Annotated in this window: 39 protein-coding genes; 17 read left to right on the forward strand and 22 right to left on the reverse strand. The window is 63.5% G+C overall.

The window, feature by feature from the left end:
- Window positions 1-285 (forward strand): aldehyde dehydrogenase family protein (locus ACX3P1_RS23205; protein WP_459081945.1); only part of this gene is annotated, 285 nt, incomplete at its 5' end.
- Window positions 286-347: 62 nt separating this feature from the next.
- Here the strand turns inward: ACX3P1_RS23205 and ACX3P1_RS23210 are convergent.
- The gene (locus ACX3P1_RS23210) at window positions 348-1,262 is read right to left on the reverse strand and encodes a LysR substrate-binding domain-containing protein (RefSeq protein WP_459081947.1); all 915 of its coding nucleotides are present in this window, start codon (window positions 1,260-1,262) and stop codon (window positions 348-350) included.
- 122 nt (window positions 1,263-1,384) lie between these two features.
- Between ACX3P1_RS23210 and ACX3P1_RS23215 the strand changes: the two genes are divergently transcribed.
- Together ACX3P1_RS23215 and ACX3P1_RS23220 are read left to right on the forward strand one after the other, a co-directional pair.
- Window positions 1,385-1,660 carry a hypothetical protein gene (locus ACX3P1_RS23215; RefSeq protein ID WP_459081948.1) on the forward strand — a complete coding sequence of 92 codons (276 nt, stop codon included), beginning with the start codon at window positions 1,385-1,387 and terminating at the stop codon, window positions 1,658-1,660.
- A 74-nt stretch (window positions 1,661-1,734) separates the two neighbouring features.
- A complete protein-coding gene (locus ACX3P1_RS23220; RefSeq protein WP_459081949.1) occupies window positions 1,735-3,228 on the forward strand; it encodes a catalase in 1,494 nt (497 codons plus the stop codon).
- 138 nt (window positions 3,229-3,366) lie between these two features.
- Here ACX3P1_RS23220 and ACX3P1_RS23225 read toward each other — a convergent pair whose 3' ends face one another.
- From ACX3P1_RS23225 to ACX3P1_RS23240, 4 genes are all read right to left on the reverse strand, one after another.
- The gene (locus ACX3P1_RS23225; protein WP_459081950.1) at window positions 3,367-4,632 is read right to left on the reverse strand and encodes an MFS transporter; all 1,266 of its coding nucleotides are present in this window, start codon (window positions 4,630-4,632) and stop codon (window positions 3,367-3,369) included.
- Between the two features lie 43 nt (window positions 4,633-4,675).
- A complete protein-coding gene (locus ACX3P1_RS23230) occupies window positions 4,676-4,996 on the reverse strand; it encodes an ArsR/SmtB family transcription factor (protein WP_459081951.1) in 321 nt (106 codons plus the stop codon).
- Between the two features lie 182 nt (window positions 4,997-5,178).
- On the reverse strand, window positions 5,179-6,171 hold the full coding sequence (locus tag ACX3P1_RS23235; RefSeq protein WP_459081952.1) for a Tim44 domain-containing protein: 993 nt from the start codon (window positions 6,169-6,171) through the stop codon (window positions 5,179-5,181).
- 101 nt (window positions 6,172-6,272) lie between these two features.
- Entirely contained in the window at window positions 6,273-6,590 is a 318-nt protein-coding gene (locus tag ACX3P1_RS23240; RefSeq protein WP_459081953.1) for a TFIIB-type zinc ribbon-containing protein, read from the reverse strand.
- Window positions 6,591-7,084: 494 nt separating this feature from the next.
- On the opposite strand from ACX3P1_RS23240, the gene ACX3P1_RS23245 reads away from it, so the two are divergent.
- On the forward strand, window positions 7,085-7,720 hold the full coding sequence (locus tag ACX3P1_RS23245) for a TerC family protein (RefSeq protein WP_459081954.1): 636 nt from the start codon (window positions 7,085-7,087) through the stop codon (window positions 7,718-7,720).
- Window positions 7,721-7,802: 82 nt separating this feature from the next.
- Here the strand turns inward: ACX3P1_RS23245 and ACX3P1_RS23250 are convergent, their stop codons facing one another.
- Window positions 7,803-8,522 (reverse strand): hypothetical protein, encoded by a 720-nt coding sequence (locus tag ACX3P1_RS23250; protein ID WP_459081955.1) that lies wholly within the window; start codon window positions 8,520-8,522, stop codon window positions 7,803-7,805.
- 196 nt (window positions 8,523-8,718) lie between these two features.
- On the opposite strand from ACX3P1_RS23250, the gene ACX3P1_RS23255 reads away from it, so the two are divergent.
- On the forward strand, window positions 8,719-10,059 hold the full coding sequence (locus ACX3P1_RS23255; RefSeq protein ID WP_459081956.1) for an MFS transporter: 1,341 nt from the start codon (window positions 8,719-8,721) through the stop codon (window positions 10,057-10,059).
- Between the two features lie 283 nt (window positions 10,060-10,342).
- On the opposite strand, the gene ACX3P1_RS23260 is transcribed toward ACX3P1_RS23255, so the two are convergent.
- The 12 genes from ACX3P1_RS23260 to ACX3P1_RS23315 all read right to left on the reverse strand — a co-directional run bounded on the left by ACX3P1_RS23260 (window position 10,343) and on the right by ACX3P1_RS23315 (window position 24,537).
- Window positions 10,343-12,364, reverse strand: coding sequence for a dipeptide ABC transporter ATP-binding protein (locus ACX3P1_RS23260; protein WP_459081957.1), 2,022 nt, complete (start codon window positions 12,362-12,364; stop codon window positions 10,343-10,345).
- Window positions 12,357-13,226 carry an ABC transporter permease gene (locus ACX3P1_RS23265; protein WP_459081958.1) on the reverse strand — a complete coding sequence of 290 codons (870 nt, stop codon included), beginning with the start codon at window positions 13,224-13,226 and terminating at the stop codon, window positions 12,357-12,359. Before ACX3P1_RS23265 ends, ACX3P1_RS23260 begins: the two co-directional genes overlap by 8 nt.
- A complete protein-coding gene (locus ACX3P1_RS23270; protein ID WP_459081982.1) occupies window positions 13,223-14,176 on the reverse strand; it encodes an ABC transporter permease in 954 nt (317 codons plus the stop codon). Before ACX3P1_RS23270 ends, ACX3P1_RS23265 begins: the two co-directional genes overlap by 4 nt.
- A gap of 88 nt (window positions 14,177-14,264) precedes the next feature.
- Window positions 14,265-15,926 (reverse strand): ABC transporter substrate-binding protein, encoded by a 1,662-nt coding sequence (locus ACX3P1_RS23275; protein WP_459081959.1) that lies wholly within the window; start codon window positions 15,924-15,926, stop codon window positions 14,265-14,267.
- Window positions 15,927-16,066: 140 nt separating this feature from the next.
- Window positions 16,067-17,251 (reverse strand): mandelate racemase/muconate lactonizing enzyme family protein, encoded by a 1,185-nt coding sequence (locus ACX3P1_RS23280; protein WP_459081960.1) that lies wholly within the window; start codon window positions 17,249-17,251, stop codon window positions 16,067-16,069.
- Entirely contained in the window at window positions 17,248-18,360 is a 1,113-nt protein-coding gene (locus ACX3P1_RS23285; protein ID WP_459081961.1) for a mandelate racemase/muconate lactonizing enzyme family protein, read from the reverse strand. Before ACX3P1_RS23285 ends, ACX3P1_RS23280 begins: the two co-directional genes overlap by 4 nt.
- A gap of 4 nt (window positions 18,361-18,364) precedes the next feature.
- Window positions 18,365-19,048 carry a GntR family transcriptional regulator gene (locus tag ACX3P1_RS23290; protein ID WP_459081962.1) on the reverse strand — a complete coding sequence of 228 codons (684 nt, stop codon included), beginning with the start codon at window positions 19,046-19,048 and terminating at the stop codon, window positions 18,365-18,367.
- Window positions 19,049-19,139: 91 nt separating this feature from the next.
- A complete protein-coding gene (locus ACX3P1_RS23295; RefSeq protein ID WP_459081963.1) occupies window positions 19,140-19,769 on the reverse strand; it encodes an EamA family transporter in 630 nt (209 codons plus the stop codon).
- 215 nt (window positions 19,770-19,984) lie between these two features.
- The gene (locus ACX3P1_RS23300; protein WP_459081964.1) at window positions 19,985-22,459 is read right to left on the reverse strand and encodes a GcvT family protein; all 2,475 of its coding nucleotides are present in this window, start codon (window positions 22,457-22,459) and stop codon (window positions 19,985-19,987) included.
- Between the two features lie 86 nt (window positions 22,460-22,545).
- Window positions 22,546-23,340, reverse strand: coding sequence for a DeoR/GlpR family DNA-binding transcription regulator (locus ACX3P1_RS23305; protein WP_459081965.1), 795 nt, complete (start codon window positions 23,338-23,340; stop codon window positions 22,546-22,548).
- Between the two features lie 71 nt (window positions 23,341-23,411).
- Entirely contained in the window at window positions 23,412-24,428 is a 1,017-nt protein-coding gene (locus ACX3P1_RS23310; protein WP_459081983.1) for an aminomethyltransferase family protein, read from the reverse strand.
- Window positions 24,376-24,537, reverse strand: a complete 162-nt coding sequence (locus ACX3P1_RS23315) for a hypothetical protein (RefSeq protein WP_459081984.1) — start codon at window positions 24,535-24,537, stop codon at window positions 24,376-24,378. The genes ACX3P1_RS23310 and ACX3P1_RS23315 overlap by 53 nt, the downstream gene beginning before the upstream one ends.
- Before the next feature lie 103 nt (window positions 24,538-24,640).
- On the opposite strand from ACX3P1_RS23315, the gene ACX3P1_RS23320 reads away from it, so the two are divergent.
- Both ACX3P1_RS23320 and recQ read left to right on the forward strand, forming a co-directional pair.
- The gene (locus ACX3P1_RS23320) at window positions 24,641-25,510 is read left to right on the forward strand and encodes a LysR substrate-binding domain-containing protein (protein ID WP_459081966.1); all 870 of its coding nucleotides are present in this window, start codon (window positions 24,641-24,643) and stop codon (window positions 25,508-25,510) included.
- Between the two features lie 132 nt (window positions 25,511-25,642).
- Window positions 25,643-27,460 (forward strand): DNA helicase RecQ, encoded by a 1,818-nt coding sequence (gene recQ, locus ACX3P1_RS23325; protein ID WP_459081967.1) that lies wholly within the window; start codon window positions 25,643-25,645, stop codon window positions 27,458-27,460.
- A gap of 26 nt (window positions 27,461-27,486) precedes the next feature.
- On the opposite strand, the gene ACX3P1_RS23330 is transcribed toward recQ, so the two are convergent.
- Window positions 27,487-29,688, reverse strand: coding sequence for an esterase-like activity of phytase family protein (locus ACX3P1_RS23330; RefSeq protein WP_459081968.1), 2,202 nt, complete (start codon window positions 29,686-29,688; stop codon window positions 27,487-27,489).
- A 117-nt stretch (window positions 29,689-29,805) separates the two neighbouring features.
- A complete protein-coding gene (locus ACX3P1_RS23335) occupies window positions 29,806-30,834 on the reverse strand; it encodes a histone deacetylase family protein (RefSeq protein WP_459081969.1) in 1,029 nt (342 codons plus the stop codon).
- A 259-nt stretch (window positions 30,835-31,093) separates the two neighbouring features.
- Here ACX3P1_RS23335 and ACX3P1_RS23340 point away from each other — a divergent pair, with 259 nt between their 5' ends.
- The 9 genes from ACX3P1_RS23340 to ACX3P1_RS23380 all read left to right on the forward strand — a co-directional run bounded on the left by ACX3P1_RS23340 (window position 31,094) and on the right by ACX3P1_RS23380 (window position 41,129).
- On the forward strand, window positions 31,094-32,194 hold the full coding sequence (locus tag ACX3P1_RS23340; protein WP_459081970.1) for an ABC transporter ATP-binding protein: 1,101 nt from the start codon (window positions 31,094-31,096) through the stop codon (window positions 32,192-32,194).
- Entirely contained in the window at window positions 32,194-33,114 is a 921-nt protein-coding gene (locus tag ACX3P1_RS23345; RefSeq protein WP_459081971.1) for an ABC transporter permease, read from the forward strand. The genes ACX3P1_RS23340 and ACX3P1_RS23345 overlap by 1 nt, the downstream gene beginning before the upstream one ends.
- Window positions 33,107-33,910, forward strand: a complete 804-nt coding sequence (locus ACX3P1_RS23350; RefSeq protein ID WP_459081972.1) for an ABC transporter permease — start codon at window positions 33,107-33,109, stop codon at window positions 33,908-33,910. Before ACX3P1_RS23345 ends, ACX3P1_RS23350 begins: the two co-directional genes overlap by 8 nt.
- 33 nt (window positions 33,911-33,943) lie before the next feature.
- The gene (locus ACX3P1_RS23355) at window positions 33,944-34,978 is read left to right on the forward strand and encodes an extracellular solute-binding protein (protein WP_459081973.1); all 1,035 of its coding nucleotides are present in this window, start codon (window positions 33,944-33,946) and stop codon (window positions 34,976-34,978) included.
- An 85-nt stretch (window positions 34,979-35,063) separates the two neighbouring features.
- Window positions 35,064-36,224, forward strand: a complete 1,161-nt coding sequence (locus ACX3P1_RS23360) for a serine hydrolase domain-containing protein (RefSeq protein ID WP_459081974.1) — start codon at window positions 35,064-35,066, stop codon at window positions 36,222-36,224.
- A gap of 94 nt (window positions 36,225-36,318) precedes the next feature.
- On the forward strand, window positions 36,319-38,013 hold the full coding sequence (locus ACX3P1_RS23365) for an alpha/beta hydrolase (RefSeq protein WP_459081975.1): 1,695 nt from the start codon (window positions 36,319-36,321) through the stop codon (window positions 38,011-38,013).
- Window positions 38,014-38,647: 634 nt separating this feature from the next.
- Window positions 38,648-39,373, forward strand: a complete 726-nt coding sequence (locus tag ACX3P1_RS23370; protein WP_459081976.1) for an NYN domain-containing protein — start codon at window positions 38,648-38,650, stop codon at window positions 39,371-39,373.
- A gap of 42 nt (window positions 39,374-39,415) precedes the next feature.
- Window positions 39,416-40,042: a DUF938 domain-containing protein gene (locus tag ACX3P1_RS23375; RefSeq protein WP_459081977.1), complete on the forward strand. Its 627-nt coding sequence runs from the start codon at window positions 39,416-39,418 to the stop codon at window positions 40,040-40,042.
- 52 nt (window positions 40,043-40,094) lie between these two features.
- Window positions 40,095-41,129 carry an NADP-dependent oxidoreductase gene (locus tag ACX3P1_RS23380; protein WP_459081978.1) on the forward strand — a complete coding sequence of 345 codons (1,035 nt, stop codon included), beginning with the start codon at window positions 40,095-40,097 and terminating at the stop codon, window positions 41,127-41,129.
- A 33-nt stretch (window positions 41,130-41,162) separates the two neighbouring features.
- Here ACX3P1_RS23380 and ACX3P1_RS23385 read toward each other — a convergent pair whose 3' ends face one another.
- Together ACX3P1_RS23385 and ACX3P1_RS23390 are read right to left on the reverse strand one after the other, a co-directional pair.
- Entirely contained in the window at window positions 41,163-41,513 is a 351-nt protein-coding gene (locus ACX3P1_RS23385) for a DUF1330 domain-containing protein (RefSeq protein WP_459081979.1), read from the reverse strand.
- 26 nt (window positions 41,514-41,539) lie between these two features.
- Window positions 41,540-41,935, reverse strand: a complete 396-nt coding sequence (locus ACX3P1_RS23390) for a hypothetical protein (RefSeq protein WP_459081980.1) — start codon at window positions 41,933-41,935, stop codon at window positions 41,540-41,542.
- 133 nt (window positions 41,936-42,068) lie between these two features.
- Here ACX3P1_RS23390 and ACX3P1_RS23395 point away from each other — a divergent pair, with 133 nt between their 5' ends.
- Entirely contained in the window at window positions 42,069-42,872 is an 804-nt protein-coding gene (locus ACX3P1_RS23395; protein WP_459081981.1) for a helix-turn-helix domain-containing protein, read from the forward strand.
- Window positions 42,873-43,096 lie beyond the last annotated feature (224 nt).

Here is a 43,096-nt window from a genome sequence, read left to right on the forward strand (position 1 = left end):
ATCCCGATCGTGCGCGCGCCCGACAATGACGACGAGTTGATCAAGCTGTCGAACTCCACCGCCTTCGGCCTGTCGTCGGGCGTTTGCACCAACGACTACCGCCGCATGCAGAAATACATTGCCGGCCTGAAAGTCGGCACAGTCAACATCTGGGAGGTCCCAGGCTACCGCATCGAGATGTCCCCCTTCGGCGGCATCAAGGACTCAGGCAACGGCTACAAGGAAGGCGTCATCGAGGCCATGAAAAGCTTCACCAACGTCAAGACCTTTTCGTTGCCGTGGTAGCCGATTAAGGGAGCCTCCACCCTTTGCGGCCACGGAGCAGCCGCGCGGCGCCATCGCCACGATCAGATGCTTGGCCTCGTTGCCCGCGCATGCTCGTTGGTGGCCGTGATGATTTCTCCCAGTTTTTCAAAATCATCCCTGCGGGGAGAACGCTTTCGCCAGGCAAGCCCGATGACCCGCTTCGGTTCGGGATCCTCGAACCGCATCAGACGGATGGCCTGCCGGTTGGTCTCCACTCCCACGCTGATCTCCGGAATCAGCGTCATTCCGAAGCCGTTGGCTACCATCTCCAGAAGCGTCGACAGGCTCGACACGCCGAACGTGGCCGCGTTTTCGACCTGCCGCAGGCCGCAAAACGTCAGGGCCTGGTCCCGGAAGCAATGGCCCTCCTCCAGCAGCAGCAGCTTGTCGCTTTCGACCATATCGGGGGTCGCCCGCACACGGTTCGATATCTGCTTCGATCGCGACATGGCCAACAGGAAGCGGTCGTCGAAAAGGCGAAGCGTTTCGATGGCCGGGTCGTCGACCGGCAGCGCCAGCAAAAGAAGGTCGAGGCTCCCATCCAGCAGTTCGCGCAGCAGGAACTGGGTCTGGGTCTCGCGCAGGCGCAGGTCGAGATCGGGATAGGTTTCCCGAACCAGAGGCAACAATCCGGGAAGGATGTAGGGCGCAACCGACGGGATGACCCCCAATCCCAGCGGCCCGGACAATGATTTGCCGTTCTGGCGTGCGACATCGACAATGTCGCGCGCATCGGAAAGAATCCGCGCGGCGCGAAGTGCTACGCTCCTGCCGCTGTTCGTCAGCATGACCGACCCACGCCCTCGTTCAAAGAGCTGGACTTCCAGAAACTTCTCCAACTCCTGGATCTGCATCGAGAGCGCAGGCTGGGTCACCGAGCACTGCTCCGCGGCCTTGCCGAAATGCCCGCAGCGGGCTACCGCATCGAAATATTTCAACTGTTTCAGCGAGATCATTTCAATCAGTTTTCCTTATCGACTTTGGCTGGTAATCTTATTGGACCTGATCGTCAAGGTCGAGTACACTGGGACAGACACTAGACCGATGACCCTTCGGCAATCGGCCCTAGAGCCGTCGCATGAGCGCCGAACGCCAACTGATTGGTGCACGGGCCGCGGCGGCACCCCCCTGGAAATTCGTTAGGAGTATTCTGATGATCGTTGAAAATAAAACCACAAATTCGCCCGGTGGCGTTCGTGAACTTTATACGGACGATACAGTCCTGGCCCTCAATGCCGCACTGGCGGAAAGCGGCATCGATGCCGGGCAGGTCATCTCCGTCCTGCCCGTCCCCGGCCAGGGCATGGGGCAACCCGTACCGCCGCGGTTCCGCGTCCTTTATCGGTCCAATTGACGCCGAGACAGGCGCGAACCCACGCCCACACAGATCGAAGATTTTTTGCAAACGAGCCGGAAAGGAATGACGACATGACGGACCAGAAGCCAGGCACCGGATCCACCATGAGCACAGGCGCTCCGGCACCCAGCGACCGCAATTCGCTGACGCTGGGAGCCAACGGCCCGATCCTGCTGCACGATGTGCATTTCCTCGAGCAGATGGCGCATTTCAACCGCGAAAAAGTTCCGGAGCGCCAGCCGCACGCCAAGGGTGCGGGCGCGTTCGGCGTGCTGACCGTCAGCGAGGACGTTTCCGCCTTCACCAAGGCAGCCCTGTTCCAGAAGGGGGCCAGCACCGACATGCTCGCCCGCTTCTCGACGGTCGCCGGTGAAAACGGCAGCCCCGACACATGGCGCGACGTGCGCGGCTTCTCGCTGAAGTTCTACACCGACGAAGGCAATTACGATCTCGTCGGCAACAACACGCCGGTGTTCTTCGTGCGTGACCCGATGAAGTTCCCGCACTTCATCCGCAGCCAGAAGCGCCTTCCCGATTCCGGCCTGCGCGACAACCACATGCAGTGGGATTTCTGGACCAACAACCCGGAAACCGCGCACCAGGTCACCTATCTGATGGGCGAACGCGGCCTGCCGCGCACGTGGCGCCACATGAACGGCTACGGTTCGCACACTTATATGTGGATCAACGCCAAGGGCGAGAAGTTCTGGGTAAAATACCACTTCCACACCACGCAGGGCATGGCGTTCTTCAACAACGCTGAAGCGGCCGACATGGCCGGCAGCGATACCGATTTCCACCGCCGCGACCTGTTCGACGCCATCGCGCGCGGCGAGCATCCGAGCTGGACGCTGTCGGTTCAAATCATGCCCTATGCCGATGCCAAGAACTATCGCTTCAACCCATTCGACCTGACCAAGGTGTGGCCGCATGCCGACTACCCGCTGATCAAGGTCGGCGCCATGACGCTGAACCGCAACCCGGAAAACTTCTTCGCCCAGATCGAGCAGGCGGCGTTTTCGCCGGGCAACACGGTTCCGGGTATCGGCCTGTCGCCGGACAAGATGCTGCTCGGCCGCGCCTTCGCCTATAACGACGCGCAGCGCAACCGCATCGGCACCAACTTCCACCAGTTGCCGGTCAACCGCCCGAAAGTGCCGGTCAACACCTACATGATCGACGGCCAGATGGCCTTCGATCACACCGGTAACGCGCCGGTCTACGCGACCAACAGTGGCGGCCGCCCTTGGGCCGACCAGACCGGCCCGGCGGAGGATGGCTGGGAAACCGACGGCGAGATGACGCGCAGCGCCTACACGCTGCATGCAGAGGACGATGATTTCAGCCAGCCCGGCAGGTTGGTGCGTGAAGTCTGGAACGACGCGCAGCGCGCGCAGTTCGTCGATCAGGTCGCCGGCGCCTTGTTGGGCGGCGTGCGCGAACCGGTGCTAAGCCGCGCCTTCCAGTACTGGAAGAACGTCGACGCCGCTACCGGCAAGCAGATCGAGGACAAGGTCCGCGCCGGCAGCGCTCCGAAGCCTGCCGAAGGTATGGGCGAAGCCTGACCGCAACGGACGAAATTATCCGCCTGTTCGCGCCTTGCGGTGCGGCAGGCGGGCAAATTGGCAGGGCGTCGCTTCGTGACGCCTTGCCCGCTCTGCAATTTCTCTTGTTGGATGAGCAGGAGCGGAAGATATCCGGCGCTAGCTCCGCACATTCCGACTATTCAAGGCGGCCGCGGTCCAGAAGCCCAGACACAACACGCATGCGCCGACGCCGACCGCGATGAGGACGGTATCGTAGCTACCGGTCGCCGACCATAGCCAGGCAGCGGCCAGGGGAGAAACCGCCAGCGTGATGTTCATGGGGGCGACCAGCGCGCCGTTGATCGCTCCATAGGCATCCCTGCTGATCATTTCCGGCACCATGAGGCCGCGCACGATGGTGATCATGCCGTTAGCCCCGCCGTAAAAGGCCGCAATCACCGCGATGATCGCCACGTTCGGCGGAGCCAAGGCGAAGCCAAGGACGGCAAGCGGAAATGCAATGACGATCATGGACCCAACCCTGCGGATCGGAGCGTTGGGAGCGAACATCATGATCAGGATGCGCCCCGCCACCTGCGCCGGTCCGATCACCGCCAGCACGGTGACGACGCCGGCGGTATCGAGGCCGCGTTCGAGCAGCAGCGGATAGAAGTGAAACGTCAGCGAGGCGAAGGCGACTTCATAGCCGACAAGCGCGACCATGAGCGCCCAGAAGACCGGACGACGCATGGCCCAGGCGACCGCCTTGCGGCCAGCCAGGGGTGGCGCTTCGTGCGGCTGTCGCACTGGGACCGCAAAATCCTTGGCGGGATCGATCGCCAGGAAATAGAGCCCGCCGCAGACGACGATGTTGATGCCGCCGAGAACCATGAGCGCGCCCCGCCAGCCGATCCCGTCGATGAGGAATTGAATGAGCGGGATGAAGACGGTGCTGGCGAACCCGCCCCACAGTGTCAGGGCCGTGATGCCGCGTCGCGCGTTTCCCGAGCCGACGCGTCTTGCGATCACCGCGAAAGCGGGCTCGTAGAAGGTCGCGGCCTGCAGGCAGCCGATCCCGGCGAAGATGGCGTAGAAGACGAAGACATTCGACACCTGCGACCAGGCGAAGAGCAGAAGGCCCGCGCCCACCGATGCGAGGCTCATGACGATGCGGCCTTGCCCACGGTCGATGGCGGCGCCGACCGGATAGGCGGCGAGACCCGCGAGCGTCAGGCCAAGTGTCGCGGCACCGTAAATCTCGGTCTTCGACCAGCCGAGATCGGTGCGCATCGCCTCGGCCATCAGCGCGAAGGAATAGTAGAGCGTTCCCCAGGAACAGATCTGGGCGATACCGAGGGCGGTGATCAGCCGCCCGACCCCTGCCCCCGCCCCGGCTCCGGCATCGCGCTTTCGCGCCTCGTCATCAAGCGCCGTGGATGTCACGCGGCACTCCGGCAACAGGTGGCGTCGGTCATCGGCACGACGGTCACGCGACCGCCTGCCGAACGGCCGGCGCGCATTTTGCGTCGGCACAGCATTCGTCCGCGAGATACCCGATCAGCGCATTCATGCCGGGGTAATTGGCACGACAGACCAGGGTGGTCGCCTGGCGCTCCTGCGTCACCAGGCCCGTGTCGACAAGCCGCTTGAGGTGGTGCGACAGGGTCGAGGCCGGAACGTCCAGCTTCTCCTGGACACTCCCCACGGCAAGACCTTCGTCGCCGGCGCGCACCAGGATGCGATAAAGCTGAAGCCGCGTCGAATTGCCGAGCGCCTCAAGCTGGGATGCTGCTTTTTCGAGTTCCATGGAAATAGAGGTAGCCGCCGCATCCCGGGCCGTCAAGAAGGCCGGCCGGAATATACATGCGCCGGTCCCCGCCCCTTGTTGGGCAAGCGATGGGTGGGGCTGCCCGGCACCGGCAGCGAACCCGTGGCAGGCGTGGCCGGCACCACAACAGCACCGGCCAGCCCGACATCACTTGGAGAACATCAGGCCTGCTGGATAGCGGAAAGCTTCCACGCAGCACCGTTCTGGCGGGTGAACGTCCACAGTTCGGTGGTTTCTGTCGGCTGGTCGGCATCGCCATCGACGACCTTGCCGGTAGTGCGGTCGCGGGTCACGTCGAGCGAGGAGTACTGCAACGCGGCCGTCGCGTAGTCGCTGTCGCCCTCACGCCAGCTTTCAGCGATATCGGCCTGCAACAGATCGACCTCCGAAACATCGTTGCGGACGCCATTTTGAGCGTTGTCGGCCAGTTCTTCCGACAGGAAGGAAACCATTTCGGGCGTCACCAGGCGGCGCAGCGCACCATGATCTTCGCGCCCGTACGCTTCCTGAACCTGCGTCAGCATCTGCTGGAAGGTTTCCAGGTCGTCCTCGGTCAAGGCGATATCCTCGGAAGCGACAGCCTCAGTCGCGCGGCCAGATCCGGAGCCCGAGCCGATGCCCGGAATCCCGAAGGACGACGCATTGGCCGCTTCGCGCTGGTCGCCGCGCCCGAAACCCGCCGCGCCGCCGGAAAGACCGGCCCCGGCCATCGCCGGCGTACGCGCCGATTGAGAGCGGAAAAAGCGAATGGCCAGCATGATCGCGCCGCCGATCAGCAGCATCTGGATGAGAAAACCGAACATGCCGGCAAGGCCGCCAAAGCCCTGCCCCAAAAGGACGCCGAGCAGGCCGCCAAGCAGCAGGCCGCGCATCATCGACCCGCCGAGCCCGTTCATCAGGCCCGGACGCTGCGCGCCCATCGGCTGCTGGCGGGCGGCCGTGTTGTTTCCGGTACTGGGCGTCATCGAACGTTCGACCGGCGCGGTTTGTGCCGGTGCCGTCCGCGTAGGCGGCGCTGACTGGAAGGTACGCGCGCCCCGGCTGCCGAAGCTGCCGCCGCGCCGCGCCTCGGCGTGATCCATCGCCGTCATGGAAAATGCCAGGAACAGGGCCGAAAACAGCGCTGCAAATCGGACGTTAGGCGAAGTCGACATCGGCGGTTCCTCAATGAATCCCGTGTTGGGAATGCTGTGTTGGCTGCTAGAGCGGTCTTGGCCCGAGAGAGGCGCATGGCCTGTCTCGCGGGTGTGCGCGGTCAGTCGAACAATTCTTCGAGGAACGATTTTCTGCGCTTGGGATAGCGATGGCCCTTGGAGCGGGCATAATCGTCATCATCATGGCCGCGCCCCGGCTGAGGTGCATACTGCTGCGGCTGCGCGTAAGGCTGCGGCTGCGGCTGCGGCTGAGGCGCGGCTTCCTTGCCGGCGCGCTCGATGATCTTGTCGAGTTCGCCGCGATCGAGCCAGACGCCCCGGCATTGCGGGCAATAGTCGATCTCGATGCCCTGACGCTCGCTCATGACCAGAGCGACGCGGCAGGAAGGGCAAACCAGACCCAGGATGGAAGATGTCATGCAAACCTCCGAACCGATATTGGACATGAGCCCACTCGAACCGGATTGATGTTCTTCAATACCATGGAACGGGCCCTTTCACGCGGTCCGACATCACGATCGCCCGGAGGCGACAGTCAGAGGGGCCCGGCCCGCGCATGGGATTTGGGCGCGGCGCAATCGACTTTCAAGAGCGCCGTGCCCGAAAAGCATCCCCGCCGGACGATTTTTTCGCGCGCGAAACGATGACGCCGGCAGCGCCCGTTCGAGGCTGGTCCACGGCCCCCTTGAATTTCCGGGCCCGTTCGGCTAGACGAGCCGCACCAGGCCGGGCCCCTCTGGCGGTTCCCATGAACCGTGATGTCGGACTGGATATCAAAACAGGTGGCCTGGTGTTCGTGGAATTTCATCGACCGTAGCTTTTGCAGCGCAACCGGCTCCGACACGAAAGTGCCGCCGCCGCTTTGCCCGGTCGATCCACACATTCGGGCGCCCCAACGAACAACGGGTCCCACATGAGCGAACTTTTTACCCCGGAAGCCCTTTCCGCCCTTCTTCAAGTCATTTTCATCGACCTGGTCCTGGCCGGCGACAACGCCATCGTCATCGGCCTTGCCGCGGCAGGCCTGCCGAAAGACCAGCGCAACAAGGCCATTCTTATCGGCATCATCGCGGCCACGGTGCTGCGCATCGGCTTTGCCGCCATAACCACCCAACTCCTGCAAATCGTCGGCCTGCTGCTCGTCGGCGGCGTCCTGCTTTTGTGGGTCTGCTGGAAAATGTGGTCCGAACTGCGCGCCGGTCATAGCCAGGAACAAGTCGATGCCATCGAGGGCCGCGAGAGCGGCGTCGACGGTGGCGCTCCGCGCAAGACGTTCGCCCAGGCGGCATGGTTGATCGTCGTCGCCGACGTGTCGATGTCGCTCGACAACGTGCTCGCCGTGGCGGGCGCCGCGCGCGATCATCTGACGATCATGATCTTCGGCCTGATCCTGTCCATCGCCATGATGGGCCTGGCCGCAACCTACATCGCCCGCCTGCTGCAGCGCTTCCGCTGGATCGCTTATCTCGGCCTCGCGATCATCCTGTATGTCGCGCTGGAGATGATCTATCGCGGCGGCAACGAGGTGCTGGTCTACCTCAACCCCTGAGGTCTCTTAGCGACCGCCTCCGTTAAGGCGGTGCATGCCTATTTGGCCTGCACCGCCGCAAGGTCACTCAGGAAGTCTGGGTCTAGGGTGCGAGGTCCTTCGAGCCCAGCGTGATCGGCTTGGCGCAGGCCGCTATCACATGCGGAAAGCTCGGCTGTGCGACGAGCCCGCCCTTGGCGGCGTCGAGCCAGAGGATTGCGCCTTCCGCGAACGGATCCTGATCGGAGACGACATCCTTGCACGCCTGCTGCTCGCCGGAGGCGGCGTAACGCGTCTGATAAAGGCGGGTCAGCGCCGACGGGCCGGCCTCCCCCTCACGCGGCAGGAAGCCCGGCTTGAACAGCCTCTTCCAGTCGAGCGCCTTGCCGTTCGCAAGATCGATGGTGAGCGGATCGGCGGCATCTTCGGTCGGATAGGCGGTGGCGCAGAAATAGCTTCGCCGCACGTCGACCGAAAGATAGCGCGCCGACACATAGCTCGCCCGGACCGTCTCCTCGAAACTTTCACGGACCGGTGACTGGCCCGCTTGCCGAACGGCGTCGAGACAATCGAAGCGCTGTTGGCGGTCGGCTTTCTCACGGCCGGCGAGCATCCCGTTTGCCACTCGGCGCACATCCGCGCTGGCTCCCGCAACGAGCCGCGGATAGACGATTTTTCCCGGCGGGCTGCGCAACGGCTTCACCGTCACGGCGGACCCGGCGAATGCCTGGGCACAGCCGAGCAGCAGGGCAAACAGAGCCGTCAACGGCAGCGAGCGGGCCAATTTTTCGAACATGTCGTCAAGCATCCCGGCAAAGCTCATCCATATCTCTTCCCTTTATTCACATATTACTCAAACCCGAGAAGTATGTGAATAAATAATCGCGCCTGCACTTCCGGCGCTTTGTTCTCATGCTACCTTCCATGGCGGTGGGCACTCGACACATTCGTTGCCGATCACATAGCTTGGGCGGCCTGGCTCCGATTTCCAGCAAGTCTCGGCCACGAAGGGGGATGGCATGGCGGACAATCTGACCATCGCCCAGCGGCTGGATCGCCTGCCCGTGACCCCGCTGCATGTCGCGTTGCTCGCGCTGGCCGCATTCGGGCTGTTTGCCGATATCGCCGAGGTGGCGTTGGGCAATGCATTCTCCGGAATTTTCTCCGCAGCCCCGTACCATGCCTCGCGTGGCGAACTGGCGTTATTGCTTGCGTCCGTCTTCGCCGGCGGTGCGATCGGCGCGCCGGTGTTCGGTTGGATCGCCGACCGCCATGGCCGCAGGATCGCGCTGCAATCGGCGTTGGTTCTGTTGACGGTGAGTTCGCTGGCTGTCGCGGCGAGCCGCGACATGGCCGCCATGACCATTTTCCGCTTCGTTTCCGGCCTGGCGCTGGGCGGTTATCCCCCGTTGACCGCCGCCTATCTTTCGGACCTGCTGCCGCCCCGACGCCGGGGCATGCTGATGATGCTGTGCGCGGCCCTGGCCTTTCTGGGGGCACCGGTCATCATCCTGATGGTCCGCTGGCTGACCCCGATTGCACCCTTCGGAATCGAGGGATGGCGCTGGGCCCTGATCTTCGGCAGCGCGTGCTCGGCGCTGACGGCAGCCTTCTTCTTCCTGGTGCCGGAATCGCCGCGCTGGCTGGCATCGGTCGGCCGCACCATGATGGCCGAGGAAGCTTGCCGGCGTTTCGAGGCCTCGGCTGGAATAATATCTGCGCCGACCCGCGAGTTGCCGGCGCTCGAGCGCGCCCGGACGAGCGGCTTTCGCGCGCTGGCCAACGATCGCACCAACCTGCGGCGCACAGCGCTGCTCTGCGCGCTCTACATGCTCGGGCCGTGGGCAACGATCGGCTTTCCGCTGCTGAGCGCGGCCGTGATGGTGCACAAGGGATTTCACGTCAGCGATTCCCTGCTGGTCGCGGGGCTGACGATGTTCGGGCCGGCGCTCGGGATTTCGGCGGCAGCGTCCTTCATCGACAAGATTCCGCGGCGACGGGTGCTCCTTGCCTGTGCCGCCACGATGGTGGTGACGGGCCTCGGCTTCGCAACCGGTACCGCCCTGCTGCCGCTGATCGCAGCCGGCGTGGCGTTCAATCTCGCCAGCGCCGTCTACAGTGTCGTGCTCGGGCTCTATGCAGCCGAATTGTTGCCAACGCATCTGCGGGCCTCCGCGACTGCCGGAGCCTGGGGATTGGGCCGGATGGTGTCGGCGCTGGTGCCGATCGTGCTGCTGCCGCTGCTTGGCGGCTACGGCGCGCTGGCGATGTTCACCGTCATCTCTGCGGCGCTGTTGGCCAGCCTCGCCCTGATCCGGGTCGCGGCCCCGCCGGGGCGGGAGCGCATGCCGGTCGAATAACGCAGCCCCATTGCGCGCCTCATGTCCAGAAAGCTCCGTTCAAGCCGAACGGCTTCTGGACCGGGTCGAGCCGCACCCTTGTCGTGATGGATCGGATCAAGACCGGCGTCACAGTGCCGCTGCACCAACCCGGCTGATGTCTTGCCCCCAAAGCAGTGACTTTTCGTTGCTGCGTCACCGTTTGGCTTAGAGCATGTCTCCCGAAAGTGGGCACCGGTTTCGGGGTAAAGACATGCGAGAAAACTAAAGGACGGCAAGCGAATCTGAAAGATCGCGACTTGCTTTAGGAGCCGACCGTCTCCTTGTGTGGCTTGCCCTGAAGCTGCGCCAGTTCTTCGATGGGGATGTGGCAGCGCAGCGCATGGCCGGCCTCGACGTCGGCCAGGGGCGGCTCCTTGTCCTCGCAGATGCGCCCGATCTTGCGCGGGCAGCGCGTGTGGAAGACACAGCCGCCCGGCGGGTTGCGGGCGCTGGGGATATCGCCTTCCAGCCGAATGCGGGCGGCAGGCGCGCCTTCCAGCTTCGGCACCGCCGACAGCAGCGCCTCGGTGTAGGGATGGTGCGGGCCTTGGAAAACACGTTCAGCCGGCCCCACTTCCATGATGCGGCCGAGATACAGCACCGCGATCTTGTCGGAGAGATAGCGCACGACGCCGAGGTCGTGGGAGATAAACAGGTAGCTGACGCGCCGTTCGGCCTGCAGGTCGGCCAAAAGGTTGAGGATCGCCGCCTGCACCGACACGTCGAGCGCCGACGTCGGCTCGTCGCAAACGACGAGGCGCGGTTCGCCGGCAAAGGCGCGGGCAATGGCGACACGCTGTTTCAGGCCGCCCGAAAGCTGGCGCGGTTTTGACGCCAGATACCGTTCGGGGAGCTGTGCCGAACGCATCAGGTCGAGTAGGCGCGTGTTGAGCGCGTCGCCGCTCAGGCCGCCGAGCCGCTTCAGCGCGCGGCCGATGACATGGCGCACCGTGTGCGAACGGTTGAGCGCGGAGTCCGGGTTCTGGAAGACGATCTGCATCGCCTTGACCTGATCGCCCGAGCGCTCGTCGATGGTCGGCGGCAGCGGCTTGGCGTCGAGCAGGATCGCACCATCGGCATCCGGCGGCAAAAGGCCGAGCAGCAGGCGCGCGAACGTCGTCTTGCCGCTGCCGGATTCGCCGACCAGCCCCAGCGTCTCGCCAGCCGCGATCTCAAGCGAGACGCCGGCCACGGCACGAAGGCCATGGTCGCCGGAGGCGAAGGTCTTGTTGAGGTCGCGTACCTGCAGCACCGGAACCGCCTCTGCCGCTGGCGCCTGATACCTGACCTGCGCGGGGGTCTGGCGCGGCAGGTCCTGTGCCCGCTCGTGATAATGGCAGCGCGAGAACCGCCCGCCAATATCGTGCAGGGGCGGCAGTTCGCGGCGGCAGCGGTCGTCCGCCAGCGCACAGCGGTCGGCGAAGGGACAGCCGGAAATCGTCGCGCCGGGCGACGGCAGCGTTCCGGGGATCGTGTCGAGCCGGCTTTGATCCTTGCGCTGGCCGGCGCGCGGCAGGCAGCGCAGCAGCGCCACGGTATAGGGGTGGCGCGGCGCGGTGAAGAGCTGTTGCGTCGGCCCCTCCTCCACCAGCATGCCGGCATAAAGCACGCCGACGCGGTCGCACATCTTGGCGACGACGGCGAGATTGTGGCTGATGAACAGGATCGAAGTGGAAAACTCGCGCCGAAGTTCGCCGATCAGGTCGAGGACTTCGGCTTCCACCGTCGCGTCCAGCCCCGTCGTCGGCTCATCGAGGATCAGCAGCGCCGGGTCCTTGGCGAGCGCCATGGCGATGGCGACGCGCTGCTGCATGCCGCCCGAAAGCTGGTGCGGGTAACGCAGGGCAACGTTTTCAGGATCGGAAATGCGCACCCGCTCGAGAATTTCGATCGACCGCTTCTGTGCCTCGGCGGCGGAAGCGCCATTCATCTCGAAGATCTCGGTAACCTGGCGGCCGATCCGCAATGTCGGGTTCAGCGCCTTGCCGGGTTCCTGATAGACCATGGAGACGCGCTTGGCGCGCAACTGCCGCAACGCCTCACGGTCGAGCCGCGTGACGTCGATGCCGTCAATGGCGATGGTGCCCGCCGTGACGTGGCCGGCGCGCGGCAGGTAGGCCACGGCGGCGAGCGCCATCGTCGATTTGCCGCAACCGGACTCGCCGACGAGCCCATAGGCCTCGCCGCGGCCGATTCGAAAGCTGACGTCGCGCAGCACGGCGCGGTCGCGCCCGCCGGAACGATAGGCGACCTTGATGTTTTCGACCGATAGCGCGTCAGTCATCCAGCGCCCCCTGAACCCCGTCGGCCATCAGGTTGACGCCGACCACCAGCGTCGCGATGGCCAGCGCATCGAACAGGACCGTCCACCAGAAACCGCCGCCGATCATGCCGTAATTGCTGGAAACGCTGAGGCCCCAGTCGGGCGACGGTGGCTGGATGCCGAAACCCATGAAGCTCAGCGTCGCCACCGCGAAGATGGCGTAGCCGAGGCGCACCGTCGATTCGACCAGGATCGGCGGCAGCACGTTGGGCAGGATTTCGACGAACATGATATGGAGCGCGCCTTCGCGGCGCAGTTTCGCCGCCGCCACATAGTCGAGTTCGCGTTCCGACAGCACGGCCGAGCGCACCGTGCGCGCGATGATCGGCGAGAAGCTGAGGCCGATGACCGCGATCACCGTGACCTTCGAGGTGCCGAGCGCGACGATGGCGAGCAGCGCGGTGATGACCACCGGTACGGCCATGAAGGCTTCGAGGATACGGCTGACGATGTCGTCGATCAGGCCGCGAAAATAACCGGTCAACAGCCCGAGTGCCGTGCCGAAAATGGTGGCCAGCAGCGTTGCCAGCGGCGCGACGGTGAGGATGTCGCGGGAGCCGACGATGACCCGCGAAAACACGTCGCGGCCAAGCTGGTCGGTGCCGAACCAATGTTCGGCCGACGGCGGCGTCAGCGAGTTGATGATGTCGTTGGCGAGCGGATCGTAAGGCGCGAAATGCTCGCCAAACAGCGCGCAGGCAATCCAGAACAGCACGATCGCGCCGCCGATCAGGAAGGAACCGGAGCGGCCAAGGGCGGCCAGCGTCTCCCTGGCGCGGCTGCGCGCCGCTTCCGGCGTCGAAGCGATGTCGGCGGCGCTCATGGCTCGGCTCCCAGCCGGATACGGGGGTTGAGCATCGAATAGGTAAGGTCGGCGATCAGCGTCGCCACCGCGTAGACGATGCCGATGGTCAGGATGCCGGCTTCCAGCACCGGAAAATCCTTGCCGCGCGCGGCGGTGAAAATGAGCGAGCCGATGCCCTGGTAGCGAAACAGCGTCTCGACCACGACCAGCCCGCCGATCAGGTAGCCGGTCTGGGTCGCGATCACGGTGATGGTCGGCATCAGCGCGTTGCGCAGCACGTGACGCCAGATGACCGTGCGCCAGGGCAGGCCCTTCAGCACGGCCGTTCGCGTATAGTCGGAATCCAGCGCCTCGATCATGCCGGCCCGGCTCATGCGCGCGATATAGCCAAACAACACCAGAAACAGCGGCAGTGCCGGCAGGATCAGGTAGTAAAGCTGGGTGAAGAAGCCCGCACCTTCCGGCCACGTCGCCGCGATCGGCAGCCATTTCAGCCAGATGCCGAAGACCAGGATGAGCACGATGCCGGTGACGAATTCAGGCAGGACCGTCGCCGAGAGGCCGCCAAGGCTGATGATGCGGTCGATGGGGCGGTTGACGTTGAGGGCGGCCACCACGCCGCCGAGAATGCCGAGCGGCACCACCATGACGAAGGCGACGAGCGCGAGCTTGAACGAATTGCCGAGCGCATCGAGCACGAAGGGCGCGACCGGCGAGCGGAAAATATAGGACGTGCCCATGTCGCCGGTCACGAAATGCGAAATCCAGTCCCAATACTGGACCACATAGGGGCGATCGAGGCCGAGCTGCTGGTTCAGCGTCTCGACGGCGCGCTGGTCGGCGAAGGGGCCGAGGATGGCGCGGCCGACATTTCCCGGCAGCACCTGGCCCCCCGAAAAGACCATGATGCTGAGAAGAAACAGCGTAACCAGCGACAGCGAGATGCGTCTCAGGAGGAAGCTGAGAATGACCGGGCCCTCCGGTTGCGGCCTAAAATGGACAGTCGCGGCCTGCCGTCGCGAGGACGGCGGGCCGCAGCTTCAAGGCTTCATTCGATCACGCCTTGGAGGCGCGGTCGAGGAAGATTTGCGACATTGCTGTCGGATTGACGCCGGTTACGCCTTTCGCGGTGGCCGACAGATAGTCGAAGAAATAGCCGATGACCATCGGCGTTTCCTCAAGCAACAGGCGCTCGATCTTGCCGGCGTCGGCCTTCTGGGCCTCGAGGTCGAGGGCCGCGATATAGCTCGCCGCCAGCGTGTCGTATTCGGCGTTCTTGAAGTGTGCTGCGTTCCAGGTGCCGTCGCTTTTCAGCGGCGCCGACAGGAACACGTTCGGCACCCCGCGATGGCCGTAGTCGGTGATGCCCATGGTGGAATCCAGCCAGTTGGATTTGCCGAACACCGCGTCCCCGTAATAGGTGCCCGAGTCCATCACATCGAGCTGCATGTCGATGCCGATCTCCTTGACGAAGTTCTGGACAAGCTGGGCGTATTCGGGGATTTCCTGATAGCGCTGCGTGGTCAGGGTGATCTTCTGGCCCTCCTTCACGCCGGCGGCTTCCAGAAGCTGCTTGGCCTGCATCAGGTCCAGCTGGCGCTGGGCGACCGAGGTGTCGGTCGAGGGGTAGACGGGCGCGAACGGGCTGTCATTACCCGGCTGCGCGCGGCCGCGCATCAGGCCCTGCGTCAGCTTGTTGCGGTCGATGCTGAGCGCGATGGCGCGGCGCACGCGCGGGTCCTTGAACGGGTCCATGTCGTTGCGCATGTGCATCTGGTGATGCGTGGAGGACTTGTTGCTGAGGATCACCACGGATGGATCGTTGAGCAGGCCTGCGCCGGCCAGAACCGGCAACTGGTTGATGACGTCGACCTGCCCACCCTGCAGCGCCAGGATTTGCGGCTGGATGTCGGCGAAGAACACGAATTCGACGCGCGCCGGCAGGGCCTTCTCGCCCCAATAGTCTTCGTTGCGCACGAAGGACGCGCCGACCTTTTGCGTGTATTTTTCCAGCTTGAACGGGCCGGTGCCGATGAAATTCTTCTCGAAATCCCCGGCATAGTCGGCCGGCAGGATGATGGCGTTGTAGTTGTCGGACGACACCAGATACGGGAAATTGCCGTTGGGCGCGTCGAGGTGGAATTCGACCGTGAGGTCGTCGACCTTGCGCACGGCTCCCTTGCTCAGCACGCCGGTGAAAACGGAAAGCGCGTTGGAGGAATTGGCCGGGTCGGCCAGCCGCTCGATGCTCGCCACCACGTCTTCGGCCTTCATCTCGGCCCCGGTGTGGAACTTGACGCCCTTGCGCAGCTTGAACGTCCACACCGTGCCCTTGTCGTTGGGCGACCAGCTTTCGGCCAGCATCGGCTGCAAGATGAGGTCCGGGCCGTCCATGCACAGGAATTCGCCGGTCTGCTGCAGCATGACGAGACCGCCGACATCGGGTGCGGTCACCGGATCGACGGCGCCGTTCGGCGCATTGCAGGCGACGCGGATGGTGGCGCCGGCCACCCCTTCCGCACGGGCAGTGGTGGGCAGGGAGCCGAAGCCGGCGGCAAGGCCGAGCTGGCCGAGCAGCGGCAGCGACAGGCCAAGCAGGCTGCCATGGCGGACAAATTCGCGACGGCTGATGCGACCGGCGACGAGACCGTCGATCAGGTGATTTTCCAGCGGGTTCCGGCGACGCCGGAGCAGGTCGAGCAAGCGATAGTCTTTCATGACGTGTTTCTCCCCTTGGTGTTGTGACAGCGATTGGTTTGAAAGGTTATCCTGTTATGAACGGCCCCTCTACTGCCGATCAAGCCTCCCGGCCGGTTTTTCCGATAACGTCCTTGTGTCGTCGCGCGCCGCTACCCTCGTCAGTTCAGCGGCAAGCGGCGGTAGGTGCCCGGCTTTTGCGGGTCGTGATATTTGTTGCAGGGCCCGTTTTCCATGTAGTCGCGGTGGCAGAATGCCAGCGCGTCGCGCGATAGGGTGACGCCGAGGCCCGGTCCTTCCGGTACGCGCACGACATTGTTTTTCGGCGAAAACGGTCCGCCTTCGATAACGTCGACCGGGTGCATGCGAAACAGCGACTGGTTGGGCTCCCGGATCCAGCCCAGCGCCGCGCACAGATGCAGATAGGCAGAACTGCCGACGCCGCTGTCGCCGCTGTAGCACCAGAAGTCGATGCCGGCATGTTCGCACGCGCCGACGAAGCGCACGAGCCGGCCGATGCCGCCAACCGCCGCCGGATTACCGACGATGGCGTCCGGAACCTTGAGTTCCATGGCCCGCGCGATGTCGGCATTGTGGGTCGAAAACGGGATAGAGCAATGCTGGCGCAACTCGCGCATGGCCTCGACGGTCGGCACCGGGTCCTCCCAGTTGCGCACGCCAAGCTCCTCCAGCGGCCGCGCCAGCCGGCGCGCGGTGGCCAGCGAATAAGCCTGGTTGGAATCTATGCGGATCATCACATCGTCGCCGAGCTTCTTGCGGATCAGTTCGACCATTTTTAGCGACAGCTTCGGGTCTTCGGTGGAAAACTTTCCTTCGAAGAAGGTGGTGCCATGCGTTTCATGGAGCTTGACGCAATAGTCCGCGACCTCTTCCGGTGTTTTTTCGCCGCGCACGACCTCACCGTCGCCGCGTAGCGAGAAATAGTCGGTAAAGGGGATTTCCTTGCGCACCGCGCCGCCAAGCAATTGGTAGAGCGGCTGGTTCCAGGCCTTGCCGCGCAGATCCCACAGCGCCATTTCGATCGCCCCGAAGGCCATGATGCGGGTGCCGTCATTGATGCTTTGCACCCCTGTCCAGAACGGCAGGCAGACATGCTCTGCACCGGCGATGTCGAAGGCGTCGCGGCCGATCAGGCGCGGGGCCAGAACGTCGGTGATGATGGCGGCAGCCGCCGGGCTCGGCGCTTCGCCAAGGCCGATCAGCCCGTCTTCGGTCTCGACTTCGACGATGGTCGGCGAAAAGCCGTCCAGTTCGCCGAACGCCCAGACATAGGGCGCGTCCAGCTTCAAATTGATCGGGGTGGCGGTGATCTTGCGGATTTTCATGGCGTGCCGGTAAGTTCGAGGAACGGCTTGCCGATCAGGTCGGGCAGCACGTCGATGCCGAGGCCGTTTCCATCAGGAAGCCCCATGCGGCTGCCGATGACCGGCGGGCAGTTCGAGGCGGTCTTTACCGTCACCCATTCATGGAAGGCGCTGGCGTGCAGGCGGTGCTCCTCCGGCGTCGACAAGGACAGATGCGCCATCGCGGCGGTGTCGATCTCGGCGCCGCCGGTGTCCTCGACGGTGATCATGAGGCCGAGGTCGACGGCGAGATCGCGCAATTGCCGCGTCTTCGACACGCCGCCCAGCCGCGAGATTTTCAGCGTCACGCCGTCGGCGGCCCCCTTGCGGTGAATGTCGAGCAAATCGTCCAGCGACATCACGGATTCGTCCAGCACCATCGGCTTGTCGAGCGAGCGCCGCACCGACATGCACTCGTCGATGGTCGTGCAGGGCTGTTCGAACGTGTAGTCGATGGCGCGGGTCGCATCGGCGAATTGCCTGGCCTGATATGGCGTCCAGCCGGCATTGGCGTCGCAGAAGATCACCGTGCCTTTCGGCACCGAGGCCGCCACCGCTGAGACGCGCTCGATGTCGCCATGCACGTCGCCGCCGACCTTGACCTGAATGCGGTCAAAACCCTCGGAAACGATGCGGGCGGCACGCTTGCCCATTTCGTCGGCGGCACCGTGGGTCACCACCTTGTAGAGGGCGGTGGTTTCGCTTTCGCGGCCGCCGAGAAGGGTGACCAGCGGCACGCCGGCGGCGCGCGCGACCAGATCGCAGCAGGCCATGTCGATCGCCGACTTGATGTAGGGGTGACCCTTGAACACGGTGTCCATCAGGCGGCCGATGCGGGAAAGCGCGCGCGGGTCCTGGCCAAGCAGATGCGGCGCGATCTCGATGACGCCAGCCTGCGCGCCGGCCGCGAACGCCGCCGAATAGAAGGTGCCGAGCGGCGCCATCTCGCCCCAGCCCGTCAGCCCGTCATCAGACGTCAGCGAAACGATGATGGAGTCGAAGGCATCGGCATGCCGCCCCTTGGACATCTTGTATGGCCCCTCCACGAAGGGCTGCAGCAACCGGTATGCCTTGATTGTCTTGATACGCATCGCTTTAGCCTTGGCTTCCTTCCAGCCCACGGACATAGGTGAGCAGTTCATCGAAATTCCAGTCGAGATGTTCATGCGCGTGCCGCTTGGCGGCGGCGATGTCGTCGCCCTTGAGCAGCCGCACATAGTCCTCGTGCATGTCCACGTCGGGCACCACCTCGTCGCGCGCGCGCTGATGCAGCGCGAAATACATCTGCAGCCGGCCGGCAAGGCGTTGCCACGTATCCAGCAGCAGCGAGTGGTCGCACCATTCGTAGATCAGGCCGTGCAGGCGTAGCGATGTCTCGATCTGCCGGCTGATGTCGATGTTCAACGTCGCGTGCCTGACGGCGTCGTGGCGGCGGTCGAGTTCGGCTTCGAAGCTTGCGTCGCGGAGCGGCCAGACACGCTCGATGGCGAAATCCTCGATCACATGGTGCAGGGAATAGGCGTCCTCGATGTCCTTGGCGGTGACATTGATGACATAGGCGCCGGCATAGGGAATGTTGGTCAGCAGGCCTTCCTGGATCAGTTCCCGCAGCGCCTCGCGCAAGGGCGCGCGGCTGACGCGCATCTGCTCGGCGATGCGCAGTTCGTTGACCTTCTGCCCCGGCTCCAACTGCCCCGTGAAGATGGCGTGCCGGAGACGGCCGACGATTTCGGCGCGGCGGGTCGTATCGACGATCGGGGCGAACTCGGTCTTGGTCATGGCCGTGCTGCATGCACTCAGGATGGCGCCAGCCAATCACATTGTCGACAATCTAGCAATCCCGGAAATCGCATTTATGCGCGAAAGCGCTTCAGGCCGAGAAAGCCAACGTCACGACGCCGATGAGCGCGGCCATGATGACGCTGGATTCGCGCACCGCCGAAACCGCGCCAAGCGGGGCAATGGTCTTGGCGAAGATCACCAGCCCATAGGCCGTGACGGCGCAAGCGCCGCCGATCAGCCCGACGTAAAAGGCCTTTCTGCCGAACCGATGCACGCCGTTGCGACGGCGGTGGAACAGGAACAGCACTACCGACAGTTCCAGCAGGAACAACCAGCCCATATAGCCGAACGGGCTGTCGGCCAGCCGCACGCCGATGCCGTCGACGATGGAATAGCTGGCGATCAAAAGGCCGGTTATCATCGCGGCGATCACGGCTTTCGGGTTTGCCTTGTTGGCCCCGCGCGCGAAGGCGAGGATGGCGATGCCGGCCGAAATGCCCGCCAGCCCGAGCCAGGCCGTGACCGACAGCCTCTCGCCGATGGCAAGATAAGCGCCGAGCGCCACCAGAACCGGGGCGCTGCCGCGCGAGATCGGATAGACCTGGCTGAAATCGCCAAAGCGGTAGGATTGGAACAGGAAGACGTAATAGACGTAGTGGAGCAGCGTCGAGGCAACGATGAAAGCCCAGCTTTCAACCGTCGGCGCCGGTGAGGCCAAGACCACACCAGCCCGGCGACGACATGCACCGACGATACGGCCGCCAGCACGATCGACCGGTCGGCGGCGGCCTTGATCAGGGCGTTCCACAGCGCATGGAGCCCGGCGGCGGACAGGACCAGCGCAAGCGCGAAACCCGACATGGCCGCTTACTCCCAGTTCAGAATTTGGCCCAGTTCAGAATTTGGGCCCGGATCGCAATTCCAGTACCACCGTCATGCTGCCGCGCGCACCTCGATGGCATCGGCCTTCACCCTTTCCGATTTTGGATCGTACGGGCTGCGCAAATGCGGGGTCGCCGCATAGCGCACGCCGGCGAGGTCGATCTCGAAGCTTCCGGCCAGAAATTCCTTGTCGACGCCTTCCGCGTGCTGGATCAGCCCCAGCGCCACCGAGCGGCCGAGCGTGTGGCCATAGGCGGCGGAGCGGACCTCGCCCACCGGCTTGCCGTTGCGCAGGATGAGTTCGCCGCTCCACAGCATCGGGGCCGCGTCGTCGACGGTGAACTGGACGATGCGGTTCTGCAGCAATGGCTGCGCCTTGGCCTTGACCAGCGCCTCGCGGCCGATGAAGCCGCCCGGCTTGTCGAGCGCGACCGCAAATCCGAGGCCCGCTTCGAACGGCGTGATGTCCGGCGTCAATTCCCGGCTCCAGGCGCGATAGCCCTTTTCAACGCGCAACGCGTCGAGCGCGTAGTAGCCGGCGTCGACCAGGCCGAATTCCGCCCCCGCCTCATGCAGAGCCTCATAGACGCCGACGGCGAATTCGGTCGGCACGATCAGTTCCCAGCCGAGTTCCCCAACATAGGTCATGCGGTTGGCGTAGACGGTGGCGTAGCCGAGATCGATCTCGCGGATCGCGCCGAACGGGAAGCCGGCATTCGACAGGTCGGCCGAGGTCAGCTTGCCCAAAAGGGCGCGCGATTTCGGCCCCATCAGCGCCAGCACCGAATAGGCCGAGGAAACGTCCGTGACGATGGCGTGCGCATCGGCGGGCGTGTTCTTGGCGATCCAGTCGGCGTCATGGACCGCCTGCGCCGAGCCGGTAACGATCAAAAACTTTTGCGCGGCAAGCCGCATGACGGTCAGGTCGCTCTCATAGCCGCCGCGTTCGTTGAGCATGCCGGTATAGACCGAGTTGCCGACGGCGACATCGATGTCGGCAGCACATATGCGGTTGAGCACGGCGCAGGCGTCGCGCCCTTGCATCAACAGCTTGGCAAACGAGGTCTGGTCGAAGACCGCCACGCCTTCGCGCGTCGCCTTCATCTCGCGCGCCACCGCGTCGTGCCAGTTCTGCCGGCCGAACGCATAGTCGGTCTGCGGGACTTCGTCCGGGCCGGCAAACCAGTTGGCGCGCTCCCAGCCCATCTTGGAACCGAAGCAGGCCCCCTTGGCGGCCAGTCGGTCATACAGCGGCGAGCGGCGGAACGGCCGCGCCGTATCCAATTCGCGGTTCGGCCACGGCATGGCGTAGTGCAGGCCGAGCGTCTCCTTGATACGGTCGTACAGCCAGCGCGGATTATTGTTGAAGCCGGCGAAGCGGCGAATATCGACCGGCCACAAATCCATGGTCGGCGCGCCGTTGACGATCCATTCGGCCAAAGCCATGCCCGCCCCGCCGGCGCTGGCGATGCCCATCGAGTTGAAGCCCGCGCCGACAAAGAAGTTCTTCAGTTCCGGCGCTTCACCGAGGATGAAATTGTTGTCGGGCGTAAAGCTTTCCGGGCCGTTGTAGAATTTCTTGACCTCGGCGTGCTCCAGTTGCGGCACGCGCACCAGCGCGTTTTCCATCAGGATTTCGAACTGGTCCCAGTCGTCTTCCAGCAGCGCGAACTCGAAATCGTCGGGAATGCCGTTCATGCCCCACGGCTTGGCGTGCGGCTCGAAGCCGCCCATGACCAGGCCGCCGACCTCCTCCTTGAAATAGATATAACCGTCCGGATCGCGCATCACCGGCAGGTCGGGATGCACGCCTTCGATCTTGCCGGTGACGATATACATATGCTCGGCCGAGTGCAGTGGCACGGACACGCCGCACATGCGGCCGACATTGCGCGCCCACTGGCCGGCGCAATTGACCACGATCTCGGCGGCGATATCGCCCTTGTCGGTCGAGACACCGCAGGCAACGCCGTCCTTGACCTTAATGCCGGTGACTTTAACGCGCTCGATGATGCGCGCGCCGCCGGTGCGAGCGCCCTTGGCCAGCGATTGGGTCAGGTCGGTCGGGTTGGCCTTGCCGTCGCCGGGCAGCCAGACCGCGCCGACGAGATCGTCCACGGCCATCACCGGCCAGCGCTCGAAAGCTTCCTTCGGCGAGATGACGTCGACCTCGATGCCTTGAGCGCGCGCCGATGCGGCGGTGCGCTTCAGCACCGTCATGCGGTCCGGCGTGCGCGCCACCGCCAGCGAGCCGCAATTCTTCCAGCCGGTGGCAAGCCCGGTCTCGGCCTCCAGCCCGGCATAGAGCTTTGTGGAATATTTGATCAGGCTGGTCATGTTGGAGTGGGCGCGCAACTGGCCGACGAGACCCGCCGCATGCCAGGTGGTGCCGCCGCTAAGCTGGCCCTGCTCCAGCAGCACGACGTCGGTCCAGCCCAGCTTGGTCAGGTGATAGGCAACGGAGCAGCCGATGATGCCGCCGCCGACGATGACCACGCGGGCCTGGGTTGGAAAATTGTTCGCCATGACGGCCTTGTCCTCGATCGTATGAATTGGGTGGAGGAAAGGTCGCATACGATGCCACAAAATGCAACATCAAATATCACATAATATCACATCTCATTGGCGATAATGAGCTTCGGGCCTTTCTGCCCGAGCGCCTTGACCGTCGACGCCGAAGGCGGCGCGTCGACGATGATTCCGGCGGCGCGTTCGAAGTTGGGAACCCGCAACGGCGTCAGCTTGCCGAACTTGGATTTGTCCAGCACGAAATAGGCCTTTCTCGCGGCCATGATCATGCGCGAGCGCTGCTCGGCCCCGGCGCGGGTGAAGTCGGTGACCTCGCCGTCGCTCGACAGCGCGCCACCGCCGAGGAACGCGATGTCAACCCGGAAACGGGCAATCGCATCGAGCACATCCACGCCAACGGCCGCCGCTTCGGCGGGATCGATTTCACCGCCAAGGATATGAACCCTGACGGTCGGGAAATGGCAAATATGCAGCGCAATCGGCAGGCTGGCGGTGCAGATCGTCAGGTTTTGACGCGTGTTCAGCGCATGCGCCACGGCAAGCGTGGTGGTGCCGGAATCGAGGAAGACCACCATCCCGTCCTCGACAAGGCTGGCTGCGGCCCGGCCGATCGCTGCCTTGCCGGCGGCGTTTTCCTGCGCCCGCTCGGTCATGGCCGGCTCGTTGGCTTCGAAACGGGCGGCGCCGCCATGAACGATGTCGAGCTGACGCCGCTCGGCCAGCAATTTCAGGTCGCGGCGGATCGTTTCGCGCGAAACCTCGAAGAAGCCGGCAAGGTCGGCGATGCTCACCGACCCATCGCGCGCCAAGCGCTTCAGGATCTCGTCATGGCGGCGGGGTGCGAGTGCCCGCCCGGAAGCATGATGTGCATGAGGCATGCGCTACTTTGGCCACGCAACGCCGATGTTGCAAGATGTGGCGTTGCGTGCAGGGCGTTTTGCGCCCTGACTTAGAGTCGGACTCTCTCGCCGCCGGGATCGTAGGCGCAGCGTTCGACCCGCGCGGCGCGGCTGCGGCGATCGAAGGCCTCGACCTCGATCTCGTTGAGCCCCATGTCGTCGCCGGAAAGGTAGCCGAACACCAGCAACGCGCCCACTGTGTGGCCGAAATCGCCGCTCGTTGTTATGCCGACGATACGGCCCTGCGCCGCCATCGCCTCGCCGCCATAGACCGGCAGCGGATCATCGAGCCGGAAGCAGGCGAGTTTTCGCGTGAGGCCGCGCTCCTTCTGCGCCGCGAGCGCATCGCGGCCGTGGAACTCGCCCTTCTTCATCGACACGGCAAAGCCGAGGCCGGCCTCCAGCGGCGTGTCGTCCGGGGTGATGTCCGCGCCCCAGTAGAGATAACGCTTTTCCATGCGCAGGCTGGAGATCGCCTTGTAGCCGACATCGGCGATGCCGAATTCCGCACCCGCCTCGCGCAGCACCTCGTAGACATAGGCCAAATATTCGGTCGGGATATACAGTTCCCAGCCGAGTTCCCCGACATAGGTGACGCGCGCGGCCATCACCGGCGCCCAGCCGATGCGGATGTCGCGACAGGTCATGTAGGGGAACGCCTCATTGCGGACGTCGTTCTCGCTGACCTTTTCCAGCACTTTTCGCGCCAGCGGGCCGCACAGATTGATGACGCCGTGCGCGCTGGTGACGTCGTGCATGGTCACCGATCCGTCGCGCGGCATGTGGTACCGGATCCAGCCGCCGTCGCGTGTGCCGAAGCCCGAGCCGGTGACGACGTAGAATACATCTTCGCGCGGCCGCATGATGGTGAGGTCGGACTCGATGCCGCCGCGCTTGTTGAGCAGTTGCGTGTAGATCACCGCACCGGTGCCGCGGTCCAGATTGGCCGCCGCCAGCCAACCTTGCCGTCGCGGTCGCGTACCACCACCACCGGCGCGCCGCCGACATTGAGCGTTATGTAGTCGCCGGAATTCGCCAGTTCGACCGAGTGGCCGGCGAAGAACCAGCTGTTGCGGAAGATTTTTCCTGCTCAGCGGCGAAAATCTCGTCGCTGGTATAGAAGTTGCGCGGCAGGCCGTAACCGGGTCGATAGGCGTCGAGGACATGGACGTTCATTGCGGCGTCTCCACGGGAAAAGGTTTGCCGAAGGTAAGGCTTTCTTGTCTTGCGCCGCAAACGCGATTAGCTTGCGGCTACCCTAAGGAAAACTAAGCGTGAGATGCTGACGTCTCCTCCCCTGAACTGGCTCCGCGCGTTCGAGACGGCGGCCAGGCTTGGTAGCTTCGCGGCGGCGGCGGAGCTGAACGTGACGCCCTCGGCGATCAGCCAGCACATCCGCGCGCTTGAACTGCGCCTGTCGAAAAACCTGTTCGACCGGCATGCCAACGGGGTGACGCCAACGGCGGCGGGCAAGCGCTATCCCGAGGAGCTTGGCCGGGGCTTTGCCCTGATCGACGACGCGACCGCGCGGCTTGCCGGAAGAACCACCCGCGAACTGCTGGTGGTGCATGTGGCGACATCCTTCGCCAGCCAGTGGATCGCGCCCCGGCTCGACCTGTTTCGCGCCTCGCATCCGGGCATCGAACTCCGGCTGACGGCACTCGGTCACGGCGTGGATAAGGGCCGTGGCAAGGCCGACGCGGAAATCCGATATGGCTGGGGCGACTGGCCGAGACTTGAAGCAACGGCGCTGATGCGGGAGGAAATCTTTCCGGTATGCGCGCCGGCACTCGCCGCAACGCTGCGCGCGCCCGAAGACCTCAAGGGCACCGACCTTCTGCATGTGCCGGGCTATGCCGAAGACTGGGAAGCCTGGCTGGCCTTTGCCGGAGTGACCGGCATCGATGCCGGGGACGGCGCTTCCTTCGACCAGTCGATCATGGCGATCCGGGCCGCCGTCGAAGGCAAGGGCGTGATGCTCGGCCGCTCGGCGCTGGTCGAGCGGGAACTCGCCAGCGGCCTGCTCGTCGCCCCCTTCACCCCCAAGCTGCAAAGCTCCGGCGCGTACTGGTTCCTGGCCTCGCCGCAAAACGCCCTGACGCCCAAGGTGCGTGCCTTCCGGGAGTGGCTGGTGGCGGCGTCCCAGTAGCGGTTCCTGAGCATCGCCAGGGCGCGGATGGTCGGATTGCGCCGACGCGCCTTCGAATGAGCAAGCACGCCGCCCGGCACCGCGCAAATCTGCTATGAGGCCATATTCTCCTGATTCCCAACGCAGGCTATCTTGAACACCGATCCCGCAAATATCCTGAAAACCGTTTATGGCTACGACGCTTTTCGTGGGCCTCAGGCGGAGATCGTCGAGCATGTGGTGGCCGGCAACAACGCCTTCGTCCTGATGCCGACGGGTGGCGGAAAATCGCTGTGTTACCAGATCCCGGCGATGGCGCGGCCCGGCGTCGGCCTCGTCGTCTCGCCGCTGATCGCGCTGATGGCCGATCAGGTGACCGCCTTGCGTCAGGCAGGCGTCAAGGCGGCGGCGCTCAACTCCGACCTGCAGGGCGACGAGAGAAGCGCCCTGTGGCGCGACATTGCCTCCGGCGCGCTCGACCTGCTCTATGTCGCCCCGGAAACATTGCTCCGGCCAGACGTGCTGGAGCGGCTAGGCCAGGTGAAGCTGTCGCTGATCGCCATCGACGAGGCGCATTGCCTGTCGCAATGGGGGCATGATTTCCGCCCCTCCTACCGCCAGCTCGACGCGCTGGTCCGGCTGTTCCCCGACACGCCGCGCATGGCGCTGACGGCCACCGCCGACGCGCCGACCCGGGCCGAGATCCTGGCGCTTCTGCAGATCGCCGAAAGCGACGCCTTCATCGCCGGCTTCGACCGCCCCAACATCCGCTACGCCATCCAGGAAAAGGACAATCCCCGAAGCCAGTTGAAGCGTTTCCTGAAGGACCATGACGGCGAAAGCGGCATCGTCTACTGCCTGTCGAAGCGCAAGACGGAAGAGACGGCCGCCTGGCTTTGCACCCAAGGCTATGATGCGCTGCCCTATCACGGCGGCATGGACAAGGCGGATCGCGCGGCCAACCAGGCGCGTTTCCAGCTTGATGAGGCCGTCGTCATGGTGGCCACCATCGCCTTCGGCATGGGCATCGACAAGCCTGACGTGCGCTTCGTCGCCCATGTCGACCTGCCGGGCAGCATCGAGGCCTATTATCAAGAAACCGGGCGCGCCGGACGCGACGGCCTGCCTTCCGACACGCTGATGCTTTATGGCCATGAGGACATCGCGCTGCGCAGCCGCTTCATCGAGGAATCGGACGCGCCCGAACAGCGCAAGCGCACGGAACGGCAAAAGCTCGATGCGCTGCTTGGGCTGGCCGAAACGGCAGGTTGTCGCCGCCGCGTGCTGCTGTCCTATTTCGGAGACGATTGCCAGCCCTGCGGCAACTGCGACACCTGCGCCGAGCCGCCGCAACTGTTCGACGGCACCATTGCCGCGCAAAAAGCCTTGTCCTGCATTCATCGCACCGGAGAGCGCTTCGGCCAGGGCTATATCGTCGACGTGCTTCTGGGCGTCGAGGACGAGCGCATCGCGAGTTTCGGGCACGACCGCATCTCCACCTACGGTATCGGCAAGGAGCATGACAAGCGCGTCTGGCGCGCGATCCTGCGCCAGTTGATCGCGCTGCGCCTGATCGATGTCGACCTCGCCGGCCATGGCGGCTTGGCGATCTCGGAGGCGGGACGCCAGTTCCTGCGCGAAAAGCCGACGCTGATGCTGCGCGTGCCGCCACCGGCGCGCACCGCTCGCGAAAAAGGCGTTTCGCGCAACCAGGCGGCTACCGCCCTGCCCGAGGCCGATCAAGCCCTGTTCCAGGCGCTGCGCGAAAAGCGCATGGAAATCGCACGCACGCAGAACGTGCCGCCCTATGTGATCTTCCACGACAAGACGCTGATCGAACTGGCCACCGCCCGCCCCACTTCCCGCGCGCAGATGGCGGGTGTTCCCGGCGTCGGCGAGACCAAGCTGGATCGCTATGGCCCGGCATTCCTGACGGTGATCGCCGAGCATATTTCGAACGGCGTATCCTGAACGGCGTTTGTTCTGCTCTTCCTACTTCAGTTGATCGCGTCGATGCTGCCCAGCCGCAGGAACAGCGTCTCGCCCGAAGAATCGTCGACGCCGTCATTGTCGGTCATGACATAGGCATCGCCACTGGCGTCGATGGCAAAGCCCTCGACCTTGTCGACGATATAGCCGTTGGTCGCTGCCTTCAGGTCCGGCACCAGGTCGCGGACCATCGTCTTTGTCACCAGAGACAGTTCGCCGCCGAGCTTGACCGGCTTGAAATCGTCCAGCGCGACGGCGTAGACGGCCTTGAGCCTGGCGTCCGCCCCGATCAGATTGTCGCGCTCGACGATGTAGAGCCGGTCCTTCCAGGCGGTGATTTCCGACAGGCCGACCCAGCCCTTTTCAGCTTTCTCGAGGGGATAGCGCACGGCCGACCATTCTTTCGACGCCGGCTTGTAGGCCAAAAGCTTCACCCCGCCCTTGGCGTCGTCGGCCCATTCGCGCTGCACGGCCATGACCAGCGTGAGGTCGTCGCCCTCGCCCAGCGTGGTGATGCCTTCATAACCGAAGCGGCCGCCCTTGCCCAACAGTTCAGCCGGCAGCGGGATTTCTTGGCTGATCTCGCCCTTGGCGTCGACGCGGTAGATCGCGTTGGCGGTCAGCTTCGAGGCGTCGCCTTCCGAGGCCAGCCAGAAACCGTCCTTGCCGTCGGAGGCGATGCCTTCGAGGTCGAGTTTCTGGGCCGGCTGGCCATCGCGGGTGACGACCAGCTTCTTGACGATCTTGGCCGGTGTCCTGGTGGCGTCAATGGTGAAGATGGCCGGCTGCGAGCGATAGAAGGAGTCGGAGACGGCATAGAGTTTTCCGGCGTCCTTCGGATCGGCGGCCAGCCCCGACAGCGCCCCCCAGCCGAGCGGTTTTCCCGCCTCGTCATCGGCCGAGACGACCATCGGATAGACGGCCGGGCCATCGCCGAGTTCATAGAGCATGACGTGCGAGCGCGCGCCGCCATCTTCCACCAGGTCGGTTTCGTTGGCCGTGACGAGCAGGCCGCGCGAAGGAATGGCGACCAGGCCTTCCGGACCCACGCCCGAGGGCAGCAACTGCACGAATTCCGGCTCGGCATCGGTGTCCTTATAGACGCCGATCATCGAGGCGCGCTCGCTGGCGACGAAGATGTATTGCGTGTCGCCGAACTTTGCCACTTCGAGGCCTTCAAGCTCGACGCCCTTCTTGTTGCGCTTGTCCGGATAATGGCCGGCGGCGGCGATCTTCATTTCCAGCGACGAGCCGGATTCGAAGAGCACCTTGCCTGTCTTGTCGAAGATGGTGAAAGAGCGGGAGCCGCCATGATAATCGCCCTCGTTGGCGATGACGAAACGGTTATTGTCGAGCCATTTGATCGCGTCGGGCTCGCGCGCCACGCCTTGCATCGAACTGGTGAAGGAAAGCGCGCCGTCCTTCCTGGTGTCGATGCCGTCGAGATCGACCGAGCCGGCGGAAAAATGCGCCGTGACCTTGCCGGTCGCCGCATCCACGATGGCGATATGGTTGTTTTCCTGAAGCGTGACGGCGATTTCATTGGCGGCGTTGAAGTCGACGAATTCCGGCTCCGGGTCTTCCGGCGAGATTTCAGCAATGCCGGTGAAATCGACGGTTGTCATGGTGGCGCAGTCCGGCATGCCGTCGGTCAGGCTGAATATCTTCAGATCGCCGGCGGGCAGTTGCGGCAACGCGCCGTCGTTCAATTCCTCGTCGCGCTCGTTTTCGATGGCGATGGCGGCGAACTTGCCGTCGGCGCTGATCGCCACGGAATCGGGCTGGCCGCCAAGGTCGCAGGTCGCGAGGATTTTCTTGGTGGCAAGATCGATGACGGCGAGGTTGCCGGACGGGTTCTTCTTGCTTTCCGAGGTGTTGACGCCGGCCAGTACCTTGGTGCCGATAACGGCGACGGAGGTCGGCTCACCCTCGATCTTGACGATGCCGCCCGCCTTCGGCGCTTTCGGGTCGGAAATGTCGATGAAGCCGACCGCGCCCAGCGGACTGTCCGAATAGACCAGCGTCTTGCCGTCTTCGCTTGCCTTGATGATCTCCGACGAGGTCGGCGTCTTGGCATCAAGGTCGGACGGCAGGTTTTCGGCTACCGGAAAAGTAGCGATCCGGTTGAAGGCGCTGTCGGCATAAGCGGGCAGCGCCACCGACGCGGCGAGCATGGCGGTCAAAACGAAAAGGCGCGATTGGCTGGTCATCGGGGTTCTCTCTCATTCAGGAGTTCCCCGGTGCCTTGCAGGATCGATATTTCAGCGCGATGACTTGCCGATGACGGCTAGATGACAATGGCCAAGTCTTTTCCACTATCGCGCGCTCTAACCCTCGAAACCGGTCAGCACGCCGACCGCGTTGACGCCGATCTCATCGACGGCATAGCCGCCTTCCATGACGAACAAAGTCGGCAGCCCCAGCCTGGCGATGCGTGCGCCGATCTTCGGATAATCGGCGCTGACTAGCTTGAACTGGCTGATCGGGTCCTTTTCGAACGTATCGACGCCGAGTGAAACCACGACCACGTCCGGCGCATAGGCCGAGAGCCGCTCGCAGGCATCCTCCAGCGCGGCGCTCCACGCGCTCCAATCTGTGCCGAAGGGCATCGGATAGTTCTCGTTGAACCCTTCGCCAGCACCCGCGCCGCGCTCATCGGCATGGCCGAGGAAGTAGGGATATTCCACCATCGGGTCGGCATGCAGGTTCAACACCTGCACATCGCCACGGTGATAGAAGATCTCCTGCGTGCCGTTGCCGTGGTGATAGTCCACGTCGAGGATTGAGACGCGGCCGGCCCCCTGGTCGCGAAACCATTGCGCGGCGACGGCGGCGTTGTTGATGTAGCAATAGCCGCCCATGAAGGCAGCCCCCGCATGATGCCCCGGCGGGCGGCAGAGCGCGAAGGCGGCCCGCTCGCCCGCCTTGACAAGGCTTGCCGCCGTCAGCGCCACGTCGAAGGAAGACTTGATCGCGGCCCATGTACCTTTGACGAAGGGCGCGCCGGCATCGAAGGAGTAAAAGCCCAGTTGCGCGTCGATGTTTTGTGGCACAACGTCGGCGCGCAGGCCGCGCGTCGGCCAGGTGAAGGGCATGGCCGAACCGCCCCGCCCCGACGCTTCCCATTGCGGCCACACGGTCGGCAGGAAATCGATGTAGTCGGCGGCGTGAACCCGCTTGGCGGCGGCAAGGTCATGCGTTTGTGGCGGCAGGATGGGGCCCAGCCCTTCGCTTTCCACCCGCGCCTTGATGATTTCGGCGCGCGAGGGCTTTTCGAAACCGGGCACGATCTCGCCGGCGTTCAGTTCCATGGTGCCGGCATGGCCGGCATGGAGCGGCGAAAATACAGTCTTCATGAAATCCCCCCGGCACGATGCGGTGACAGCGTATCGACGCCCGCGAGGCTCGACAAGCGCTGTGCCAAGCGGCAGCGGCTTGCTGGCATGGTTTTTCCGTCACGAGCCTCTGCATCGGCCTCGATCGCGGCTCGACACGGCCCCGGCCTTTTTTAATTCAAGTTTCAATTGCTCTGTTGCCATCCCACCGCGCATGTGGTGACAATCGGGAAAGAGGCGATGTCCGCCGACAAGAGCGGTCCACAAAATGGGGTGCTGCGTGCCGGAAACACCGGATAAAAACGCTATCGACGTTCGGGGGGTTCGTAAGGTTTTCGGCTATGGCGAGGCGCAGGTCGCGGCGCTCGACAGCGTATCCGTCACCATCCGGGAGAACGAGTTCTTCACGCTGCTTGGCCCTTCGGGTTGCGGCAAGACCACGCTGCTGCGGCTGATCGCCGGCTTCGATTTCCCGACCGCCGGTGAAATCCTGCTCTATGGCGACGACATCGCGCCGCTGCCGCCGTTCAAGCGGCCGGTCAATACGGTGTTCCAGTCCTACGCGCTGTTTCCGCACATGACGGTGGCGCAAAACATCGGTTTCGGGCTGCAGATGCTGGGCAAGCCGAAGGCCGAGACCGCCGCACGCGTCGCCGAGATGCTCAAGCTGGTGCAGATGGAAGCGCTGGCCAACCGGCGCACCAACGAGATCTCGGGCGGCCAGCAACAGCGCGTGGCGCTGGCGCGGGCGCTCGCCCCGCAACCCAAGGTGCTGCTGCTCGACGAGCCGCTTTCGGCGCTCGACTACAAGCTACGCAAGGAAATGCAGATCGAGTTGAAGCGGCTGCAGGGCAAGACGGGCATCACCTTTATCTTCGTCACCCACGACCAGGAAGAAGCACTGACCATGTCCGACCGCATCGCGGTGATGTCGGCCGGCAAGATCCTGCAGATCGGCACGCCGCACGATATCTACGATCGGCCCGCCGAACGTTTCGTCGCCGATTTCATTGGCGAGACCAATTTCCTCGAAGGCATGGTGACGCACGAGGCGAACGGGCGCGCAACGGTGAAACTGTCGTCGGGCTCGGAAATTACGGCCTCGCTGCCGTCTGGTTTTTCACCCAAGGGCAAGGCCACCATCGTGGTGCGGCCCGAGCATACGCAGCTTGCCGCCGCCGACGAAAAGGCCACGCTTTCCGGCGAGATCGAGAACGTCGTCTATCTCGGCACCGACACGCATTTCCATATCAGGCTCGACGATGGCGGCCCCTTCATCGTGCGCCAGCAAAACGCGAATGGCGGCAGCGTCACTGTCGCCCGGGGCGACCGGACGGGCATCGCCATTCGCGCCAACGCCGCGCAATTGTTGAAAGACTGATGGTGGCGAGCGCGAGCCTCAACCCGACCGAACGGCGCGACATCCACAACCGCTGGCTGCTTTCGACACCAGCGCTTCTAATCATCTTCGTCGCCGCCACAGGCCCGCTCTTCGTCATGCTCGCCTACTCGTTCATGGTGAAAGGCGACTATGGCGACGTGAAGCCCTGGACCTTTTCCCTGGATGGCTGGACCTCGGTGCTGTTCCAGCGCGATATCTTCGACGACACACTGGGCTTGGCCGATGCGCACCTGACCATCTTGTGGCGCTCCATCCGCCTGTCCTTCTACACGACCTTCCTGACGCTGATCTTCGGATTTCCAACCGCCTACTTCATCGCGACGCGGCCGCCGTCGACGCGCGAAGTCTGGGTTTTCCTGGTCACCATCCCGTTCTGGACCAACCTTTTGATCCGCACCTTCGCCATGCAGCAGGTGCTGCGCAACGAGGGCCTGGTCAACACGGCCCTGATCTGGACCGGTATCATCGACAGCCCGTTCCAGATCATGAACACGGACGTCGCGATCCTGCTCGGCATGGTCTATGTCTACCTGCCGCTGATGGTATTGCCGCTTTACGCCTCGATGGAAAAACTGGATTTCCGGCTGATCGAGGCGGGCTACGATCTCTATGCCAGCCGCTGGCAGGTATTGCGGCGCATCATCTTCCCGCTGGTCAAGCCGGGCGTCATCGCCGGCTCGATCCTGGTCTTCATCCCGTCGCTCGGCGCCTATGTCATTCCGCGCGTCCTAGGCGGCGGCAAGAACATGATGCTGGGCAATCTGATCGAGCTGCAATTCGGCGCGGGCCGCAACTGGCCGCTCGGCGCGGCCATCTCCATCACGCTGATGGCGCTGGTGATGATTGCGCTCTTGTTCTACGTGCGCAACGCTTCGCGTTCGGAGGCCGGCCATGGCTAAGCGTACCTTCGATGTCCGCGCACAGCCCGGTTTCGGCTTCATGGCGTTGCTGACCTTCTTCGCGCTGTACCTGCCTATCGCGGCCCTGGTCGTCTACTCCTTCAACGCGGCCGAATCGCTGTCGAACTGGGGCGGGTTTTCCTGGCGCTGGTTCGTATCGGCGTGGCAGAACTCGGCCGTTCAGGATGCCTCGATCCGCTCGATCGTGCTTGCGGTCTGGGCTGCTACGCTCGCCACCATCGTCGCCACCATGGCCGCGCTCGCTACCACCCGCACGCGGCGCTATCCCGGCCTGACCTTCAAATACGCGTTCATCAACCAGCCTTTGATGGTGCCCGAGATCGTCACCGCCGTGGCGCTGCTGATCGTGTTCTCGCGCATCAAGGTGTGGACCGGCTATTCCGGCCTCGGCTATCTCATCCTGGCGCATACGGCCTTCTGCATTCCGTTCGCCTACCTGCCGATCCGCGGCCGGCTGGAAGACATGGACCTGACGATGGAGCGCGCAGCCGCCGATCTCTACGCGACGCCGTGGAAAGCGTTCCGCTATGTGACGCTGCCGCTGTTGAGGCCAGCCATCATAGCCGGCTTCATGCTCGCCTTCGTCATTTCGCTCGACGATGTCGTCATCACCGAATTCGTCAAGTCCGGCGGGCAGGATACGCTGCCTACGTACATGCTCGGCCAGTTGCGGCGCGAAACCACCCCGGAAATCAACGCCATAGCCACCGTATTCCTGGGCATGTCGGTCCTGCTCGTGACCGTCTTCTTCTTTGTCAACCGACGAAAAACCTGACCAGTGCAACGTAAATCATAAGGGAGAGCAGCAATGAAATGGACGACAATGGCCGCCACGGCGGCGATAGCGATACTGGGCTGCGCCGGGAGCGCATCCGCGGCGGGAGAACTCAACATCTTCAACTGGGGCGACTATACCAGCGCCGACATGATCAAGAAGTTCGAGGCCGCCTACGACGTCAAGGTCACCATCACCGACTATGACTCCAACGATACCGCGCTTTCCAAGGTGCGCGCCGGTGGCCATGGCTTCGACATCGTGGTTCCGTCGGCGAGCTACGTGCCGATCTGGATAAAGGAAGGGCTGCTGCTCGAGGCCCGTCCCGACCAGATGGAAAACTTCAAGAATGTCGATGAGCGCTGGGTCAACGTTGCCTGGGATCCGGGCCGGCACTATACCGTGCCGTGGCTGTGGGGCCTGTCGGGCATCGGTGTGAACACCAAGGTCTATGGCGGCGACATCAACACGTCCGCCATCTTCCTCGATCCGCCGGCGGAACTGGTCGGCAAGATCAACGTCGAGCCGGAAATGACCGACGTGCTGTTTGCCACCATCAAGTATTTCGGCGGCGACTGGTGCACCGACGATCTCGAACTGCTCAAGAAAGTGCGCGACAAGCTGGTCGAGGCAAAGCCGAAATGGCTGGCAATGGACTACAGCGTCACCGAGAAACTGCCGGCGGGCGACTACGCCGCCGTCTACTATTGGAACGGTGCGATCATGCGCTCGCGCATCAAGAACCCCGACATCAAGTTCGGCTATCCGAAGGAAGGGTTCCCGATGTTCATGGACAGCGTCGCCATCCTCAAGGACGCCAAGAACGTCGACAACGCCAAGCTGTTCATGAACTTCATCATGCTCCCGGAAAATGCCGCCATGATTTCGGCCTTCGCGAAATACGCCAACGGCATCAAGGGTTCGAAGGAGTTCATGCCGGACGAAATGAAGGATGCTCCGGAACTCGTCATCCCGGCCGAATTCGAGAAGGCGGGTGAGTTCCTGACGACCTGCGAGCCCAAGGTCCAGGAACTGTACACCAAGCTCTGGACCCAGCTTCAGAAATAACCGAACAAGCGTCGGGGCCGGGCATGATCGCCCGGCCCTAACGCTCCACTCGAGCGACCATCAAGAACATTCCCGGAAGAAAAGCATGGCCAAGGCGACCGCGTTCGAGGAAAATTACGGCTTTCGCCGCGACGCGGTCAATCTGGCCAACTGGAGAAGCAGTCCTTTCAACCGCTGGTCGTTCCAGAATGCCGGCGAACTCGTGCCCAGCGCCCGCATCGAGGCTATGGGCGAGGCGGAACAGCCGGCCAAGGACATGAGCGGGCTGCTGACCGAGAAAATCCCCACAGGCGAAACCGTCGCGGCCTTTCTGGCGCGCTCCGATACCGATGCGCTCACCGTGATGAAGGGCGGAAAAATCGTCGGCGACTGGTTTGCGCCGCATATGAGTCCCGGTGCGCCGCACATCATTTTTTCCATCAGCAAATCGCTGACCGCCATCCTTGCCGGCATCCTGCACGGCGAGGGAAAGTTCGACCTGGAAGCACCGGTGATCGCCTATCTGCCGGAGGCGACAGGCTCCGCCTATGGCGACGCAACCGTGCGCCACGTGCTCGACATGGTCGTCAGCATCGATATCGAGGAATCTTATCTCGACCCCGACAGCGCCTATGGCCGCTATCGCAAGGCTACGCTGTGGAACCCGGGCGGCGGCTCGGAAAGCCTGAAATCGTTCCTGCTGACATTGCCGAGGCTTGAAGGCCCGCATGGCGACATTTTCCGTTATCGCTCGCCGAATTCCGACCTGCTCGGCATCCTTGTCGAGCGCGCTTCCGGCCAGCGCGTCTGCGACCTCATGCGCGAAAAATTATGGCTGCCGCTCGGTGCCAAGGGCGATGCTTTCGTCACCGTCGATCAGGAAGGCACGGCGCGCACGGCTGGCGGCATGTCGGTCACGCCGCGCGACCTCGCCCGCGTCGGCGAGATGATGCGGCAGGGCGGCAGGGCCGATGGCCGCCGCGTGGTTCCCGAAGCCTGGGTGCGCGACACGATCAGCGCCGGCAGCACCCAAGCCTGGCAACGCGGCGAGATGCTGCCCCTGTTCCCCAAGGGCCGTTACCGCAACAAATGGTACCAGGTCGGCGACGGCGCGTTCTGCGGCATCGGCATTCACGGCCAATGGCTTTACGTCGACCCTGGCAGCGAGGTCGTGATCGTCAAAATGTCGTCGCAGCCCGAGCCGGTCAACGACCCGCTCGACCTGGCCATCGTCGCCTTCCTGCAAGCGCTTTCCGGCATGGTTTGACAGGCCGGCCCGTCAGCGCGCGTGCCGAAACTGGCGACAAGCCCCGGAGTATGTTTTGATTGGCTGGACTGGCTCTTGCGGCAGCTACTGAGACATGAATGAAGTTCGCCGCCTCTTGGCGCAGATGATCTATACGCCGGCTCGGTCCCTGTCCGGCACCGGCGTGGTGCTTGGCACCTTGTTCTTTGCAGCCTCGCTGACGCCTACCCTCATTCCCCGGACATATCTGACGCAAGGCGTCCTTGCCGGCGCCTGCTTCGCCCTCGGCTACGGGCTCGGGGTCGCGGCTCGCTGGCTCTGGCGCTACATGGAAATCCCCGAAGTCCAGCCACGCTTGCGGTCGATCGCCAATACGGTCGTGTCTGTCCTTTGCCTTGCCATCGCCGTCGTCTTCCTGTGGCGGTCCGCCGGGTGGCAGAACTCCATCCGTACTCTCATGGACATGCCGCCGGTCGACAGCTCTCACCCTTTGACGACCTGCGCGGTCGCGCTGGTTACGTTCGTCATCCTGCTCGCCGTAGCCCGGTTGTTCGCGGCCCTGGTTCGGTTGGTCGTGCGGTTTTCCAGACGCTATGTGCCCAGGCGGATCGCAAACGTGGTGGGATTCAGCGTTGCCGCGGTCGTGGCCTGGTCGCTCGCAAGCGACGTTCTGGCGCGCTCTGTTTTCAGCCTTCTCGATTCGTCCTACAGCAAACTCGATGCGCTGCTCGAGCCTGAGCGGCCCCAACCAGCCGACAGCCGCAAAACCGGCAGCGCAGCCTCGTTGGTGAAATGGGAAGAGCTTGGCCGAGCCGGCCGTGAATTCCTCGCAGACGGGCCAAGTGCTGCGCAGATAAATTCCTTCACCGGCAGGCCTGCCCACGAGCCGATCCGGGTTTATGTCGGCTTGGGCGCGGCCGCCGATCCACAGGCCCGCGCCAAGCTTGCCCTGGAAGAACTCAAGCGGGTCGGCGGCTTCGACAGATCCTTGCTCGTCATCCTGACACCGACCGGCACCGGCTGGATCGACCCGGCCTCGATGGGGGCGCTGGAATATCTGCGCCACGGCGATGTCGCCAGCGTTGCCGTCCAGTACTCCTATCTGAGCAGCCCGCTGTCGCTTCTGGCGCAACCCGAATATGGCTCCGAGACCGCACGCGCGCTGTTTCTGGAAATCTATAATTACTGGACCGCCCTACCCAGAAATTCGCGCCCGAAACTCTATCTGCATGGGCTCAGCCTTGGCGCGATGAATTCGGAACGGTCGGCGAGCCTGTTCGAGATACTGGGCGACCCGATCAGCGGTGCGCTTTGGAGTGGGCCGCCCTTCGGAAGCCGTATCTGGCGTTCGGCCACGGATGCACGGAACCCGGGGAGCCCTGAATGGCTGCCGGTCTTTCGCGACAGCCGGCTTGTTCGCTTCGTCAATCAGAACGGGCCCGCCGTCGCTCCGGATATGCCATGGGGACCGATGCGGGTCGTCTATCTCCAATACGCCAGCGATCCGATTGTCTTCTTCGACTATCGCGATGCTTACCGCATGCCGGACTGGTTGAAAGCGCCGCGCGGCCCCGATGTTTCCCCCAAGTTGAGCTGGTATCCGCTGGTGACCATGCTGCAGCTTGCGCTGGATATGGCCGTTGCAACGACGACGCCGGCCGGCCACGGCCATGTCTACGCCGCAAAAGACTATATCGAGGCCTGGTCCGCCGTCATCGGTGCCCAGGATTGGTCGCCACAGGCCCTCGCCGCCCTCAAGCAACAACTTGCCGGCCAAACGGCCACGCAGGTCGAAAACAGGGGCGGCTAGACCGGCTCCGAGCCGCCCGGCCCCGCCAGCGGAGCGACTTTTGGCCGCGGAATCATTGATTTTTCATGAATAATTCCTATATGCACAATGCAATATGGAGAACGAAATTCATGACAAATGTACGATCGGAGAAACCTGAAAATAGACACGTCCGAGCTGACAGGATTGCTCGCGAATATATTACCGCTGAGCGTGTCGCTCGCGAGAAGAAAACAGCCAGGCTGCGTGAAATGCGGCTCAAGGTGGAAAGATTAGCCGCGTAATCTTGGCGAAATCCACCCATTGAAGGGCGTGCCTAATTTTGGGCATGCCTCGTCGCAAATCAATACAAGTACAACGATATCCTCGTCGACGTCGGGTCGTCGCAAGTATCGGCATGGGACAGCGATCCGCTCATCCGGTTCATGCTGGTCCACACCTACGACAACCGCTATTCGATGGATCAGGCGGTGGCGCGAGGCACGCCGCCTGCCGATCTGGCTTTGTAGCCAGCCAAGCCCAGGCCGGGCCGAGTCCCTCCCCTTGCTCCGCCGTTCAGGTCACTCGAAGAGGGCAAGCGAGTTGAAAAACGGCTTGGCGTCGACACCACGACACTGTGATAGTGTTGTTGCGGCATTCCCGCAGAACGACCTGAATGAAAGACCTCAATGCCTCGGCCAAGATTGCCGATGGACTGTTCGAGGAAATCGCCAAGATCGGGGAAGCCAGCGTTCGGCGTATCTATGGGGATTTCTCCAGCGCCCGCTCGAAGGGGTGGGCCGATATCCTGTCGAAGCATGCGATCATCCCACAACAGCAATTTGCCTATACGACCGGCAAGAACGCCTCCGACATCACGCTGGTCATCGACGCAATGGACCTTCTGCACAGCGGTCGGTTCGACGGGTTCTGTCTCGTGTCGTCCGACAGCGACTTCACCCGACTTGCCGCCCGTATTCGCGAACAGGGCGTCGACGTCTATGGTTTTGGCGAGCAAAAGACGCCTGAAAGTTTCCGACAGGCATGTCGCCGGTTCGTTTATACGGAGAACCTGCTGCCGGGCGCTCCGGCAAACACGATCGACGCCAACCAACCGGCCACGCCCCTCCAGCCACTCAGTGCAGGGGCTTCTGTCATCAAACGCGTGATTGCGCAGATGGAAAGCGAGGATGGTTGGGTGCCGCTCGGCCAGGTCGGCAATCAACTGGCCAACCTCGTCTCCGATTTCGACCCGCGCACCTTCGGCTCCCGAAAATTGAGCGACCTTGTGCGGAAGACGAACGAGTTCGAAATCAACCATCCCGAATGCGGAACGATGCGTATCCGGGTGAAGCCAAAGCCTTCCGGGCGCTCCGCGTCAAAGACCGGCAAGCCCTCCTGACCTCGGCAAATCCGGGCATCGGTAAGGGGAGTAAGGCGAAAAATGCGAAACGAGATACTCGGCGTGTCTACGGACAATCGCCTTGTCAGTCCCTCGGCGGAGCGGAACAAGGGCCTCATTGCCGACATTCTGAAGCGTGTCTTGCCCAGTCACGGCACGGTGCTCGAGATCAGCAGCGGAACGGGACAGCATGTCGTCCATTTTGCGCGCGAGATGCCGGACCTGATATGGCAGCCCAGCGAGAGCGACGAGCCGTCCCTTCAATCGATCGAACGATGGATGGCGGCAGACAACCTCCCAAACATCCTGCCCCCTTTGCGTATCGACGTAACCGAACGGCCCTGGTCGGCAGGGAATGCGGCAGCGATTGTCTGCCTCAACATGATCCACATCGCGCCATGGTCGGCCGCGGAAGGGCTCATTCAGGGAGCGGAAAACATCCTAGGCCAGGGTGGCATCCTTTTCCTTTACGGCCCGTATCGGCGGCAGGGCCGGCCAACGGCACCGAGCAACGAAGCGTTCGACGAGCAGTTGCGGTCGCGCAATCTCGAATGGGGCTTACGCAATGTGGAAGATGTCGCCCGCCATGCCATGCTGCATGGCTTCGGTCCGCCAGACATCCATGAAATGCCGGCGAACAATCTGTCGCTTGTATTTCGCAAGCAATGAAAGCGAATGGAAGCCTCGAGTGCCCGCGACCCGCATTTAGAAAGCAAAAATCATGACACAGACCGACAAGACAAATCGCCAGTTGATATTGGCCGAGCGCCCGAAGGGCGCGCCCAATGCGAACACGCTGCGTTTGATCGAGAGCCCCCTGCCCGTGCCCGCTTCCGGACAGATGCTGCTGCGTACCGAATATCTCTCGCTTGATCCCTACATGCGGGGCCGGATGAGCGATGCGCCGTCCTATGCGGCCCCGGTCGAAATCGGCGGCGTGATGGTCGGCGGTACGGTTGCGCGGGTCGTCACCTCGAATGTCGAGGGGTTTTCGCCAGGCGATTGGGTGCTCAGCTACAATGGCTGGCAGGACTACGCCCTTTCGGACGGCAAGGGGGTGACCAACCTTGGCCAATCGCCGGCGCATCCTTCCTGGGCGCTTGGCATTCTGGGCATGCCCGGCTTCACGGCCTGGGCTGGCCTGAAGCAGATCGGCGCACCCAAGCGGGGTGAGACAATCGCTGTCGCGGCGGCGACCGGTCCGGTCGGTGCGACCGTTGGGCAGATCGGCAAGCTGCTGGGTTGCCGCGTGGTCGGCATTGCCGGCGGTCCCGACAAATGCGCCTATGCGGTCAGCGAGTTGGGTTTCGATGCCTGCATCGACCACAAGGCCCCCGACTTTGCCGAGCAACTCGCCAAGGCCAGCCCAGACGGCATCGACATCTATTTCGAGAATGTCGGCGGCAAGGTGCTGGACGCGGTCATTCCGCTTCTGAACCCGCACGCGCGTGTGCCCGTGTGCGGACTGGTATCGCAATACAACGCGACCGAACTACCCGCAGGACCGGACCGGATGAGTTGGCTGATGGGCCAGATCCTGCGCAAGAAGATCAGGATGCAGGGCTTCATCATCTTCGACACTTTCAGCCATCTCTACCCCGAATTCGCCAGGGAGATGGGCGGCTGGGTCGCAAGCGGCAAGATCAAATACCGCGAAGAGATCATCGACGGCCTGGAGAACGCGCCGGAAGCTTTCATCGGCCTTCTCACCGGCAAAAACTTCGGCAAACGCGTCATCCGCGTCGGCCTGGACTGAGGGGAACACAAAGGCTCCCCCGCGTCAGGGTGATCACTTTGACAGGCGCGCCGGCTGGCCGTGCGGCGGCAGGATATCGGTCGCACGGTGATCCTCATCGACACCGTCGATCAGGAAGATATCCCCTTGCGAGTTGCCTGTACGCTTGGCGAGGATCCCCCGATAGGCAGGCGAGCCGTACCAGGCGCGCGCCGCCTGCAGATCCGGGAACGCGATTACGACCAGGTCATCTGGAAAGCTGCCTTCCAGTTGTTCCTTCTCGCCGCCATGGATGATGAAACGCCCCTGAAACGGAGCAAGCGTGGCATCGATGGTTTCGAGATAGGCGACGATGTCCGGCCCCATCCTGACGTTGCGAAGATGGCCGATGGCATAGCTGGTCATTGGCAAGTTCCTTGTGTTTGCAGGGTTCAGGCAGGGATGGTTCGGCTGCGCAACGCATCGAATTCCAGCTTGGCCAGAATGGCGATGACACCGGCCTGACCGACGAGGAACGCCCATCCGAGAGCGTTTGGCGCGATCAATCCCGCTGACGGCAGGAAAATACTGGCGGCTACCCACGAGAGATTGCCGACCACCACCAACGTGGCCGCCCAGCCTGGCACCGGCGTCGTGCGTGAACTGATCGCCATGAAGGCGGCGACCGGGATCAGGCTCGCCCCTGCCCAGAACAAAAGGTCGGCTGGAATCTCCGTCACCCCGGCGACCAGCGTTGAACCAAGCAGAAGGACCGCCCCCATCGCCGCGCATGTAGCGGCGTCGAGCGCCAGCAGGGGCTTCAGTGAAGAGTGCTTATTGTTCGTCATTGCTATTCCTCATTGCTGTTGATCGTCCGCAAACTTTGGCGAAGCGATGCCCAATCCTTGCCGGGTTTCGATCTGGCGTCGATTACGTGCGAGGTAATTGCTGGAGGCATGGCTGGGCTGCTAGGTTCGGACCATGCTGAAAGAACACCCATCCGCCGGAGACCTATTGCGCGACTGGCGCCAGCGCCGCCGGCTCAGCCAGCTTGCGCTTGCCGTCGATGCCGAGATTTCGCAGAGGCATTTGAGCTTCCTGGAATCGGGAAGATCGCAGCCGAGCCGTGACATGGTGCTGCGCCTGACCGAGCGGCTTTCGGTTCCGCTGCGCGAGCGCAACCTGATCCTGACGGCGGCGGGCTTCGCGCCGATCTATCGCGAACGGCCGCTCGATGCGCCCGAACTCGGGGCTGCCCGCGCCGCGATCGACCAGATCCTGCAAGGACATGAACCGCATCCCGCCCTTGCGGTTGACCGGAACTGGACGCTGTTGTCGGCAAACAAGGCAGTCGGCGTGCTGATGGCGGGAGTCGCGGAGCATCTGGTCGCCGGCGAGATCAACGTGCTGCGGCTCAGCCTGCACCCAGAGGGGCTTGCGAGCCGCATTCTCAATTTCCGCGAATGGCGCGCCCATATTTTTGCGCGCCTTGCCCACGAGATCGACGTCTCGGCCGCCCCACGCCTGATGGCATTGCTGGAGGAACTGAAATCCTACCCCACGCCGCCGCACGCGGTCTCGACGCGCGCCGGTCCGGTCGTCGAGGGCGGGATCGTCGTGCCGCTCACGCTTTCAAGCGAAGAAGGCCCCCTCTCCTTCATCAGCACCACGACCGTGTTCGGAACCGCTATCGATGTGACGCTGTCGGAAGTGACTATCGAAACCTTCTTCGCGGCCAACCCCGAGACGGCAAGTTCGATGGCGAAACTGATCGCACGATCCTGACCGCGCATTCCTTCAGGGCCGAACACTTCCGTAGCCTGTTCACTCGGAGCCGACGAAGCGCGCCAGTTTGCCGAGCGTTTGCAGCCCCAGTTCCACAGAGGTGGTTCGTGAAATCTGGACATCGGTGATAAGTGGAAATTCTGCCTAAGAGTCGGACTCGAAAAGGCTTCAACTACATCCATATCTTGCAAGGCGTCTGGTGAGCATGCGGATATGGGCGATGG

Source organism: Mesorhizobium sp. A623, assembly GCF_054489405.1.

Bases quoted from the DNA above. Each gene is read 5' to 3' on its own strand.
- ACX3P1_RS23210 (WP_459081947.1), bottom strand. From the start codon at position 1,262: ATGATCTCGCTGAAACAGTTGAAATATTTCGATGCGGTAGCCCGCTGC.
- ACX3P1_RS23215 (WP_459081948.1), top strand. From the start codon at position 1,385: ATGAGCGCCGAACGCCAACTGATTGGTGCACGGGCCGCGGCGGCACCC.
- ACX3P1_RS23220 (WP_459081949.1), top strand. From the start codon at position 1,735: ATGACGGACCAGAAGCCAGGCACCGGATCCACCATGAGCACAGGCGCT.
- ACX3P1_RS23230 (WP_459081951.1), bottom strand. From the start codon at position 4,996: ATGGAACTCGAAAAAGCAGCATCCCAGCTTGAGGCGCTCGGCAATTCG.
- ACX3P1_RS23235 (WP_459081952.1), bottom strand. From the start codon at position 6,171: ATGTCGACTTCGCCTAACGTCCGATTTGCAGCGCTGTTTTCGGCCCTG.
- ACX3P1_RS23240 (WP_459081953.1), bottom strand. From the start codon at position 6,590: ATGACATCTTCCATCCTGGGTCTGGTTTGCCCTTCCTGCCGCGTCGCT.
- ACX3P1_RS23245 (WP_459081954.1), top strand. From the start codon at position 7,085: ATGAGCGAACTTTTTACCCCGGAAGCCCTTTCCGCCCTTCTTCAAGTC.
- ACX3P1_RS23250 (WP_459081955.1), bottom strand. From the start codon at position 8,522: ATGAGCTTTGCCGGGATGCTTGACGACATGTTCGAAAAATTGGCCCGC.
- ACX3P1_RS23255 (WP_459081956.1), top strand. From the start codon at position 8,719: ATGGCGGACAATCTGACCATCGCCCAGCGGCTGGATCGCCTGCCCGTG.
- ACX3P1_RS23260 (WP_459081957.1), bottom strand. From the start codon at position 12,364: ATGACTGACGCGCTATCGGTCGAAAACATCAAGGTCGCCTATCGTTCC.
- ACX3P1_RS23265 (WP_459081958.1), bottom strand. From the start codon at position 13,226: ATGAGCGCCGCCGACATCGCTTCGACGCCGGAAGCGGCGCGCAGCCGC.
- ACX3P1_RS23275 (WP_459081959.1), bottom strand. From the start codon at position 15,926: ATGAAAGACTATCGCTTGCTCGACCTGCTCCGGCGTCGCCGGAACCCG.
- ACX3P1_RS23280 (WP_459081960.1), bottom strand. From the start codon at position 17,251: ATGAAAATCCGCAAGATCACCGCCACCCCGATCAATTTGAAGCTGGAC.
- ACX3P1_RS23285 (WP_459081961.1), bottom strand. From the start codon at position 18,360: ATGCGTATCAAGACAATCAAGGCATACCGGTTGCTGCAGCCCTTCGTG.
- ACX3P1_RS23290 (WP_459081962.1), bottom strand. From the start codon at position 19,048: ATGACCAAGACCGAGTTCGCCCCGATCGTCGATACGACCCGCCGCGCC.
- ACX3P1_RS23300 (WP_459081964.1), bottom strand. From the start codon at position 22,459: ATGGCGAACAATTTTCCAACCCAGGCCCGCGTGGTCATCGTCGGCGGC.
- ACX3P1_RS23305 (WP_459081965.1), bottom strand. From the start codon at position 23,340: ATGCCTCATGCACATCATGCTTCCGGGCGGGCACTCGCACCCCGCCGC.
- ACX3P1_RS23315 (WP_459081984.1), bottom strand. From the start codon at position 24,537: ATGAACGTCCATGTCCTCGACGCCTATCGACCCGGTTACGGCCTGCCG.
- ACX3P1_RS23320 (WP_459081966.1), top strand. From the start codon at position 24,641: ATGCTGACGTCTCCTCCCCTGAACTGGCTCCGCGCGTTCGAGACGGCG.
- ACX3P1_RS23330 (WP_459081968.1), bottom strand. From the start codon at position 29,688: ATGACCAGCCAATCGCGCCTTTTCGTTTTGACCGCCATGCTCGCCGCG.
- ACX3P1_RS23335 (WP_459081969.1), bottom strand. From the start codon at position 30,834: ATGAAGACTGTATTTTCGCCGCTCCATGCCGGCCATGCCGGCACCATG.
- ACX3P1_RS23345 (WP_459081971.1), top strand. From the start codon at position 32,194: ATGGTGGCGAGCGCGAGCCTCAACCCGACCGAACGGCGCGACATCCAC.
- ACX3P1_RS23350 (WP_459081972.1), top strand. From the start codon at position 33,107: ATGGCTAAGCGTACCTTCGATGTCCGCGCACAGCCCGGTTTCGGCTTC.
- ACX3P1_RS23355 (WP_459081973.1), top strand. From the start codon at position 33,944: ATGAAATGGACGACAATGGCCGCCACGGCGGCGATAGCGATACTGGGC.
- ACX3P1_RS23360 (WP_459081974.1), top strand. From the start codon at position 35,064: ATGGCCAAGGCGACCGCGTTCGAGGAAAATTACGGCTTTCGCCGCGAC.
- ACX3P1_RS23365 (WP_459081975.1), top strand. From the start codon at position 36,319: ATGAATGAAGTTCGCCGCCTCTTGGCGCAGATGATCTATACGCCGGCT.
- ACX3P1_RS23370 (WP_459081976.1), top strand. From the start codon at position 38,648: ATGAAAGACCTCAATGCCTCGGCCAAGATTGCCGATGGACTGTTCGAG.
- ACX3P1_RS23375 (WP_459081977.1), top strand. From the start codon at position 39,416: ATGCGAAACGAGATACTCGGCGTGTCTACGGACAATCGCCTTGTCAGT.
- ACX3P1_RS23380 (WP_459081978.1), top strand. From the start codon at position 40,095: ATGACACAGACCGACAAGACAAATCGCCAGTTGATATTGGCCGAGCGC.
- ACX3P1_RS23385 (WP_459081979.1), bottom strand. From the start codon at position 41,513: ATGACCAGCTATGCCATCGGCCATCTTCGCAACGTCAGGATGGGGCCG.
- ACX3P1_RS23390 (WP_459081980.1), bottom strand. From the start codon at position 41,935: ATGACGAACAATAAGCACTCTTCACTGAAGCCCCTGCTGGCGCTCGAC.
- ACX3P1_RS23395 (WP_459081981.1), top strand. From the start codon at position 42,069: ATGCTGAAAGAACACCCATCCGCCGGAGACCTATTGCGCGACTGGCGC.